This is a genomic window from Planctomycetaceae bacterium, assembly GCA_039680605.1.
Lineage (GTDB): Bacteria > Planctomycetota > Phycisphaerae > SM23-33 > SM23-33 > JAJFUU01.
This window is the reverse complement of record JBDKTA010000017.1, coordinates 1-48,862: the sequence shown is the minus strand read 5'-3', so window position 1 is coordinate 48,862 and position 48,862 is coordinate 1. Positions and strand designations below refer to the sequence as shown.

Below are 48,862 nucleotides of genomic sequence, written 5' to 3'. Positions count from 1 at the left end.
CCTGCCGTCGAGGATGAAGATCATGCCCCCGCCGCTGACTGCTTCGTAGCGATGTAGTGAAGACTTTCAGGGCGCTGCCCTTGATAATAAAGCACTTACGTCGCCAACTGCGGAAGTTGGGCTAACGAACCGGGTGGCACCTATGAAGAGCGAGAAGTCAACACAGTTCCTTCCCGGCCCTTCGAATGGGTGACTTCGAGGGCATCCACCTTCGCACAAAGCCAACCATTCTGGCCAGTTCCCCGGCGCCTCAGGTCAGCACCACCACGGGCGGCTCAGGGGTCAGAGGGGTGAACGATCTCAATTCACCAGGGACGATCATCACCAGGGACGTCGCCAAGCACCTATCGCGAGCTCCGAAGCGACGGCCACGCCGCCGCCGGGCCCATGGAGATCATTCGGGCGTAGCAAGCCCCGCCGGGCCCATTCATGGCTAAGCGAACTCCTGGATTCCTCCAGGGCCCAATGCCACCCAAGGAGCTCCGGCGGGGACGATGGCCCGTTGCAATCATGTTCTTTCCCTGAACCACCTGGCGTTGCTGTCTTCATACGCCACGAACCTGGTCAGCCCGGAATTGGCTGTTCGTTTTCCACATGCCCCACATCACCGTCAGCATCTTGCGAGCCACGGCGTGCCGGGCATTACCGACACTCATACCCTGTCGAACCCATCCATGATAACTATCGGCAAAGACGTTTCCCCCCGCTGCAATGGCACTGGCGGCCGATCCCATGACCGCATCCTTGAGCCGGCGGTTCACCGCCCATGCCATCTGAATCTGCCCCGGTTTGGGACGGCCTTGGCGATCGCTGCCGCTGGTTTTGCGGACAAGACCCACCCCGCAATATTTCCACAGCCGCTTGGGCGAACCGAACCGCCAGGGCGTATCGAGGTAGGCCAACAGCGTGATCGCACGAACCGGCCCGACCCCAGCAAGCGCCTGCCAGTAGCCGACGATCCCCTCGCCCCTGGACAGACGCGACATCTGCCCCAAAGCCTGACGCACCTGCTTACGCACCACGTCCAAGCCTGGGAACAACATCGCCAGTTGGCCCCCCAGCGGATGCTTGGACAACTCCCGCAGCCACACCGCTCGCGCCGCCGCGTTGCGAAGAACTCCCCGCGGGGGACGGACACCATACATCCGACAGCGGGCCCGGATCTTGTTGATCTGACGCACCGCCTCACGAACGCGATCATGGTACAGGCCGACCCATTGCTTCAAGGTGACCCGATCCTGGCTGTCTGGATGGTGGACTTGACGAAGATACCCGCCCCGCAACAGGTCCGCTAACTTGCCCGCGTCAATGCGATCATCCTTGTCGCCGTCTGAGCAGATCAACTTGTTACGGCGAGGGTCGCTGACAACGAATTGCGCCACATGACTTCTGAGGTTGCGGTACAGCCAGTCCGCCATTGGCCCCTCCTCGATCACCATGCACTTACTGCCGGGTTTGCCCTCTAACACCTCAACCAGCTTGGGGATGGCCGTGGGCACCCGCTCACGCCAGCGAACCACCCCGCGATGATCCAGGGCTGCCAGTTCTGTCATCTTGCTGTCCACGTCTGCGCCGATGTAATATGTCGCCATAGAGGGCTCCTTCCCGTTGGTCGTTGGTGCCAGAGATCAACACCAATGTACCAACGGTCTAGGATGCCCTCTCTTCATATCTTCATGGCGACACGCGCAGCGGGTCGCCATGGGGATTGCAGCGATCATGGCGACCTGCCTGCCGGCAGGCAGGCCAGCGAAAAACAAAAACGCGTGTCGCCATGCCACCCTTCAAGATGCCAGGGCCGCCACTTCCGCCAGGGTGATGTCGCTGAGGCGGGCGACGACCCGGTCGGCGGCCGTCAGGCGGTCTTGCGGATACGAGGTGGCCACGGCGAGGGTCCTGTTGCCGGCAGTCTGGGCGGCCTCGATTCCGGCGGGGGAGTCCTCGATCACCACCACGTGCTGCGGGCGCAGCGTGCGGTTGTGCTTTTCAGAAAGCTTGCGGAGGGTCTGGAGGTAGCCTTCGGGGTCTGGCTTTCCGGCCGCGACCATCTCGGCCGAGACGATCAAGTCGAAGCAGTCCAGCACGCCAATGGTTTTGGCGGCGAGTTTGATTTCGTCCAGCAGGGCGCCCGAGCAGACGGCCAGGGGCAGCTTGGCCGCCGCGGCAGATCGGATCAGGTCCACTGCCCCGGGCAGCGGCTGGATCGTCCCGGCGAAGATCGACTGGACGATGCGGGTCTTGGCGGCAGTGAGTTCGGCGATTTTCTTTTCAGAAATGCGTCGCCCGTTGTCGGCGGCCACGGCGGCGAAGCAGTCATGGTCGTCGAAGCCGAGGTACTTGCCATAGTAGTCCCGGGTGGACAGGTCGATCCCCACGTCGCGTAACACGCGGCGGAAGGCCTCCAGGTGTACCGGTTCGCTGTCGACCACCACGCCGTCAAAATCGAAGATCAAAGCATCCACGTCGCTCTCCAGGATCGATAAAGCGCCAAGAGTACCCGCCCCCAGCCGCGCAGTAAACGGGCATCTGCCCCGGCGCGTGGACCTGGCCTAATTGCTTCACCGCGGAGATCGCAGAGACCGCAGAGATATAAGAGTGATAAGAATCACTGCACATTGGCAAAGAGAGTTGCCAGCACAGAGTCTCTTTTCGATGAAAGCCCTCCGCGATGTTACGTTGGACCCATTCTTCGCCTTTTGCTTCTCTGCGGTCTCCGCGGTGAAAATCTCAGCTAGTCCGCCTTGAGTGGTTTGGCCGGCGCCGCGACGGCGATGCGGGTCTGGCCGGGGCGGGAGGCGATGGTCAGCGTGCCGTCGATGGCCTCGGCATTTTCGCGAAGCGAGATCAATCCCAGTCCGGTGGCGACGTTCTGGGGGTCGAACCCTTTCCCGTCGTCGATGATGCTCAGGGTGGTCGTGGCGCCATCGTGTTCGAGCGAGAAGAGCAGGTGCGCGGCCGCGCTGTGGCGCAGGGCGTTGTTGGCGGCTTCCTGGGCCGTGCGGAACAGGGCGATCTCGATGTCGGGGTCGAATCGCAGCCATCGGGCCTGGGGCGTGTCGATGACCGTGGCGGCGATTCCGGCGGCGGTACACTGGCGGGCCAGTTCGCGCAGCCCCGAGCCCAGCCCCAGTGACTGCAGCGTGGGAGGATAGAGCCCGTGGCAGAGGTTGCGCACCTCGCGGACCAGGGCGGTACAATGTCCGGCGGCGGCAGAGAGCGTCTGCAGCGGCGCCGCGGCCATTGCGCCGCCGGCGGCATTGAGGGTGTTGTGCAGCATCAGTTGCAGGGCGACCAGGGACTGGTTGATCGAGTCGTGCAGTTCGACGGCGATGTGGCGGCGTTCGGCCTCGCGGGCATGCATGAGTTTCTGCCGGGCGGCCTGGAGGGCTTTCTGCGCCTGCTTTCGGTCGGTGATGTCGATCATCGAGATCATGGCGCGCTGCCAGGTGGTTTCGCATCCGGGAACGACCGCCACGTGCAGCACGATCTCCTTGGTCTTGCCGCCCAGAGTGCGGTTGGTGGCGTCGGTGCGGAAGGAATGAACCCCCTGAATGAGGTTGGCGATCTCCTCGCCGAAGACGGCGAAGGAACTGTCGGTGAACACCTTGTCGAGGTTGCCCAGCAGGGCCTCTTTGCTGGGGGCGTCGAACAGCCTCAGTGTGGCGGTGTTGACGTCGACAATGCGCACCAGCGACGCGCAGTGGCGCACGGTCTGGGGGTTCTGACGCAGATGCCGGGGCAGGTCTGTCACGCCCGCGGCCTCGAGCGAATCGAGGTACTCGCGCACGGCTGAGAAATCCTCTTCCCACAGCGACGTGGGCGAGTTCTCGAACAGGCTGTGGTATCGCTGCTCGCTGTCGCGGAGGCGCTGCTCAGACTCCCTGCGGTGCGTGATATCCTGCAGGATTCCGGTCACGGCGACGACATGGCCGTCGGCGTCACATGCCGAAACGCTGGAGTCCTGCATCCACCGCACGCGGCCGTCGGCGGTCAGCATGCGGTACTCGACGAAGGGAGGGGTGGCCCCGGCCAAAATGGCACGGAAGCGGCTCAGGACCATCTCCTGGTCGGCGGGGTAGATGAACTGCTGGAAATTCTGCCCGGCGAGGGTCCGTTCGTCGTAGCCAAAGCGGGCCACCTGGGGGCTGGTGTAAACCACTCGCCCATCGAGATCGAGCCGGTAGAAGATGGCGTCGATGTTTTCCGCCAGCGCGCGCAGTCGTTCTTCGCTTTCCCGCAGGGCGCCGCTGACGCGGGCTCGCTCCAGGGCCCCGCCGATCTGGCTGGCAATGGCCTCGACGGCGCTGATGGTCTGGGGCGAGATCGTGTCGTTGCAGTGCGACGCCAGGTTCAGGCATCCGACAACGCGGTCTTGGTGCCAGATCGGCGCGACGATCAGGGCAATGAGCCCTTCTTCAACAGGAGAAAGATCCGGGCGGTTCGCGGGCATATCTTCGATCAGCACCGTCCGCCCGCTGGTGACCATGGACATCCGCGGATCACCCGGATCGATATGCCCTGCCGCGTCAACAAACGTCTGACTCAAGCCCCGGTGTACCGCCAGATCGGCGCAGCACCGAACCGGATCGACGACATAGATGCCCCCGCAGTCGAGCCCGCCGGTCTTCAGGGCCGCCTGCAGCGAGATGGTCAAGGCATCGTTGACGCTCTGAGCCCCGCCCAGCGCCGCGGCCAGGTTCCGCTGCAGGTACAGCAGTCCCTCCGCCTGTCGGCGGCTGAGGATCTCGGCTTCCATCAACAGATTGGCCTCGCGCAACTGCGCGGTCTGCTGGTCGACAAGGCGCCGCACCTCCTGCGAGCGTCCCATTGTCGAGAGCAGGTAATAGGAGATCGAGAGGCTGATCACCAGTCCCAGACCCAGCAGGGCCCAGGGCGTATACTGCTGCCTCTCGTTGACGTAGTCGATCGTGGCGGCGCTGTGCAGGCGCCACTGTCTGCCGCCGACGTCGATGAACCGCTCATCGGTCAGGGTTGACAGGGGGCCTGGCCGATCGGTCGGAATGCGGAATCGTCCCAGTTGCCGCGGCGGTCCATCGGCCTGGACCTCGGAAAGGATCACCTCCGCGCCGCTGCGCAGCGAGGTCGAAAAGGCGACGCGGATCAGGTCCGGCAGATCGATCTTGGCGATGGCAAAACCGCTGAGGTTCTCCCGCCGCCCCGAGGCGGCCAGGGAGTTTTCGCCCCGATCATAGATGGGCGCTACGGCCAGGATCGAACCGGCCTGAACATCCAGCGACGCCAGGACCGGCGAGGCGATGGCGTCGGCATAGTCCATCGCCAGACGGAACTCCGGGCAGGCGTACAGGTCCTCGGCGGATCGCAGTCCTGCCTCGGCGGGCAGGCGGTACAGGACCGGATAGGAGACGCCAGCCTGTCCTGCCGGCGCCGATGCGGATTGTTCGGCAGGACGCGTGGTCGCCGGCGGGCGCGGCGGAGGGGTCCGCGGCGCCCACGCCATGGCGCGAAGGGAGGTGTTGCGGTCCAGCAGGTGCCGGGCGAAGGGCCTGAACTCCGCTTCTTCGACCTGCTGCGAGCACTCGTATAGTGCCGCCAGGCTCGACAGCTCGCGCAGCAGCGTGTCGACTGCCTGCTTGAGGCGAACGCACCGCTCCTGCCCCTCCATGCCGAAGCGTTCCTGAAGGCGCTGCTGCTGCACCGAGCGCATGTGGAAGAACAAGAAAGCCGACAGCACCGCCCCCAAGGCCAGCGTGAACCCGGCGATCCAATAGTGCGTGCAGGTTCGCCGCTGGAATGACCGGTCCTGCAGTTGTTCGGCCCTGCCGCTCATAACTGCCTATTCTACTACGAATTATTCTGCCTGTGTACTTGACAACCGTCTTGGCCGCTTTTTAAAATAATCGCCGATGAGTCCGAGAGGGGGTTCACTTTGGTCTATGGGCGACAGGAATAGTGGGTGACATATGGTTAATGGGAAAATCGGAGTGTTCTTCGCCGACGATCACGCCATGATACGCGAAGGGCTCGTTGAATTGGTCAACCGCCACAGCGACCTGACCGTCGTGGGCCAATGCGGCGATGGCATGAGCGTGCTCGACCAGGTCGGAAAGGTCAATCCGGATGTGGCCGTTCTCGATATCACCATGCCCGGGCTTAACGGCCTGGACTGCTGCCGCGAACTCACCCGCCGCGACAAGAACTTGGGCGTGCTGATCCTGACCATTCATGAAGACGAAGAGTTTATCGCCCGTGCCATCGAATACGGCGCCAGCGGGTACGTGCTCAAGGAATCGGCGGCAGAGCAATTGGTCGAGGCCATTCGCGCGGTCGGCCGGGGTGAGCTGTACCTGGGGCCGGGCATTTCCCGGTCGGTGCTCGACCGGGTCGCCAACGGCGGCGAAGACGCCTACGATCTGCTGACGACGCGCGAACGCCAGGTGCTGCAATTGATCGCCGAGGGGAAGACCAACCGCCAGGTCGCCCAGGCGCTGGAACTGGCCGTCAAAACCGTCGACACGCACCGCATGCGCCTGATGCACAAGCTCAACATTCACGACCAGACCACCCTGGTCAAGTTCGCCGTCCGAAAAGGGCTCGTCTCACTCGACTAGACGTGCTCACCTCTGCCTGTTATATTTCACCGCAGAGAACGCAGAGGACGCAGAGGAAGAAGCGACGATGGGACGATGGAATAGTGGAATAATGGAATAATGGAATGCAGCCCGCACTTGGCACCGTCATTCCATTCTTCCGTTGTTCCAGTCTTCCCTCTCCCCTCCGCGATCTCTGCGACCTCCGCGGTGAATGATTTCTTAAGACTCTTGTGAAAGGGAAAGGCTCATGGGCAAGTCGATCTATGTCACACTGTGTTTGGCGATGGCGATGGTCTCGATGGGTTGCGGCAAGAAAGAGCGCCCCGCTGAGCCGACGCCCAAAGCGGGTAAAACGGCCACCACGCAGCCGGCGACCAAGCCCGCCACCAGCCCCGACAGCAGCGACGATACTCGCGGCCTCCTGAAGATATCGGGCAAGCTCACCATCGCCGTTATTCCCAAGGGAACCAGCCATCTGTTCTGGAAGTCGGTGCATTTCGGCGCCCAGCAGGGGGCGGCCAGCGAGGGCGGCGTCGAGATCATCTGGAAGGGCGGCATCAAGGAAGACGACCTGGAGGCCCAGGTCAAAGTCATCGAAGACTTTATCGCCCGGAAGGTTGACGGGATCGTGCTGGCCCCGCTGCACGACAAGGCCCTCAAGCGCCAGGTCGCCGACGCCAAGGCTGCCGGCATCCCCGTGGTCATTTTCGACTCGGACCTCGACAGCAAAGATCAGGTCAGCTTCGTAGCCACCGATAACTACGCCGGCGGCGTCAAGGCCGGAGAAAAGATGCTCCAGCTGCTCGGCGACAAGGGCGGAAAGATCGTCATGGTGCGATATGTCGCCGGACACGCCAGCACCGGCAAACGCGAGCAGGGCTTCCTGGACACCGTCAAGAAGGGCAAGAACATCGAGATCCTCAGCGAGAATCTCTACGGCGGACCGGATGTCGACACGGCCGTCAAGACGGCTGAAAACCTCCTGCCCAAGCTTCGCCAGGCCGACGGCGTCTACACGCCCAACGAGCCCACGTCCTATGGCATGCTGCTGGTGCTTCAGCAGAACGCCTTGGCAGGCAAGATCAAGTTTGTCGGTTTCGACGGCAGTCCCAAGCTGGCCGCAGGCCTGGCCGCCGGACAAGTCGACGCGCTGGTGCTCCAGGATCCCATCAACATGGGCAAACTGGCCGTGATCAACATGGTCAAGCACCTCCGCGGCGAGAAGGTCAAGGAGTTCGAAGACACCGGTTGTGCTCTGGCGACCAAGGAAAACATGGACAAGCCCGAGATCAAGAACCTCCTGACGCCGGAACTGAAATAGAACAGGGCATAGGGCATAAGGAATACGTAACCGGAAGAGGGTGCCACGCACAACTCCGTTGTGCGTGGCCCCGAAAGCGCCTGCGATGCAATTGCCAGAAGCATGCGAATCCTCTGCCGCCGCCGCGTCGCCGCGCCTGGTCATGCGCGGCGTCAGCAAACGCTTCGGCGCCACGGTCGCCCTGGCGGGGGTTGGTCTGACGGTCCTGCCAGGCCAGGTGCATGCCCTGGTAGGGGAGAACGGGGCTGGCAAGAGCACGTTGATGAAGATCCTCTCGGGCGCCTACGTGCCCGACGTGGGGTCGATGGAACTTCAGGGGCGGCCTTACCGCCCGCGAAACCCGCTCGATGCCCGCCGCGCGGGCGTCAGCATGGTCTACCAGGAGCTTTCCCTGGCGCCGCACCTGAGCGTCGAAGAGAACATCATGCTGGGCATGGAGCCCACGCTCCTGGGCTTCGTGCGCCGCCGAGCAGTGCGCCGCCGGTCCGCAGAAGCCCTGGCTTTCTTCGAACATCCTGAACTGCGGCCGCAGGCTACGGTCGGGCGCCTCTCGCCGGCGGCGCAGCAGCTTGTGGAGATCGCCCGGGCGATGGCCGTGGGCTGCCGCGTGCTCGTGCTGGACGAGCCCACCAGCAGCCTGGCCGCCCGCGATGCGCAGCGCCTCTTCGAGCTCATCGCCCGCCTGCGAGCCCAGGGCGTGTCCATCATCTATATCTCGCACTTCATCGAAGAGGTCAAGCAGATCGCCGATTGCGTCACCGTGCTGCGCGACGGCAGGGCGGTCGGCAGCGGCCCGGGGTCGGACCTCACGCCCCGCCAGATCGTCTCGATGATGGTCGGGCGCGACGTCGAGAGGCTCTACCCGCGCAGCCGGCGAGCGCCCGGCGAGGCGGTTCTGGAGGTCCGCGACCTGGCGGGGGCGGTCAAGCCTCTCTCGGCCAGCCTGCAACTGCGCCGCGGCGAAGTGGTGGGTATCGCCGGCTTGATCGGCGCGGGGCGGACGGAACTGCTGCGGGCGATCTTCGGTCTCGATGCCGTTACCTCCGGCGCCATTCGCGTGGGAGCGTATTGGGGCCCGGCCGCCCCGCCGCGACGCTGGGCCCAGGGCGTCGGGCTTGTCAGCGAAGACCGCAAAGGCGAAGGCCTGGCCCTGACCCTGAGCGTGGCGGACAACATAACCCTCTCGCGCCTTAAAGGCCTGGGGCCGCTGGGGCTGGTGCTGCCCTCTCGCCAGGCGCTGGCGGCGGGGGCGTGGATCGACTCGCTGGGCATCCGCTGCCGCCAGGGCGGGCAGCCCGTGGGCGACCTTTCGGGCGGAAACCAGCAGAAGGTTGCCCTGGCGCGGCTGCTCCAGCACGATGTCGACGTCCTGCTGCTGGACGAACCCACGCGAGGCATCGACGTGGGCAGCAAGGCCGCCATCTACGAACTCATCGATCGGTTGGCCTGCGGGACGGCCCAGGGCACTGGGAATACCGCCAAGCCCAAGGCGATTCTCATCGTCAGCAGCTACCTGCCCGAGCTCATGGGCGTGTGCGACCGCGTGGCGGTGATGTGCCGCGGGCGGTTGGGGCCGGCTCGGCCGGTCGAGCAACTCGATGAACACTCGGTTATGATGGAAGCCATCGGCCAGGGCGACGAATCGCCCGTTGAGGAAGACGTGGCATGAACGGTGCAACGACTATCGAGGCGCCCTCGGGCGACTGGGGCGCCAAGGCAGTGCTGAACCGCGTTGGTCCGCTGCTGGCGCTGGCGGTGGTGTATGGTCTGTTTGTGCTGATCGGTCCGGAGAGCTTCCGCGAGGCGCGCACGCTGGAGACCATCGCCCGCCAGACGACGGTGGTGGGCATCGCGGCGCTGGGCATGACGGTGGTGATGATCGCCGGGGCGATCGACCTGTCGGTGGGCTCGATCGTGGCGATCAGCTCGGTAGTTATCGCCATGTTGTTGCGCGACGCGGAGGCCTCGCCGCTGGTGGCTGCCTTGTGCGGCGTGGCGGCCGGGGCGGCGGCGGGCTTCATTACGGGAATGATCGTCACGACCTTCCGCGTCGTGCCGTTCATCGTCACGCTGGGAATGATGATGGCGTTGCGAGGCGTGGCGACGGGACTGGCGGACAAGACCAAGGTCTATGCCCCCGAGACCTGGCTGCAGCATCTGCTGGTGACGCTGCCGGCGGGCATGAAATGGCTGCTGGTGGCTCCCGGGGTGTGGGTGCTGGCGGTGTTGGCGGTGCTGGTGGGCGTGCTGCTGCGGTACACGCGGTTCGGGCGGCACGTCTTCGCCGTGGGCTCCAACGAGGCCACCGCCCGCCTGTGCGGCCTGGCCGTGGGGCGGATCAAGGTGCTGGTGTTCGCCCTGGGCGGGGCCTTTGCCGGTCTGGCGGGGCTGATGCAGTTTTCCCGCATCAGCGCCGGCGACCCGCGAGTGGCTATCGGGCTGGAATTGGACGTGATCGCGGCCGTCGTCATCGGTGGGGGCAGCCTCTCCGGCGGCGAGGGGTCGGTGCTGGGGACCCTGGTGGGGGCGTTGATCATGGGCGTCATCTCGTCGGGCTGCTCCCATATCGGATGGGATAATTGGGTGCAGGAAATCATTACCGGTGGTATCATTGTCGTCGCAGTCGCGTTGGACCGCCTGCGCCACCGCCGCACCGCGGGCTGAGGCGGGTCTGACGAGACGGGGGATGGAATTTTCACGCCGCATGGATGCCTGCGCAAACCTCTGCGGTTTTGGCATGCTTATGACCGATATACTTACGACTATGAAACGCCCCACGAATATGGATACGCGCATGGCCGTACTGACGGCGGTGGTCCTGGCGGGCCTGTTGTGCCTGCTGGGCGGCTGCGCCGTCCCCCAGCCGGATGTCGACTTTCCGCACGTGTTCGAGACCGAGCCCAACACCGGGGCGGGCTACTGGATCTACGTGCCCCAGGGCTATCGCGACTGGAAACCCTCGCCGCTGATCGTCACCTGCCACGGGACGATCCCCTTCGACACCTCCAACATGCACATCCGGGAGTGGAAGGCCCTGGCCGACGAGAACAACTGCATCGTGATCGCCCCGGACTTGACCGGCACCGACGGCATCCTGGGCGACGGGCCCATTTATGCCATGATCGAGAGCGAAAGACGCATTTTGGCCATCGTCTCGGAGGTGGCGTACCAGTACAACATCGACCGCGCCAACGTGATGATCACCGGATTTTCCGGCGGCGGGTTCCCGATGTACTTCGTGGGGCTGCGGCATCCCGACGTCTTTACCATCATCGCCGCGCGCAACTGCAACTTCAGCGAACACAACATCAGCGGCCGCTTCCCCATTCAAGCCCGCAACAACCCGGTGCTGGTGTACTGGGGCAGCGCCGACCCGGGCCCCATCATCGGCCAGTCGGAAAACGCCGTGCGGTACCTGCGCGAGTCGGGTTTCCAGGTGGCCTCGAGAGTCCTCGAGGGCGTCGGTCACGAGCGGCACCCGGAAGTGGCTATGAGATTCTTCCTCTCGCACAAGAAGACAACCGTGGCGTCACTGCCGACCAAAGGCTACCGCGTCACGCGCCCGGCTGTCCGGGCCGAATTCCGCCCCCTGCCGGAATATCCCTACGGCGACCTCAAAGCCGGAAACTAGAGCGATTGCGGATTCGTAGCACGGGCGTCTCGCCCGTGAGTCCAACGGCCATCTTGGCCGTTGCCGCTTTCCTGCACGGGCGGGACGCCCGTGCTGCTAGCCCGGATATTTCACCGCGGAGATCGCAGAGACCGCAGAGGTGTCTTGAATCAAAAGGCTTACAGAAACTTTACGGAGTGGGCCTCATGGACAGTCTGTTTTCAGATTATCGCCGCTCGCGACGTTAAATGGTCTTGTTTTGAGCCAATCTTCTTCTCTGCGTACTTTGCGGTCTCTGCGGTTCATGCAGTTTTAGGGCTATCCGCCCGAAAGAGGCGAAAGGAACGTGACCCGGTCATTCTCTTTCAACAGCGTGGCGCTGTCGGACTGCTTGTTGTTGATGAAGATCAGGATGGTCTTTCGCGGCAGTCCCGCCTCGTCCAACAACAGATGCTCAAGGGTTTGGCCATGGGCGCCGGCGACCTGCGAGGCCAGATCCGCCGCCGTGGCGCCGGCGGGCATCTCGACAGACTCGACCCCGACTCCGGCGGCGGAGCGCACCTGCGCGACATAGCTGACGTCGATCTTCATCCAGGCGATTGTAACAGATGGGCGCGCAATTGCGGATTGTTGATTTCGGATTGCGGATTACCGTCAAGACCATGCTCGAACCGCGGAATAATCCGCAATCCGAAATCCGAAATCCGCAATTCCAAAACCCGTCCTCCAACCCTGTTGAATCTTGGTCTTTTGTGGGAAATTGATCTGGCACCGGACACTGGCAGTGATAGAATCATCGGCCATTCCGCCGGCGCATCTCCGGCGGCATTAACAAAAGGAAAGCACCATGGCCAAGGTCAGGATCGGATTCGTCGGCGTCGGGTTCATGGGTCAGAAAGCCCATCTGCAGAATTACGTCACGCTGGACAACTGCGAAGTCGTCGCCCTGGCCGAGGTCCGCAAAGAAACCGGCAAGCTCGTCGCGGCGCGCTACGGGATCCCCAAGGTCTACGAAGACCACAAGGCCATGTTCGCGGCAGAGAAGCTCGACGGCATCGTCGCCAGCCAGCCCTTCGACCGCCACGCCGTCCTCATGCCCGAACTCTACAGCGGCGCCAAGTTCGTCTTCACGGAAAAGCCGCTGGCCGTCACGGTGGGGGCGGCTGAGAATCTCGCCGCCGCTGCCCAAAGGGCTGGCTGCACGCACATGGTCGGCTATCACAAGCGGTCAGACCCGGCCGTGATGCACGCCATGAGCGTCATCAAGGACTGGAAGGCCTCGGGCAAGATGGGCGCGCTGAGGTACGTCCGCATCCTCATGCCGGCGGGCGATTGGGTTGCCAACGGCGCCATCGGCGTACTCAACGCCGGCGACGCGGCGCCGGAACTCAAGCGCGAGGTCGAAGGCGGCTGGGAGGCGTCCCTGCCGGGCATGGACAAGCCCACCAGCCAGGCGTATGTCTCGTTCGTGAACTACTACATCCACCAGGTGAACCTGATGCGGCACCTGCTGGGCGAAAGCTATAACGTCACCTACGCCGAAAAGAGCGGCGTGCTGCTGGCGGTCGAGAGCGCCTCGGGCGTCGCGGGCACGATCGAAATGACGCCCTACCGCACGACGATCGAATGGGAGGAGTCGGCGCTGGTGGCCTTCGAGAAGGGCTACGTCATGATCCGCCTGCCGGCCCCGCTGGCCCACACGCGCGCCGGCACAGTGGAAGTCTACGCCGACCCGGGCGACTCGACGCCCGTGCGCAGCTTCCCCACGATGCCCTGGGTCCATGCCATGCGCCAGCAGGCCATCAACTTCGTCGACGTCATCCAGGGCAAAATGACGCCGCCCTGCGCCGCCGCCGAGGCCGTCGAAGACCTCAAGATGGCGCGGCAGTACATCAAGCTGCGCTTCGGACAATAACAACGGAAGAATGGAATGATGGAAGAATGGAAGGATGGAAGGATGGAGCGAGGCTTCGGGCCGCTTCCCAATATTCCATTATTCCCGTGTTCCAATCTTCTCCGGTAAGTCTCCTTGAAAGGAAGATCAATGCCTCCACTGCGATTTCAGAAGATATGGATTTCGGACGAGCGGTACGAATCGTGCGGCGTCTTTGATGTCAACAACGACGGCGTGCTCGACATCGTCTGCGGGGCGTACTGGTACGAGGGCCCAAACTTTTCGAAGAAGAACATCATCGGCCCGGTTAAGGCCGAGGGCGAGTACTTCGACGATTTCTCGACCATCCCCATGGACATCAACGGCGACGGGTACCTCGATTTCGTCACCGGCGGGTGGTGGGGCGGCAACATCCGTTGGCGCGAGAACCCCAAGGGCGACCCGACCAAGCCCTGGGCTGAGCATATCATCGGCAACTGCGGCAACGTCGAGACGACCCGCGCCTGGGACATCGACGGCGACGGCGTGCTCGAGATCGTCCCCAACACGCCCTGCCACAGCCAGAAGTTCTACAAGCTCATCACGGACGCGGCTGGCAAGGGCACGGGGCAGTTCAAGGAAGTCGAGATCTACGACAAGCCCAGCGGGCACGGGTTGGGCTTTGGCGACATCAACGGCGACGGGCGCGGCGACATCATTCTGGCCAAGGGTTGGCTCGAGGCCCCGCAGGACCGCATCGGCGGCAAATGGATCTTCCACGAGGAGTTCGACCTGGGCTCGGCGTCGATCCCGATCATCGTCACCGACGTCAACGGCGACGGCGTCAACGATCTGATCGTCGGCCAATCGCACGCATACGGGCTGGACTGGTGGGAGCAGAAGCGCGACAAGGCGGGCAATCGCACGTGGATCAAGCACCCCATCGACCCGTTCAACAGCGAGTACCACGACCTGTGGTGGGGCGACATCGACGGCGACGGCCAGCCCGAGCTGGTCACCGGCAAGCGCTACCGCGCCCACTGCGGTCACGACCCGGGCGAATACGATCCGTACGGCTTGTACTATTTCAAGTGGACCGGCGAGGGCTTCAGCAAGCTGCCGATCGACTTTGGCCCGATCCCCCACGCCAAGGGCTGCGGGATCAGCTTCCAGGTGGTGGACATCGACGGCGACGGCCGCCTGGACATCGTCTGCCCCGGCAAGGACGGCCTGGCGATCTTCAAGAACATTGGCACCGCGGAGAACATGGAAAGATAGGGCAATTGCCAATTGCCAATTTTCAATTGCCCATTTGGAAAAACGGGGCTGGCCATAAATTGGAAATTGTAAATTGGAAATGGGAAATCTCTTCTTCGCCTCAAGGCCACGTCCTGAGAGGTCCGTTTCCACATCATACGGGTTACACTTTGAAGCGAACTTAGCCCCGGCATGCGCCGGCAGAAAGGACTGATTACACATGCGACATGGGATGATGAGCTTAGCGATTGGGATGACGATCTGCGCCTTGGTGTTTGCCTCGCCGGCGGCCGCTGCGACAAAGGTCGCCTGCGCGGGCGACAGCATCACCAAGGGCGTCGGCGGCGGCGGACAGGATTATCCCAAGCAGCTCGGCGCCCTGCTGGGCAGCGACTACGTTGTGGGCAACTACGGCGCCTCCGGGCGCACGGTTCTGCCCGGCAGAGGGCAGTACGCCACCGACAAGTACTGCAAGCAGGCTATGGCTTCCAAGCCCGACGTGGTGGTGATCATGCTGGGCACCAACGACGCCAAGTCGGCCACTGTCGACAAGGAAAAGTTCACCGCGGCCTACAAGGCACTGGTTAAGAGCTTCGCCGACCTGCCCAGCAAGCCCAAGATCTACATCTGCACGCCCGTGGCGGTCGGCAAAGACGCCTACGGCATCACTGAGAAGGTCGTCAAGGAACAGGTTGTCCCGCTGGTCAAGCAGATTGCCGAGGACCTGAAGCTCCCGCTGATCGACTGCTACACGCCCACCGCCGGCAAGGCCGACCTCTACGACGATGGCGTGCATCCCAATGCCAAGGGCTATGCAGTCATCGCCCAGACCGTCGCCGAAGCCATCAAGGCAGCCCCCAAGGCCAGCGCGTCTCCGACGGAGCAGGCCAAGGCCGCGAGCAGTGCCCGCCCTTTTCCGGAGTGAAAAGAGAATGGAATGGCGCCGACCAGTTCAGCTTTGAAGTGGCCGGCCGCCCGTGCTGGGTGGCGGTCCCCAAGACGCCCGCGGCCGGTCGCCCCTGGGTGCTGCGGGCGCCCTTCGCACACGTGCCGATGGCCGACAAGGCGCTGCTGGAAGCGGGCTTCCACGTCGCCTACATCGACGCGAGCGATCCGCTCGGTTCGCCCGAGGCGATGAAGACCTGGGACGCTTTCTATAAAGAAATGACCACCACGTACGCCCTGGCGGCCAAGCCCGCGCTGATCGGCATCAGCCGCGGCGGGCTGATCATTCACAAGTGGGCGGCGGTCCATCCGGACCAGGTCGGCTGCATCGTTGGCGCCGCCCCCGTCTGCGACATCAAGAGCTGGCCCGGCGGCAAGGGGCTTTCCGGCGGACACGGCGGGAGTTGGAAACTGCTCCAGACCGTGTACGGCCTGACCGAGCAGCAGGCGATGGAGTACAAGCAGAACCCTATCGATCTGCTCGAGCCCATCGCCAAGGCGAAGATCCCCGTGCTGCATTTCTACAGCCCCCAGGACGAGGGCGTGCCGTACGAGGAGAACTCTGCCGTCGTCGCCAGGAAGATGAAGGAACTTGGCGGCGATTTTACCGGCGTGGCGATCATCATCAGCCGCGACAGCATCAAGGGCGACGCGAAACTCGAAGCCGTGCAGAAACGCGTCGACGCCAAGAACCCCAAAGCCGTCGCCGGGGCGCACAACAAGGCCTGTAACGCCGCCGATCAGACCAAGGTGGCGGAGTTTATCATCAAGGCGTGCAAGAAGTCGTAGCACCGGAATGTTAGCGGCGGGGCTTGCCCCGCGCGGTTGTTTCCCCGATCGAAAGGATTTGCCATGGATCGCAGATCGTTCCTCAAGAGTGCCGCCGTGGCCGGCGCCGCCGCCGGCGCCATGAGCGTACTGGGACCGGACTTCGCGCTGGGCCAGAACGCCTCGGGCAAGAAGTACAACGTACTGTTCATTCCCGTAGACGATCTGCGACCGCAGCTTGGTTGTTACGGGCAAAAGCAGATGAAGTCGCCCAACATCGACGCCCTGGCTGCGCGCGGCGTGCTGTTCAAGAAGTCGTACTGCCAGGTGCCTGTCTGCGGCGCCTCGCGAGCGAGCCTGCTGACGGGTCTGAGACCCAACGAAACTCGTTTTTCGGACTGGGCGGCCTGGGCGGAGAAGGACGCCCCCGGCGTGGTGACGTTGGCCAAGTGGTTCAAGCAGAACGGCTATCACACCGTCGCCAACGGCAAGGTCTTCCACAACTCCCCCGACTGCAAGGACGGCTGGAGCGAAGACCATTACTCCCCGACGATCGGCTGGCCGGGCTATCGCAAGAAGGAATCCACCGCGATGGTGGCTTCGGAGCGAAAGCGGGGCAAGCCCATGTGCTTCGGCATGCCCTATGAAGACGACGACTGCAAGGACAACGAATACCCCGACGGGCAGATCGCCGAGAAAACCATCGCCGACCTGCGCCGCCTGGCCAAGAGCGACAAACCGTTCTTCATCGCCTGCGGGCTGACCAAGCCGCACCTGCCCTTCCTGGCCCCCAAGAAATACTGGGACATGTACGACGGCGAGAAGCTCGTGCTGGCCGACAACCCCAACCTGCCCAAGAACGCTCCGGGCCCGCTGACGACGTATCAGTGGAAGGAACTCCGCGGGCAGTACGCCGGCACGCCCAAGCGCGGTCCGGTCTCCGCCGAGCTCAACCGCAAGCTCGTTCACGGCTACTACGCCTGCGTGAGCTATATCGATTCGCTGGTCGGGCAGGTGCTGGCCGAGTTGGACAAGCTGGGTCTGCGCGACAACACCATCGTGATCCTCTGGGGCGACCACGGCTGGTTCCTCGGCGAGCACGGCTTCTGGTGCAAGCAGGTCTGCATGGACCTGGGCTATCATGCCCCGATGATGATCTCCGGCCCGGGAATCAAGCCCGGCGTCACCGAGGGGCTCACCGAGTTCGTCGACATCTACCCCTCCTTGTGCGACCTGGCGGGCATTCCCCAGCCGCCGCACCTGGAAGGGCTGAGCTTCAAGCCTCTGCTGGACGACCCCAAACGCCCGTGGAAGAAGGCGATCTTCAGCCGCTATCCCTCCCCCGACGGCGACGGCGTCTGCGACGGACGGTTCGTCTACACGCGCTATACCTTCCGCGGCCGCCAGGAAGGGCACATGCTCTATGATCACGAGAGCGATCCCAAGGAAAACGTGAACGTAGTCGCCGATCCGAAATACGCCGACGTCGTCAAGCGCCTCGCCCCGTTGGTGACCGGCGGGGCCAAATGGTGGAAGGTGCTGCCCGAGGGCATCGACCCGCCGCCGGCGGCGAAGAAGCTGATGGGATAACGGGGGTCGAAAGAAACAACCGACGACGAGGACGAGGACGACGACGAGGACGAAGAAAGTCCTGGCGCCGTCGGTGTTCTCCCGTTGGAGGTCGAGCTCTTGTCCGACGCAGTCTCTGCGAAGTTGGATGCTCGACGGGTTGTTTCCCTGATCCTGAAAACCGCGCGGAGCAAGCTCCGCCGCTAACGATGAGGACCGAAGCTCTTCATCGTTCTCGTCGTCGTCCTCGTCCTCGTCGTCGGTTTTTTCTACAAGACCAGCGCCTGATCCATATCCAACACAAACGGCGGCAACCAGGCGGGGATATTGCTCATGGGCAGCACGCAGTCATCGAGGTCGATCCCGATCGCGCCGCGCATGAAGGCGCGGCGGGCTTCGATGCGGCTCCATGCCGCCGGATACCTGGCGGCGATCTCACGGCGCAGATCGGCGTCGGCCAGCGCCACGCCGTCCTCGGCGTTGATGTAGCAAAACGGCCCGCGCGAGATCGGAATGATGTCCATCTGCAGCATCATGCCCGACCGCAGCGCCACGCCGCTGCCGGCGGCGAAGGGCGAATGCGTCCATTCCTCCAGGTGCAGATAATGCCCGGGGTTCACGGCGAAGTCATACAGCGCCCTGTCGCGCACTGCCTCGACGGCTGCAAACACTTCCCCGCCCGTGACGCCGATTCGCAGGGCGGCGTACCAGGCCGCCACGACATCAAAGTAGTTTTTCGCATACGCCATGCAGAACTCGCCGTCTGCGGCGGGCAGGTCTTCGAGCCTGGCGGCGACCCATCCGGCCCGGCAGGTCAGGGCGCCGACCACGCCGAAGGCCGCCGTGTACGGGTCGCCCAGGGCGGCGGTGTTGTCGCCGGCGCTGGCCAGGCCGCGTTTGGCCTTGGCGCCGAAGCCCACCATGCGGTGGCACGTCAGCGGCAGGCCGCGGCTGTCGAGGTGCTTTTCCAGGTCGCGCTCCGCGGCGCCCGGCTTCACGTGGCGCATCAGTTCCAGCACGCCCGTCGACGTGACGGACGCGGCGTATTCGTACTGGGCGATCTGCTCGGGCTCGTTGATGATCCGCAGCCCGTCGGCCACATCCATGAAAATGGCGCCGGCGTTGGAGACGCAGCCTTCGCCCCTCGTCAGGTCGCGGAGCAGATCGACGAGGTACGCGGGGATCTCGATGGCGCTGCTGCCGCCTTCGATCAGCGGCGGCGCGAAATACTTCCACCCCGCGCATCCGACGGGCGTGCCCCGGGCGACGCCGAAGTCTGACAGAATCGTCCGCAGCGGGCGCGAGTTGCCCCGCGGCTGACCGGGCAGGCTGAACTCCTGGAACAGCTCGGTCTCGATGCCCAGGCCTTCATCGGGCAGGTAGCCCATGCACTCGTTGCCGACCAGCAGGAGCTTTCGCCCGCCGCCGATGAGCAGCAGGGCCTCCTCGAATCGCGGGTCGAACCCGGTCAGGTACATCAGGTTGGCGAAGTGCTCGCGGTCGCCGTAGACCGCCAGCACGTCAAGACCCGCCGCGTCCATTCGCTCGCCGACGGCGGCCATTCGGGCAAGGTAGACTTCCAGCGGAATCTCCGGTTGGCGATCGGGTCGGCCGAGATCAGGCAGCGTGACACGTGCAAGTTTGCTCATGCGGTGATTCTAGTGTAATGCCGGTGATCGAACAACTAACCTCAGAGGCACAGAGCACTCAGAGGATGAAGAAAGTTCATGCGCGCAGCGTTAGCGGCGGGGTTTGCCCCGCGCGGTTGTTTGCCCGATCGGCGGCGACGCTCCTGGATACGTCAGCGATTTTCCCTTCACCACGGCCATCGGATTGAGAACGTGGGTTTTGGCACTGGCGCCGCTGACGATGTGGCGTACCTCGATGCCGCGGATGGTGAGGGCATCGGCGATGAGCCCGCGGTGGCATCGCCAGGGGACGGCTTCGGCACACATGATCGCCAGCGGCTTTTCGCCGGCCAGGGCTATGAGCTTGTCGAGTGCGGCCTGGAACTGCGGCGTCTGCATGTAATCGGCGAATCCGCGAAAGCCGGCGTTTCGCCAGGCGGTGTTGGCCGAGTCGGCCCGCGGGTGGCGCAGGCCGCCGAGGCTTGGCATATGGCGGTAGTTGATGCGACGCCGGCGCAGGAACGGCCCGAGTTCTTCGCGATTGAACTGAGGGTTATGCCGCGAACGCGGGATGCTCCGTACGTCCACCAGCCGCCGCACTCCGTGGCTGCGCAGCAACTGCACGAACTCCTGGGCGCTTCGCGTCGAATGGCCGACCGTGAAGATTTCCGCGTTGTTTTTTGCAGCCACCGCACGTCCCCCCTAATTCAGCCTTTCGCCCGGCGCGCCTTATCCTTCTCCGCTCGTCGGCGGACGCGGGCTACCCGCCGCCGCGCCCGCCAGATCCGAGCACGCGCCCGCAGGCGCTGGAGCTTACGCTTGATCCATTTCGAGAAGCGGCTGTTCGGCGCCAGCAGGATGATTCCGGCGAAGATCATCGCCCAGCCCTGGAGGACCGGCAGGACCAGCCCGGCGATCCCCAGCAGAATCAGCAAGATTCCCAGCGGGATGCGCCCGTAGTGGACAATCTTGCGGACCAGCGGGTGGCGATGTCGGAGAAGCTTTCTCATTTCTCCTCATTATAAGCCAAGGTGCATGCCCAGGGTGCCATGGCGGCCGTTGTCCAGCCGCCATGCCCGGGCCGTTGCGCTAGCCCGGATATTTCACCGCGGAGATCGCAGAGGCCGCAGAGGTGTTTTGACGAAGAGACTTACAGAAACCTACGGAAGCGGGCCGCATGGACAGTCTGTTTTTCCGGATCAACGCCGACGGCGACGTTAGATGGTCCTTGTTTTTAGCCATTTGCTTCTCTGCGTACTCTGCGATCTCTGCGGTTCATGCAGTTTTCGGGCTGGCATGGCGGCTGAGAAACGGCCGCCATGGCACCCGGTTTCCGGCTCCAGGTTCCCCTCTTTGATCAGTACGGGTTCGTGGGCATCAGGTCCCAGACGCTGACGCTCTTGGCCTTGGCCGCTCCGCCCTTGGCGTAGAGCTTGATGCCTGTCGAGCATTTCTCGGGATACACCGCTCGCGACAGCGCCTGTCGGCCGTCGTTTGCGAAGACTTCGACCAGCGAGCGGTCGACAAAGATCCGCAGCTTGAGCGTCTCGCCGGCGGCGAGCTTCATGATGTTGGACTCGACGCTCTTGCGTTCGCTGCCGACGGGGTTGTGCCCGCGTCGCTGGGAGGGTCCGGTCCTGCTCGTGTCGATGCCCAACCGGCCTTCGCCGCTCTCGTAGCCGATCTTGGTTTCCCATTTGCCTTCGGGGCAGCAGCAGACTTTCACGCCGAACTCCGCCGCGCCCTGGGCGTCGAGTTCGACCTCGATCTCCAGCACGTTATCGGTGACGGCGTCGAAGGGGATTACGGTTTCGCCGTCGGCGGCGACGGCGACGTTGGCGAGGGTTTTGCCGTTGTACCGCAGCGTCTTGACCTCGTCGATGGGCGTCATGAGCATGCGGTTATCGCCGCCGAGTTTCATCACCCGCGGCAGCGACATCGTGCCGCTCCAACCGGAGAAGTTGCGGACGATATCGTTGCGGCCGTCGAAGATCCACGAGATCAGGATGCGCCGCCCTTTGTCGTCGGTGTGGCTTTCGGGGGCGAAGAATTCGTTGTCGCTGTAGGACATCATCTCGTGGTACTCGGGCACGAGCTGGTCGTTTTCCCAGTGACCCACGTAATACCGCGTGCCGAGGCGGTGGCTGATGCAGACCATGACCCACTTGTCGCCCATGGGGAAAAAGTCCGGGCACGAGATGTCCTCGTGGATGTCGATGCCGGGATACGCCTTGGCCAGCAGCGGCCCGCACTTGGTCCAGCTCTTGAGGTCCGGGCTCTTCCAGACGGTGTTCTTGCCGCCGCCGAAAACGGCGTAGTACGTGTCGCCGACGATCCAGCCGCAGGGGTCCCACGACTGGTAGTCGACCTTGTCCGGCTCGGGCGGGTTGGGCACGATGGGGTTGCCGGGCATCTTGTGCCAGACCTCGATGTCTTTGTCGTCGCTCCAGGCCATCGAGTTGCCCGCGCCGCAGCCGTGATACATCATCAGCACGCGCTTGCCGTCCTTGTCGAGATACGCGTTGCCGCTGAAGATGCCGGTCTCGGGGCTGTCCAGGGTGGGGAACAGGCACGGCTGGTGGTGTCGCCAGTGCAGCAGGTCGGTGCTGGAGACGTGGCCCCAGAAATGTGCCCCGCGTTCCTGGTAGATGTAGCCCATGTGATGGCGCCCGCGCCAGAAGACGTTGCCGTTTGGGTCGAACGGCATGGCCAGCCCCTCGGGGCAGACGAAGTGATACGTCGGCCGATACGGGTCGCGCAGCAGTTTCTGCCGCACGTGGCGGGCGGTGTGCAATTCTTCATCACTGATGATCTGCATGTCGGCTCGGAAGGTCTGGCTCATGGTTGGTTCCTTATAGCCCTTGGGTTACTCCAATTCGTCCTGCAGCCTGGTGCAGGTGATGGTTGCGTAAACGTACCAATGCACCTGGAAGCTCAGCATCAGCAGCGGCAGCAGCACCGCGACCGTCCATGCTGCCAGGGAAAACAGATGCATCTTCGCCAGCAGATAGGACATCAGTCCTGGGACGGCCATGCAGGCAAGGAATCCTGCCGAAGATAGCAAACCGCAGCATAGCAACTGCTTCCAGCTTCGCTTGGCCATCGAGAACATCCTCTTCAACCCTTCATAGACCAGGGCAAACCGCTCTGCCCCGCCTGGCGGCCGCGAGGCCACCTCGATGGCCAGGAAGAAGAACATGATCAGTCCCGCCGTCAGCGGCGTGACGATAACAGTGACCACCACGACCGTCACCAGCAGGCTCAGAACAAGCATCATCGCTTCATCGGCCGTTTCGGCGGCGCTGCTGAAGAGCCTCGAACCGGAGACCCTCCTTTCCGGAACTGCCGAGTTATGGGAAGGCGAGACGTCGGAGGCGCTGGGGCTGCTGTGAGAGGTGGCTTCGGAGATCAGCGCCCCGCCGGTGCCGAAAAGCACATACAGGATGACCAGCACGATAGCGGCCGGGGCCAGGATCGTCGCCAGCGTCACAAAGAACGATGCCAGCAACATGATCAGGTGCCACAAGCAGTCCCATCCATGGCGCATGAAGGCAATGAAGTCGGCCATCGCCGTGGGATGGCCGCTCACCATGTTGCGGATGCTCATGATGTAGCCCATGACGAAGACGGGAAACAGCAACATGCCCAGGATGCTGCCAAAAGCCAGCAATGACAGAATGAGATAGGCAAACGTGAGGAAGGCCAGCTTGATGGGGTGCTTGAGCATCTGCCTCAAGGCGCCCAGATAACCGCCGGTGGCCTGGGAAAAGGGCCCGCGCATCTGCTCTTTGACTCGCATTGCCTGACGCCCGATCGCCGCTTTGGTTGCAGCCGCCCTGGAAGCCGGCTTGGCCTGGCGCTGCGGCGCTGCAGCGGAGATCGGAACTTCAGCGCCGCCCGCGGTCGCTCCGGCCAAAGCAACCGGCTGACCCGCGGGTTCGGCTTGGGACGTCTCAGTCGGTTCTTGAGGCCGCCGCGTTGGAGCGGCCGTGCCCAGTTCAGGCACGCTGGCGACGCTTGCCCATTGCTCCATTCCTTCTTTCCAGACGAAATGATCGGTCTGCAATTGCCCTCGCCGGATCAGCGAAAGCAGTTCTGACATTGACACAGGCCCGTGCTCGTTCCCTTCTGCGGAGTAATACCATTGATCCGCTTGCGGGGCCGCCGGCACAGAAGCAGTCGACGCGGGCGCCGGCGCCGCTGCTTCGCCAGGCAACGAGAAGACATTGAGGCACTTGGGGCACTTGCCTCTCTTTCCGGCCATGGTGTCGGGGACTTTCAAAGCAGCTCCGCAGGACGGACATGTGGCTGACAGCATGTATAGCTCCTTGTATCTGAGACAGGCGACGCCCGATGGGCGACGATTTCGCCAGCATTATAACCCGCCGTTGCTGGAGTGGAACCGCCTTACCCCAGAAAGTGCCGCATCGCGAGGTCTTTGCTTGTGCCGCAGGAAGCGGTATGATCCGCTCCAGATCAGGAGCCTGTTCCTATGACGCCAAGAGAAGCCATTGCCGCCGCCATCGACCATCAGGAAGTGCGCCCGGTGCCGTATCTGCTGTCGATCGATGAGCCGGTCGCGCAGCGGATGGATGAGCATTTCGGCTCGCCCCAGTGGCGCAAGCGGCTCAAGAACTACTTTCTCTATACCTACGCTGTCGACTACATGCACAAGGACCCCATCGGCGATCCGGCACAGGGCCTCAGCCGAGACCTGTTCGGGTCCATCTGGAAGATGGGCACGCCCATGCACCTGGAAGAGCCCGCGATGTCGCGGCCGTCGTTTGAAGGCTTCGATTGGCCTGCGCCGCAGCGGTTCTACGTCAAGGACGCCGACCTGGCGTCGATCAAGGCCGACTGCCAGGCCAACCAGGACCTCTACCGTTTGGGCTGCATCTGGTGGGGGCTCATGGAGACGAGCTGGGGCCTGCGCGGGTTCGAGAACATCCTGATGGACTGCGCCGCCGAGGAGGATTTCTACGAGGAACTGCTCGAACGGATCACACTGCTGTACCTGGATTTTGTCGACCGCACCTGCACGCAACTGCCGGTGGACGGCGTCCTCTTCGGCGACGACTGGGGCGACCAGCGCGGCGTGATCATCGGCCCGGACCGCTGGCGGCGATTCATGAAGCCGCGCTGGGCGCGCATCTACGACCGCGTACACTCGCACGGCAAGAAGGTCTTCACGCATTGCTGCGGCAGCATCGTCGACATCATGGACGACCTGGTGGAAATCGGCCTGGACGTGCTGGAAAGCTGCCAGCCGGAAGCGCGGGGGATGAACCCCTACGCCCTCAAGAAACGCTGGGGCGGCAAGCTGACCTTCTGGGGCTGCCTGGGCAGCCAGAGCACCATGCCCTTCGGCACGCCTGAGCAGGTGACCGCCGAGGTCCGCCGCCTCTGTCGCGAAATGGGTAGTGGCGGCGGGTACATACTTGCGGCCGCCAAGAGCCTGCAGAGCGAGACGCCCACCGCCAATGCCGTGGCGGCGTTGGAGGCGTTCACGGATCAACGAATCTGACGCGATGCGATGTCTGCACGCATACCCGGAAGATTTTGCCGGGTTGCGGCAAGATCGTCCGGCCGTTGGCGAAGAACGCGTTGGCCGGATTTCATGATTTCCAATCCCCAGCCGGTTCAGCGAGAGATCTCTCCTTTGGCACGTCGATTGCTTGAGGTCTGGTGGAATGACTATCGCTGATCTATTAATGAGCAACCTCGGCCAGACGCTGGCCCAGAAACCGGTCTCGGCCGCTGGGCGCGGGGAGCGTCGGTCGTCGCGGGGCGATGAGCCGCACGCGCTTGCGGGCGACCAACCGCCAGACGAGCAGCCTGCGCCGGGGCCAACTGACGGCTCTTGCGGCGACGCCTCCGACGCCAGCCGCCCGCGCAAGAGCAAAATCACTGCAAGCCCGAAGCCGGCGCCCAAGGACAGCGACGATGCTGCCGCACCGGCAGCGATGGTCCCGGCGCCGGTAGAAAGTCCGTTCCAGACGTTGCTCAACCGCATGCAGGTTGTTGCTGAAGTGCCCGCGGCGCCGGAGGCTGTGCCGGCGGTTTCGCAACAGCGCATCGCTGTGCCCGCCGCGGCGCTTGCCCCCGTGCAGGCTCCGGCGGCTTCGCCTCAAACTGAAGCAACCCCGGCCGCCCTCGTGACAGGTGTTCAAACGCCGCCGGAGATTCCTGTGGAACACACGGAGCCATCGGCCGCGGAAACCACGCTGTCCGTGACGGAGATTCCCATTGCCGTCGGTGCAGCAAACCCGCAAGTTGCGCATCTGCAGCGCCGGGGGGTGGATGTTGCGGCGGCGGGCGAATCGATGGACGCTGCACCGCAAGCGGCAAGGCCGGCGTTGCCGGCGGAGACCGCGACCCAGGCGACAGCCGCGATGCAACCCGTCGAAGCACCGCAGACCCAGGCCCCGATGTCGGAACAGGCGCTTCCTGAGCAGCAGGCGCCTGTGCAGAACGCCCAGGGCGAAGAACCGGTCCAGCGGTCCAAACCTGCCCCGCGCACCGGCGCCGTCCAGACCGCAAGTGCTGAACTGACGCCCCGGGCCCAGCAGGTCGTTGCCCAGCCGCGGGCAATTAACAAACCGAAAGATTCGGCCGCGAGCATTCTGAAACTCGCATCAGCGGCCGAGCCAGGCCCGGGCGCACATGCATCTGCCGTCGCGGCGGTGCAGGCGTCGCCCGTTCCTGTGGCGCCGGTCGCCAATGTTACGGCGTTGGCCAGCGCTGCAACAGTGGGGGTCGGGCAGCAGATCGTCTCGGCGGTCGTGGAGCAGCGGTTTTCTTCACAGCGGGTGACGGTGGCGCTGGACCCGCCTGAGCTTGGGGCGATCCGCCTGTCGCTTCACGCGCGGGGCAGCGAGATTCGCGCAGTGGTGGAGGTGAATAATCCCGCCACGCTCGAGCATCTTCGCCAGGAGACGCCCAGCCTGATCGACCGCCTGGCCTCGACGGGGCTCAATGTGCGGCAGATCGAATTGCGCATGAGCACCGATTCCGACAGCGGCTCGCCGTCATGGCAGTTCACCGGCGGGCACAACGCCTGGCAGCAATCGGCGTCGCAGCAAGGCGGCTGGACCGACGCCGAATCCGCCTCGGGAGCGGTCGAGCCGGCGCAAGAGCTCGATGCCGCCGCCGCTCCGGTCGCCCATGCCGGCGACGGATCAGTCAATCTCTGGATATAGGAACGCCATGGCCACGACCGCTATACAGAACGCCAGCACGATCCAGGCTAACTACATGAAGCTGCTGGTGGCGCAGTTGCAGAACCAGAACCCGCTGGAGCCGATGAATAACGACCAGATGGCCAGCCAGCTCGCCCAGCTTTCGCAACTGCAGCAGATGGAAACGATGAACAGCACCTTCTCGAAGGTGCTGGCGTCGCAGCAGCTTTCGCAGGCCACCGCCCTGATCGGCAAGGCCGTGGCGTACCTGCCGGAAGGATCGGACACGGCGGTCTGGGCTCGCGTCACGGGGTCCGGGATTGTCGCCGGCGAGGCGGTGGTGCAGGCCGGTCAGAGAACCCTCACGCTGGACCAGATCCAGGCTATTGCAGACTAACGCACGAGGTGAACGATGAGTAATTCGCTATTGTCAGGAATTTCCGGACTCCAGGCCCATCAGCGCATGCTGGACGTGGCGGGCAACAACCTGGCCAACGTCAACACCAGCGCCTTCAAGGCCAGCCGCGTGACGTTCGCCGAACTGCTCAGCCAGACGCTTCAGGAAGCCGGTCAGCCCTCGGCCACCACCGGCGGCACGAACCCCATGCAGGTCGGCAGCGGCGTGCAGGTGGCCAGCATCGACCGCAACATGAACCAGGGTTCGCTGATCAGCACCGGTCAGCCGCTGGACATGGCGATCGAGGGCGCGGGGTATTTCGCCCTCAATGACGGGTCCCGCCTGGTCTACACGCGTGTGGGCGGTTTTGCGGTCGATTCCCAGTTCTACCTCGTTGACCCGGGCACGGGCAACCGCGTGCAGCGCATTGGCAGCGAAGGCGTCGCCGACGGATTCCAGAACGCCTCCAGCAACGATATCCGAATTCCTTACGACGTGGCTCTTCCGGCCAAGCAGACCGAGTCGCTGACGTTCACCGGAAACCTCTCCGCCGAGGAGTCGGACCCTACCACCACGATCCTCACCAGCGGCACCCAGTACACCAAAGACGGCGCGGTGATTTCGGCGGACACCCTGCTGGCCGAAGTCGACCAGGTCAGCGGGCTCTCGACCGGCGATACGATCTCGATCAACGGAACGCGGCGAGACGGCTCGACAGTCAGCAGCACCTTCACCGCCACCGTCGGGGCCACCACCAACCTGCTCTCCTCGCTGGTGGGTTACACCGCCGGCGGTGTCGCTGCCGTGGCTGCAACGGCCTTGTCCGCCCTGGACCAGGCCGACACGCTCACCGTCGGCGAGACGTTCACCATCTCCGGCACTGATGCCGACGGCACGTCGATCAGCCGCACGTACACCTATGGCGCCGCCGACACGATGGCGACGCTGCTGGCCGAGATCAACGCCGCCTACAGCGGCGCCACCGCCACGCTGGTCGACGGCAAGATCCTGCTGACCGACGACGCCGCCGGGGCCAGCGAAACGACCATGACCATCACCTACAACGGCGACGGCGAGTTCACGCTGCCCACGGCTTTCAACCGGCTGGTCACCGGCGGGGCCGGCAGCACGATAGGCGACCTGCTCAATGCGGTGACCAATGCCTTTGCCGACCCAAGCGACCCGACCGCGCGATGGTCGCTGGCCTCGATGTCCAACGGCGAAATCCGCATGAGCGACGTCTCGGCAGGATACAGCAAGACCGACTTGTCGCTTAGTTGCACCGGCGCCACGTTCGAGTTGCCCAACTACTTCACGCTCCTGTCGGCCGGTGGAAACGCCATCCGCAACACCAACATGGAAATCTACGACAGCCAGGGCATCAGCCACGTGCTGTCGGCGGCCTTTGTTCGTACCGACACATCCAACACCTGGGACCTGGTCGTGACCAGCCTGGGCGGCGACGTGAGCCTTCAGGATCGTCGGATCAACGGGATCAACTTCCTTTCCGACGGCAGCTTCGGCGGCGTCAGCGCGGCGGATTCGTCGAGCTTCAAGATCACCTTCGCCAACGACCCCAGCAACGTTCGCACGCTGGACATCAACCTGGGGACCATCGGCGAGTTCGACGGGCTCAGCCAGTTCGGCGGCAGCAGCACGGTTGCTCCCAGCGGGCAGGACGGTTATGCGGCCGGCTGGTTGAGCAACATTTCGGTGACGCGAGAGGGCGTGTTGGTGGGCGTGTTCACCAACGGGGCCCGGCGCGACCTTGCGGCTCTGAGGATCGCCACGTTCCAGAACCCCGCGGGTCTGGCGTCGGTGGGCAACAACTACTTTGAGGTCTCGGCCAACTCCGGCGAACCGGTGGCGACCAAGGCCATGTCCGGCAGCGCGGGGGCAGTCCGCGGCGGATCGATGGAACAGTCCAACGTCGACGTGGCGACCGAGTTCGTCAACCTGATCCAGGCCCAGAACGGGTTCCAGGCCAACGCCCGGACCATCAAGGCCGCCAACGAAATGCTGCAGGAACTGACCAACCTCACGCGGTAATGAACACGATGATCACACTGGCTGCCACAATTCATCACGCGCTGCTGTCGGCCGCAACGAGCCTGACGCCCGACGAACGCTGGGCCGGCGTGAACGAGTACGCGGCCAACCACCGCGTGGACCCCTGGTGGGTGGCGTTCTGCGTCCTGACGGGCCTGGTGTTGTGCGTGGTGGCGCTGCTGGGTTACCGCGGCTATATCAGCGCGTGGAACACCCGGCGCAGGATCCGCGAAAACGCGCGCCGCAGCGGGCTGAGCGAGCCCGAGCAGCAGCTTATCGAGACCCTGGCCCAACTGTCGGGCCTGCGCCATCCCGAAGCCGTCTTCACCATGAGCCAGGCGTTCGATCACGCCGTCGCCAGCATGATGCTCCTGCCCCGCTGCCAGGGCATGAACGACCAGGCCCGCGGCCAACTGGCCGACATCATCCAGGCCCTGCGCACCAAGCTCTGCTTCGACAACACTCCCCGCAGCGAGAACAGCAAGATTCCCTCCAGCCGTGCCATCCCCGCCGGCAGCCGGCTGTCCGTCATCCATCGCGGACAGGTCGAGGGCGCCGAAGCCATCGTCGAAATCAACGACCCGATGGAAATGGCTGTCCGCCCCGATCCGCAGATGACCGCCCGCCCCGGCGAAACGCTCGTGCTGCAGTATTGCCAGGGCATGGCGGCGTGGGAGTTTACCGCTCCGATCACGGCCGTGCGCGACGGCAAACTGGTGCTGGGACACACCAGCCAGGTGCGTTACGTCAACCGCCGTCGGTTCATGCGTGTGCCGCTTCGGCGCCCGGCGAAAGTAGGGTCGCTGTCGTTCCACGGCGCCGCCGCCGGCGAGATGCGGATGGTCGACGCCGAACTGACGGAGATCGCCGGTCCGGGGGTGGTGATGGAATCCCCCCTTCATCCCTTGATGGGTCAGCGCGTGGTCGTGGCAATGCAGCTTCGCAAGGAATACGGGATGCAGGCCCCGGGCATCGTCCGCCGCGTGACCGACCTGCACAACGGCAAGTTTCAGATCATCGTCGAGATGACCGACCTGAATCCGCAGGAAGTGTCCGAACTGGTTCGCCAGACCAACCTGGCGATGCACGAGATGACCGGCGTAGCCATCACGGAGGAGCATTCCAATGGCTGACGCCGTGGGCACCACCTCTTCATGCCTGGACGGGCTCTCCGAGAGCTACCGCACCATCGCCCACAACCTGGCCAACGCCGGCACCGTGGGCTTCAAGCGCGGCCAGCCCGTGTTCATGGAAGTGCTGGCCGGGCGCATGGAGGGCCAGGCCGCCCAGGTCGTCGGGAAGGTGGCGGTGGACTTCAGCCCCGGCGCGATGACCTACACCGGGCGCCCGACGGATCTGGGCATCGGCGGCTCGGGCTTCTTCGTGATCGAGACGTCCGGCGGCGAGCTCTACACGCGCAACGGCACCTTCACGCTCGACAGCACCCGCCACCTGGTCGATACGCAGGGGCGCATCGTGGCGGGGCGAAACGGGCCCATTACGCTGCCGCCCAACGCCGCCGCCAGCGACGTGGCCGTTTCGCCCGACGGGGCTGTCAGCGCCGGCGGGCAGAGCGTCGGGCAGCTCAAGATCGTCGAGATCGCCAAACTGGCGCAGCTCAAACCCGTCGGCGGGGGGTGTTTCGCCCTGCCCAAAGACGCCGAGGTCGCGCCGGCGAAGGATCCCAAAGTGCAGCAGGGCTTCCAGGAAGCCTCCAACGTGAACCCCGTCGAGGAAATGGTCGGGCTCATCAGCATCGCCCGACTGTACGAAGCCAACGTCAAGACCATCAAGGCCGTCGACGACCGCCTCGACAGCCTGACGCGCGTCGTTCTGTAGAAAGGAAATTCGAGATGTTAAGAGCGTTCTCCACCTCCGCCACGGGCATGTCCGCCCAGCAGATGATCGTCGACACCATCGCCAACAACCTGGCCAACATCAACACCGTCGGGTTCAAGCGAAGCCAGATGGACTTCCAGGACCTGATGTACCTTCGTCTGTCCGAGGCCGGGCGCGAGACCGCCAGCGGCGTGACCGCCCCGACCGGCCTGGACATCGGCAGCGGCGTGCGGCCCAACAGCAGCCTCAAGGTCTACACCCAGGGCGAGATGGAAAACACCGGGCGCAACCTCGACTTGGCCATCGAGGGCGACGGGTTCTTCCAGGTCTCCGCCGGCGGGCAGACGCGCTTCACGCGTGACGGGGCTCTGCGAACCAACGCCGACGGCCAACTGGTCACCGCCAACGGGTACACCCTCGAGCCGGCCATCACGATCCCCAACAACGCCCGTTCGGTCAGCGTGGGGCGCGACGGGACGGTATCGGTCTTCACCGGCTCGAGCAACACCGCCACGGTGGTCGGGACGATCTCGGTGGTGCGTTTTGCCAACCCCTCCGGGCTGAGCAATGAGGGGGGCAACCTGCTGTCCGAAACGCCCGCCAGCGGCAGCGCGATCGTGGGCACTGCCGGCAGCGACGGCGTCGGGGCGATCCAGCAGGGATTCCTCGAACGCTCCAACGTGCAGATGGTGACCGAACTGGTCAGCCTGATCACGGCCCAGCGGGCTTACGAGATCAACTCCCGCGCCATCAAGGCCGGCGACGACATGCTCCGTACGGCCAACGGTCTGATCAGCTAGGACGACACTCATGAACTTCATGGCACTATGCCTGGTGGCGCTGGCGGCGGGAGAGCCTTCCCGCGACGTGCGCATACATCTTCCGCGCGAGATCAGCGTCGCCTGCCGCCAACTGACGCTGGGCGACGTGGGCGTTGTCTCATGCGACAACGCGACGCTGCGCGAGGCCCTGCGCGCCCTGCCCCTGGGGCGCTCGCCGCTGGCCCAGGAAGTTCTGACGATCGAGCAGGCACTCGTCCGCTCGCGCGTGGCCTGCAGCAATCTCCAGACCGGGCAGGTCACTGTCACCGGCGCCGACCGCGTCAGCGTCCGCCGAAAAGAGCAGGTGATCAAGGCCGACACGCTGGTCGAACAGGCCCGGGCGTTTCTGGCGCAACTGCCCGAACTGGGAACGTGGACGTGGCGGGTCAGCACGCGGCCTCAAGACCTGACGCTGCCCAGCAGCGAGTCGCTGAAGTACCAGGCCCGTCTCGATTCCTACGCCGCCGGTCTGGCCCACCTGCGCGTGGCGGTCTCGGGCCCCCAGGGCGACCTGGCGGAGATCGAGGTCGTCTTCAAACGCATCTTTACCGTGCGCCGCTGGGTGGCGGTGCGGGATATCGCCGCCGGCGAGGCGCTGACGCAGGAGAACCTTCGCATTGAGGAACAGGAGGTCTCCGCCGCGGTCGAGGCGTATGTCCCGCCGGCGACGGCCCTGGCGTCGCAGCCGATCGCCAAAGGCACGGCGATTCGGTCCTCGCTGGTTCGCCAGGCCAAGCCCGAGGTGCTCGTGCGCCGCAACCAGGCCGTGACGATGCGGATCGTGGGCGAGGGCTTCACCGTCTCGGCGATGGGCCAGGCCCTCGAGGACGGGTACGAAGGGCAATATATCAAGGTTCGCAACGTCGATTCCAAGCGCATCGTGTCGGGCATCGTGCTGGCCGACGCGTCAGTGCAGCCGCAAACGAGCGAGGTGAGACGATGAAGATCCGCGTGGCATTGCTGATGGTCGCGGCGTTGCTGGGGGCGGCGTGCCCGTGCGGCGCCGATTCGATTTACGCCCGCGCGACCCGCCGGGGCGTCTCGACGGTCACCACCGACGACACGGCCCGCAAGGTCGGCGATTCGCTGACGGTGCAGATCGCCGAGATCAGCGAGGTCAGCAACACGACCAACAACACCATGGAGAAGACGACGTCGCGCGCCGCCAAGATGAGCGGCACGGTGAAGCTGGGCAACATGCTCGGAGCGTGGGCGGAGAAGATCTTCGGCCTCAAGGATATCGAGGACAAAACGTACGTGGCGCCGACGGTCGATCTCAGTGCTTCCTCGGGCAACAAGTTCGACGGCAAGAGCGACTACGGCAGCAACCGCTCGATCGCCGATTCGATCACCGTCACGGTCTACGACGTTCACCCCAACGGCAACCTGGTGATCATGGGCACGCGCAAGCGCCAGGTCGGCGGCAACGTCCAGTACGTCCAGATCAGCGGGATCGTCAGGCTCAGCGACATTACCTACGCCAACACGATCTCCAGCGCAAAGATCGCCGAGTTCCAGTTCGTCACCTACGACCGCGGCCAGAGCGACACGTTCGTGCGACCGGGATGGCTCGACGCGATCCTCAACGTAATCAGTCCTTCGTAAGCGGCAGCGGTGAACGATATGACACGCAACAGTACATGGTGGGCGGCGGCGGGCATGGCGGCAGTCCTGATCGCCGCCGGGACGGCCCGCGCCGAGCGCATCAAAGACATCGTCGACATCAAGGGCGTCCGCGGAAACCCCGTGTGGGGCTATGGCCTGGTCATCGGGCTCAACGGCACCGGCGACAACTCGATCGCCAGCAAGCGGGCGCTGGCCAACGTCCTGCGCCGCACGGGGCTGGTCCTCTCGCCGGACGACGTGGCCAGCAAGAACATCGCCAGCGTTCTGGTGACGGCCGACCTGCCCCCCTTCGCCCGCAGCGGCGGCAAGATTGATGTGACCGTCTCGGCCATCGGCAACTGCGGCAGCCTTCAGGGCGGAACGCTGCTGATGACCGAGCTGGTCGCGGCCGACGGTCAGCCGTACGCGGTGGCCTCGGGGCAGTTGTCGGTGGGCGGGTTCGGCGCCTCGGGCGCGGCGGCCTCGGTTTCAAAAAACCATCCGACGGTGGGACGCATCCCCAACGGCGGCACCATCGAGCGCGACGAAGTGGCCGTCTTCGTCCGCGAAGGCTTCATGACGCTGCAGCTCCGGAACCCAGACTTCGCCACTGCCCAGGCCATCGCCACGGCGATCAACGAGAAGTATCCGCAAGCGGCCGCCGCCATCGACGCCGCGGCCGTCCGCGTCTCGCTGCCCAAGGATGCCAAGCCCGAGACCGTGACTGAGATGGTCACCGCGATTGAGGCCCTGAGCGTGACGGTCGACACGCCGGCGGTGGTGGTGATCGACTCGCGCAACGGCACGATCGTGGTGGGGGAGAACGTGTCGATCTCGGCTGTGGCCATCGCCCACGGAAACCTGGCGATCGTGACGCAGGAAAAGGAGATGGTCTCGCAGCCCTCGCCCTTCGCCAAGACCGGCAACACCGAGAAGGTCAAGCGCACGCAGATCGACGTGGTGGAGGAGAAGGGCACGCTCAACGTCCTGCGGCGCAAAGTCAGCGTTTCGGAACTGGCCCGCGCGCTCAACGCCCTGGGCATGACGCCGCGCGACCTGATCAGTATTTTTGAGGCGCTCCGCCAGGCCGGCGCCCTCCAGGCGGAACTGAAGGTGATCTGATGGACATGCCTTCGATACCAATCAGCGTCCTCCCGCCGCAGGCGATGCCGCAGATCGCCGCCGCGGGTGCCAGGCAGCACGACAAGGCCGTCGTCGAGGCGGCCAAGAGCTTCGAGTCCATCCTGCTGACCCAACTCGTTCAGGAAATGGGCAATACCGTCGAGGACGGCGGGATGCTGGAAGAAACCGGCGGAAAGCAGGTGATGGACATGTTCTACTACCACCTGGCGCAAGACCTTTCCAGCAAGGGCGGCCTGGGGTTGTGGAAGAGCATCGCACGCCAGATCGCTCCCTCGCAGGCGGCGGCGGCGGAGGTGCGGCCATGATTCTCTCGCAGGGGTCCGTGACGGAACTGTCCGAGTCGCTGGTCGAGGCGCTGCAACGCGAAGCCGATCTGCTCGATCAGAAGGAACAGCAGATGGAGCGCCTGCGCGAGGCGGTGATGGTTTCGGACGACGCGGCGCTGGAAGCGCTGATGGCGACCATCGCCCATACCGATATCGAACAGTCTCGCCTGGACATGGATATCGCCCGCCGCCGCGCCGAGCTGAGCGACGCCATATCGCCCGGGCGCCCGCCCTTGAGACTGAGGCAACTGGCCCGCGCCCTCGACGGCGACTCCGCCGGCGGCATCGAGCGACTCTGCGGCGAGATCTTCCAGCGATTGCGGCGCCTCCGCCGCCGGCACCTGGAAACGGCCATCCTGCTGGCCGAATGCTCCCGGATCAATCGCCTGCTGCTCGATACGCTGTTGGGGCGCGGTTCAGCCGTGGAGACTTACGACGCCGGCGGGCGCCCTCACGGGCAACGCGACGGCGGGCTGCTTAATACGGAGCGATAGTGTCCAGCTACCTCATAGGACTGACGGGGCTTCGCGTCGCCCAGCAATCGCTGGACCTGGTCGGCACCAATATCACCAACGCCACCACTCCGGGCTACAACCGCCAGGAACTCCAGATCGCATCGCTCGAACTGAGCCGTCAGGGAAAGATATCCCTCGGCGGCGCGGAGGTCGTGGCGGTCAAACGCTGCGTCGATGAGCTGCTGCAGCGACAGATCCTTCAGCAGACGACCCGCCTGGGCCAAGCCGACCAGCGGACCAGCATTCTGCAGACCATCGAAAGCGCCCTGGGCGGGCTGGACTCCAACTCCCTCGGTTCGGCGATGGACCAGTTCACCAGCGCCCTGAGCGAACTGTCCACCGATCCCAACAGCCCGGCGCTGCGCCAGCAGGTGATCTGGTCGGCCGATGGCATGGCCTCGCAGTTCCGCAATCTTTCGGGATTCCTGTCGGACCTGCGCCGGCAGCTTTTCTCGCAGGTCTCGGTGTTGAGCGAACAGGTCAACTCCCTCACGCAGCAGATCGCCATCGCCAACGGGCAGATCGGCCAGGTCCTCTTCGCCGGCGGCGGAGGCAACCTGATACAGGATAATCGCGATCAGGCCGTCGCCGAACTGGCGGAACTGATCGGCGTCGAGGCGCAGATCCAGCCCGGCGGAACTGTCCAGAACGTTCTGGCGATGGGAACGCCGCTGGTGCTGGGCAGTCATGCGGTGGAGATCGAATCCGGGATCGGCGTGGGAAACACCATCGGCGTGACGATCAAGGGCGCGGGCAATCTTCAAACCGACGTCGATGGCGGCAGGATCGGCGCCCTGTTGACGCTGGCCAACGACTACATTCCCGCCCTCCAGGCTCGCCTGGACAGCCTGGCCGGCCAACTGATCAGCGACATCAACCAACTGCACTCCCAGGGCGTGGGGACCACCGGCGGGTTTACCCAGGTAACCGGCCAGAGCGTGGATGACGGTCCTATCGCCGCCGCGCTGAACAACGTGTCGCCCGGCAGTTTCTTCATCCGCGTGACCAATGAAGCCACCGGCCAGGTCACGCGCCATGAAATCAGCGTCGACCCGCAGCATGACTCGATGGCCGGCATCGTCGCCAGGCTCGACGCGCTGGACAACATCACCGCCTCGCGGTTCAACGGCGCGATGAACATTACCGCTGCCGATGGGTACACCTTCGACTTCCTGCCGGCTCTGTCCGTCCGGCCCGACAGCAGCGCCATTACCGGCACGGCCGAAGCGGCTGTCAGCGGGCTGTACAGCGGTTCGTCGAACGAGGTCTACACATGCACGGTCAGCGGCTCGGGCCAGGTCGGCGCCACCGATGGGCTCCGCGTGGTCGTTACCAATGCTGCCGGGGCGGTCGTCAAAACCCTCAATGTCGGGACCGGCTACGCCTCGCTGGACCGGATCGAGATCGGACAGGGCGTCTTCCTGTCGATGGGTCCCGGGACGCTTAACAACGGCGACAGTTTTACGATCGCGGCGCTGGCCGACAGCGACACCTCGGGATTGTTGGCGGCGGCGGGGATCAACACCTTCTTCAACGGGACCGGCGCCGCGGATATCGCCGTGCGCCAGGAGTTGATGAACGATCCGCGATCGCTGGCCTTGGCGATCGGACAGGGCGCCGTCGACGGGGCCAATCTGCAGCGCATGATCGAACGCGTCAGTCAGCCGCACGCGGCGCTGGATAATGTCGCGGCCGAGGAATACCTCCAGCAGATCGTCACCGGCGTCGGGCAGGACGTCTTCACCGGAACCGCCACCCAGAAGAGTCTGGCGCAGGTGGTGGGCCTTCTGGCGGATCAGCGCGAAGGCGTCAGCGGCGTCGACGTCAACGAAGAGGCCGCCAAGATGCTGATGTTCCAGCGGATGTACCAGGCCGTTTCGAAATTTATCGCTGCACAGGATAAGGCGCTGTCATTCCTGATGGACGTGCTATGAGCGGAACCAACCGGATCTACAACTCGGTGCTGACATCGCTGCGATCGGGGATGAATCAACTGGCGCGCCTGCAGGAGCAAGTGGCGACCGGTCAACGCGTCAACCGCGCCAGCGACAGCCCGGCCGATGCGGCGATGATCCTGAGCTTCCGCCAGCGCGTCGGGGGCATCGAGACCTTTGTGCGCAACCTCGGCATGGTCAATCAGAACCTCAGCGAAATCTCCACCGCGATCCAGAGCGCCTCGGACGGCCTGATCCAGGCCCGGCAGACGCTCTCGCAGGCCGCCAGCGAAACCTTCATCGAGAAAGACCGCCTCCCGGCATCCGAGGCGATGGACGTTCTGCTGGAACAGATCGTCTCGCTGGCCAACACCAAGAGCGCCCAGGGCTACCTCTTCGGCGGCTCCAGCATGTCCAGCGCCCCTTACGCCGTCACGCGCGTCGACGGAAAGATCACTTCCGTCAGCTATTGCGGCAGCATGACCATGCCGCAAGTGGGGGTTGCCTCGGGCGTCGGGCAGTCCCACACCCTCATCGGCGCCAACGTCTTCCAGACGCAGCAGCGCGAGAGCCCGATCTTCAGCGGCTCAACCGGCGCCGCCGCCGGCAGTGCCACCAGCAGCATCACCGGCAGCGCCTGGCTGACCTTCTCCCACGCCGTCACCACGTACGGCGGGGCTTCCGGTCTGGCCGCGGCTGCCGAATCGCCAACCGGAGACACCATCCTCGGCAGCGGCCATACCATCACGGTCGACGCCGATGCGCGTACGCTGTCGCTCGACGGCGGACCGGCTGTCGCATTTGACGCCGCCACCGACGCCAGCGTGCGCCTGGTCAACGCCCAGGGCGATGTCGTGCATGTCGACACAACGGGTTTCGATGCGGACCTGGCCGGCACCATCAGCGTTTCTCTGCAGGCCACCGGCACGATGAGCATTGACGGCGGAGCCTCCTCGACCCCCCTGACGAACTTCGCCGACAATCAGAGCGTCGTCGACTCCGTCAGCGGACGCGGGCTCTTTGTCGACACGACGAACATCGCCCGCACCGGCACCGAGGCCGTCAGCGTGGCAGGCACGCATGATATCTTCGAGACCCTGATCGCCGCTCGCGACGCCCTGGCCAATACCCGGGGCCTGAGCCGGACCGAGCAGACCCAGCAGATCACGCAGGCCCTGGCCGCCCTCGATGAAGTGCATGAGACGATCCTGACCAGTCTGACCTCCGTCGGCGCCAAGCAGCAGGCCCTGGAGACCCTGGCCGACAACCTGGCCATCATGAAGGAAGGCGCTGAATATCAGGCCACGAGCCTGCAATCGGCGGACGTGGCCGAAGTCGCCACCGAACTGGCGCGCGTCCAGACCTTCTACGAGATGACACTGGCCGCTGCGGCACAGATCATGAAGGTCTCCCTGTTGGACTACATTTAGCCTCCGCCATGCGCGGATGCTTTGCGCGCGGCCAGTTGTTGCACATTCCAGAGAGCCCCACGGCAAGGCCGGCGGCAGGTGGCGATGTCACCAATCACTGTCCCCCAAGGGCTTTAGCGGCATAAGAAGCTGTGTATTATTCCCGGCACGTACTTTGCATAGTCCGATTTAGTGGTAGAATATCGGTGATACCTTCACGCGAAGGGATGGCACGTGTCTCCTGGCACAACATGGAATACGAGCAAGCAGCAGGCTGACGGCCCTCTGGCTGATTACCAGGGGATCAAAGAAGCCGCGGACTGCTGCGCCGTCGCCGGCGATCTGGAGCGCGCCCGCGGCCTCTACCGCCAGGCGCTGGAACTCGAACCGCACCGCGCCGACAGCTATGCCGGTCTGGGCGTGGTGGCTTTGGCCGAGGGGCGACCTTACGAGGCGCAGGGCTACTTCGAACTGGCCCGCGATCTCGATCGCAACTGCACCGAAGCCTGCTCGGGCCTGGCCATGATCTACCAGGACCGCAAGGAATATCGCCAGGCCTTCGCCATGTACCTGCGGTGTCTGGAAATCGACGGCGACAACCTGATGGCGCTGCTGGGGCTCTTCCAGACATCGTGCCAGATGGGCACGTTCGCCATGATCGTGCATTATCTCAAGGTCTATCTCAGCCGCCACAATGACGATGCCGCCGTGCTCTTCTGCCTGGCCACCCTCTACGCCCGCGAAGGCTCTCTTGCCGCCGCACGGGAGGCGGCGATGAAAGTCCTCTCGCTGCAGCCCCAAAACGCCGAAGCGGCCGCCCTGCTCCAGCGCATCGAGCAAACCCTCTCCTCCCGGGCGGCGGATGACCACGATGCCCGCCAGTGATCACCGCATTCCAGGGGTCCACGATGAATCGTCCCTGCTGGCCGACCTGCGCCACGCGCTCCAGGAGCAGTTGCAGTGCGTGCGGGAAGGGCTGCTGGACCCGGCATCGGAAATCTGCAGCCGGACGAACGAACTTCTCTGCCGCCTCGGCAAGATTGGGGTCGCAAGCTCTGCCGGCAAGGCCGAACTGGCCGCCTGCCGCCGCCTGCACCAGCAGGTGAACCTGGCGCTGTCGCAGCAGCAGGGCGAGGTCAAAGCTCAGCTCGCTCGCGTGTACCCGGGCAAGGCCCTCGTGCGGGCGTACGGCGCCTGCGGCGCCTGCGCGTCTGGCTCGCGGGAGGTCCGCAGATGACCGGGCGCCTGTATACCACCTACCAGGTCGCCGAGTTGCTGGGGTCGGCTCCCGAGGCGGTCGTCGAGTGGATGAAGAAGGGGATCCTGCCCTTCCAGCGCATGAACGACAAGTCCATCCGCATATCGGAGAAACACCTCGTCGAGTTCCTCAGGCGCCAGGGGATCGACATCGGCGCTCTGATGACTCAAACCGCCGCGCGCGAAAAAGAAGCATCGCGCCAGTCGCACGAGCCTTCCGCGCCGCCCGCCCCCGCGGCCTCCCGGCCTGGCCACTTCAGTGACCCAGGAATCCCCGACGCTGCGGAAACGGTCCCCGCCGAGCTGCCCGCCGCCCAAGTGCTCGACGCCATCCTGCGAAAGGCCCTCGTCTCCCGCGCCACGGAGCTGGTCCTTCAGCCCAGCGGCGGTTCGCTGAGCCTGCAACTGCGCATCGATGGCGTGATGCATGCCAAGGACAGCTTCGCCCAGCGTCTGCCGGCGGCGCTGGTGGCCGAGCTTCCCCGGTACCTGCTCGAACAGGCTCATCTGGATGCCGGCGCTGCGGCGGTACGGAAAGCACCCTTCGTGCGAGCCCTCGACGGCCAGCAGGTCGCCCTGGAGCTGACAGCCGTTCCCGCCGCCGTCGGATGCACGCTGATCTGCCGCCTGCCCGCCCCGTCTTCGGTCGCGGCGGGGCTGGCCGATCTGCTGGCGGCGGAAGAACTGGCGACCCTGCGCAGGCTCAGCCACAGCGGCGGGGGGCTGATCCTTATTGCCGCAGCGCCCCGCGGCGGCAGGGACACGCTGCTCCAGGCCATGGCTGGCGACGTGCCGCTGGAGGGGGCGCTGGCGTTTGCACTCGGCGGGGCCATTAACGGATACATCCCCTGTCCCGCCGGCGCCATGGCGGCCGATCTGGGCGACGCGGATGTCGCCGTCGTCGCCGAATTGACCGATGCCGCCACGGCAAAGTCGGCCTTCGATCTGGCACGCGGAGGCGCCCTGGTGTTGGCGGGAATCACGGCCGACAGCGCCGCGGCGGCCACGGACATTCTTACCGAAACCGTGGGCGCCGGGTGGGCGACCGCCTCGACGCTCAAGGCCGTCGTGGCAGTACGGTCCGCGCGGCGCCTGTGCCCGCACTGCCGCCGCCGGGTCGTGCTTGAAGCTGCGGAGTTGCCAGCCGCCCTGTCGACCCTGGGCGGCGGCACGACGTACGAACCCGTCGGCTGCGCGCAGTGCGCCCACACGGGCTACAGCGGCAGAGTACTGCTGACGGATGTGACAGAGATCGCTGGCCCAGCCGCCGCCGCCCTGCGCCAAGGCACATCCCCGATCTCACAAGAACACCCCCCGTTCATGCAGTCGGCAGTCCGCTGCGCCGCCGCCGGGGAGACGTCCATCGCAGAACTCGCCCGCGTACTAGGGTTTCTCCGATAGCACGTGTTGCCGGGTGCCACGCACAACTCCGTTGTGCGTGTCCCTGACCCGTGTGGCGGGCGTCGCGCCCGCGCGTGGCGAGGGCGCCTTGCCCTCGGTGCCGCGCATCCCCCGGGGAGGCATGTCCCCGACTGCGGCCTTGCCAATCCGCCGCCTCTGGGATACAACGTTGCCATTGAATCCGCTGGAGACCTATGTAGTATTCCGCCCATGCGAAAATCAACTCATACTGCGGAATACCGCGCTCTGTGTCAGCACATTGTGGCTATGCGGAAAGCCGCGGGGCTGACCCAGCGCGGCCTGGCGCGGCGATTGTCTGTTCCGCCTAGCTGGGTAGCAAAGGTGGAAATAGGGGAAAGACGATTAGACCTCGTTGAGTACTGTTGGATATGCGACGCCTGCGAGATAGAGCCGTCAGCGTCAATTAGATCACTTCTAGAGGATATGAGGACGGTCTAGGCTGTGGATGACAAGGCCCGACGCTGTGCCTTGCAGAGTCTCGGCGGACACTGTAGAATCTTCCACGCCTTGGCAGGCTGATGAGGCTGATGAGGCTGATGCATAGAAGGAGCGATGGTGATTGCCGCGCCGGACAAGAGGGCGATCCGTGTTACCGAAGGGAATATCCGAAATAGTTCCATCTCAGTGGCTGGACTCTACAGTTTCTTCCCTCCCGACTGCTACGGGGAACCTAGCAAGGGCAAAGGGGCTGGCAAGCCAATTCGCATTCTGTTGGATGGACTGGACAGGACGATAGAAACGGATATTGGGCGTGAGGCCAAGACCGGCAAACCGCGTCGTCAGTTTCGCGCAAGAAAATGGGTGAAGGAGTTTTTCAGACACCATGATGTTCGTGCCGGGGACTTGCTGGAATTGCAGAGGGTTGACACTCGCGAGTATGTCATGCGGTTGGTCAGCCACCCGACGATGCGGGCGGTCGAGTTCTTCGCCGGCATAGGTCTTGTCAGACTCGCGCTTGAACGCCAAGGATTTCGTGTTGTTTTTGCGAATGACATCGACCCAAACAAATTCGAGATATACAGGGCCAATTTTGCGGAAGACGATTTCCTTCTTGGCGACATCCACGAACTTTCGGAGGATCAGATTCCCGATTGTGAACTCGTGACCGCGTCTTTTCCCTGCACAGACTTGTCGATTGCCGGGGAGATGAAGGGGCTCAACAGTGGGGAATCGAGTGCCTTCTGGGGACTGATCAGGATACTGAAGGACATGGATGCCCGGCGCCCTCAACTGGTGTTGCTTGAGAACGTGCCCGGCTTCCTCATGTCGCACGGTGGTAGGGACTTTGAATCTGCGTTACTGGCAATGAATGAACTGGGCTATGCTGTTGACGCTTTCTTTTTGGATGCGGCATGTTTTGTTCCCCAAAGCAGGCTTCGATTATTTGTCGTGGGCAAGCAAGCCCCCTCTGGCCAGTCGGTTTTTGGTTTGACCGCTTCGGCTCTGCGACCCGAAACCCTCGTGCAATTCATGAATGCCCATCCCGAGATTACCTGGGATATCCATGACCTCCCCCCCCCTCCGGCGCGAGAAGTCTCTCTGGAGTCCATCCTTGAGGATCTACCCGACGACCATCCCGCGTGGTGGAATCAAGAGCGATCAGCCTATTTCATGAACCAACTCAGTGAGAGGCACTTGGCGGTCGCAGACAAGATGATCCAGCAGCGAGTCATTTCATTTGGAACCGCCTTTCGTCGCGTCCGTAATTGCAGGTCGATGGCCGAACTCAGGACAGACGGTGTGGCAGGTTGCCTGAGAACACCGAAGGGCGGGAGTGGACGCCAGATCCTCTTCAAGGCGGGAAAGGGAAGATATCAGGTCCGTTTGCTGACGGCTCGCGAGTGCGCACGACTGCAGGGAGTTCCGGATTCCTATGTGGTACCTGTTCCGCTAAACCAAGCCCTTTTCGGGTTCGGTGACGCCGTTTGTGTACCTGCGATAGAGTGGATTGCCAAGCAGTATTTGGCTCCATTGGGGAGTAAGCTGCCCGATCAAGTTGAGGCCTATAGGTGAGCAAAACTATGGATATCGTCCCAGACGGTTTTGTAGAAGAATGGATGAAGAAAGGCGACCGGTTCATCCCTGCTCGCCTCCAAGCCGCTTTGGCGTTGCTGGAAAAGCTTCGAAGCGATCCCGTTCTTGATCTGACGGCTCACCTGGCGAGCAAAGGCAGCTCGGGACTCCAGTCACACGAGACGTGGGGCAACCGGGCACATAAGCGTTTGCAGATCGAGGCAATCAACAAGAATCATGGTCGGCGGTCATCAAGTCTGCAGGATTGGGGGCAGGAACTGCTTGATTTGCTCAAGGCCGCCGGATTCGAAAATGCCTCCAAATCCGGGCGATCAACTCTTCTGGATGACGCCCAGCGGTCGTTGGCCGAAAAGCTTCGGTACATATTGGATCAAGAGCCCTTGGAAGTGCGGCTTGGCGGCAAGACAGCGGAGACTGTCGTTGGGGAGCTGCTCAAACAGGCTGAGGAGAAAGGCAAAGCTGGCGATGTCGCGCAGTATCTGGTGGGGGCCAAATTGAAGTTGCGCTTCAAGCGGGATATTCCTGCCAATCAGGCCAACAGGGCGGATCGCAAGTGCCGGGGGGATGCGAAGGCCCAGCCGGGCGACTTTGTCATCGAAAATGCCGTCATCGAAGTCGCGGTCGGGCTGCCGGACGACAAACACATGAATCAGATAGCTGACGCGCTGGAGGATTCCGATTTTGAGGTTTGGCTTCTGACCAGATCTGACCGGGTAGGGACATGGAAGCGAGAGTTGGAAAAAGGCGAGGTTACTGACGTGAAAAGGGTTGTCGTCACGTCGGTGGAGGCTTTCATCGGGCAGAATATAAGCGAGTTAAGCGAGTTCTCCAGCAAGCAGAAGACACGTCAACTCAAGGCGCTGGTGGACCTGTATAACAAGGAATGGGTGGACAAGGTCGGCCTTCCTGGAATCAAGATTATCGTAAAGTAGCGAGATGAGCGACACGTTCACCAGAGCGGAACGTTCCCGCATAATGGCGGCAGTCAAGTCGACGAACACCACGCCGGAACTTGTTCTGAGAAGACTGCTTTTTTCGATGGGCTATCGCTATCGGTTGCACGTCAAGAGCCTTCCGGGCAGCCCGGACATCGTCTTTCCCGGTCGCAAGAAGGTCATCATTGTCAACGGATGCTTCTGGCACATGCATTCCTGCAAGAACTTCAGGATGCCAAACACGAGCAAGACATACTGGCGAGCGAAATTCCTGAGCAACAAAGCTCGCGATGAAAGGACACGTCGGTTGCTGCGCCGCAAAGGTTGGCGACCGCTGGTCGTATGGGAATGCCAGCTTGCAAGCCGCAGACTGCCCGCCACGCTCAAAAGAGTATCTGCATTTCTGCGACCTTCTTGAACACGTGCCGGGCGCGACGTTCCGTAAGTGACTGTCAATAAAGCACCTGCAATAATAGCACTCTTTCTGAATCACGTGAAAGACGGACAAGACGGCGCCTCCCTTCCCCAAAAACCGCTGTGAAAAGTACAACAAAGTGCAAGGAAGTACAATTGAGGGGCAGATAGTACCACTTTCAGGATATCGGCGTCTCTTCCTCGAATTCGCTGTGAAAAGTACAACAAAGTGCAAGGAAGTACAATTGAGGGGTAGGCCGTACCACATTTGCAGGCGGTCGTGCTCTTGCCCTTCATGCCGCGACCAGGCGGTGGAACTGCGACATGATCGCCGCAGCCATCTTGCCCAGCGGAACCACCTGCTCGGCCGCCCCGAGGCGGATCGCTTCTTTGGGCATTCCGAAGACGACGCAACTGGCCTCGTCCTGCGCCAGGGTGTAAGCTCCCGCCTGGCGCATCGCCAGCAGGCCGGCCGCTCCGTCAGCGCCCATCCCGGTGAGGATGACGCCCAGGGCGTTGCCTCCGGCTTGGCGCGCCACCGAGTGCAGCAGCACGTCCACGCTGGGGCGCTGATGATGGACCGCCGGTCCGTCCTTGACCCGCACGAGATATTGCCCGCCGCTGCGCTGGAGGACCATGTGCTTGTTGCCCGGCGCCAGCAGCGCCAAGCCGCGCGAGACCGCGTCGCCGTCGACGGCCTCGCGAACCTCCATGCGGCACAGTCCGTTGAGGCGTCTGGCATAGGCGGCGGTGAAGTGCTCGGGCATGTGCTGGACGATCACCGTGCCCGGCGTGTCCTGGGGCAGTCGCGTCAGCACTTCGCGGATGGCTTCGGTTCCGCCGGTCGAGGCGCCGATAGCCAGGATCTTGCTGGTGGTCTGCATCACCTTCGACGGCGGCGTCTCGGGCACGAGGCTTTCTTCGGCCGACGGGCTGACCTCGACGGGCGGTGCGGGCTGGCGAAGCTTTGCGCCGGCGGCCGCTCGAACCTTGTCGACCAGGGCGTCGGCCACTTCGGCCACGGTGTACGCCGACCCGGGTTTGCAGATGACGTCCACGGCCCCGAGTTCCATCGCCCGCAGGGCGTTCTCGCTGCCGCCGGCGGTCAGCGAGCTGACGACGATCACCGGCAGCGGATAGTAGCGCATCAGCTTGGACAGGAAGGTCAGGCCGTCCATGCGGGGCATTTCCAGATCGAGCGTGATCACGTCGGGGCGGCACTGTTCGATCTTGGTCCGCGCGACGTACGGGTCCATGGCCGTGGCGACGACCTGGATATCGGGCGCCTTTGACAGGGCGGCCGAGAGCGTCTGGCGGACGACGGCTGAGTCGTCCACGATCAAGACCTTGATGGGTCCTTTGCCGGTCATCGCCACAGCGGGTCCTTTCATTACGCCGCGGCCAGCAGCAGTCGCAGCTGCACGGTTCCGCTGTCGAGGCAGATGGAGGTTTCGGTGGCCGCGGCGTCGGGTCCGGCGAGGTCGGCCTTTTGCATCAGCGGCGCCGCGACGGTGTATTCGGACTGCGGGCTGTCGATGACGGGCAGGAGGTTGCCGCAGATCACGTTGAGCACTTCCTTGAGGGCGTCGACCTGCTTCTCGACGTCGGTATCGGCGGGGTCGTCGGCGCCGAGGATATTGGCCGCCAGGGGCGCCATCATCTCCGGCGGCAGCGACATTTCCAACCATCCGCGCCAGGGTCCGTGAAAGGCGACGCTGGCGATGACGGGCGGGGCGGCCGAGGGCGGCGCCTCCTGCGGTTCGACGGGAAACATGAACGCCAGGGACGCGAAGGTGTCTTCGGCGATACGGGCGAGGGTTTCGCGGCATGGTTGCATTATTGGGTCACCTCGGTAAGCCCCTGGACGACGTTGCAGATCGCTTCGGGGGTAAAGGGTTTGTGGACGAAGGTCACACCGTTGGATTGCAGACGATCGATGCGCGTGACGCTGCCTTCGGTGGAGACCACGATGATGGGAATGTCCGCCCAGAGCGGATTCTCGCGCACCGCCGCGATCATCTCCTCGCCGTTCATCACCGGCATGTTGATGTCGACCAGGATCAGGTCGATCCATTCCTTCTCGAGCACCTCCAGCCCCAGCCGCCCGTTGGCGGCCTGGTGCGTCTGGCCCAGATCGAGTCCCGCCATCGACAGGGTTTTGAGAATGACGGCCCGCGTCACGGCGCTGTCGTCGACAACCAGTACGTTGAGTGACATCTGCAATCCTCCGGGTGCTGCTACAGGTCTTTTTCTTGTCCGTTTACCAACAACCAGGTCCGGCCGCTGTCCACGTCGAGATACATCGTTCTGGGGGACGAGCCGCCGACCTCTTCGGCCTTGACCAGGATGTTGTTCTTCCAAAGCATCTTCCGCAGCAGCAGGTAGTTTCGTTTTCCGATGGCGAAGCGGTCTTCCTGTCCGCCCTGGACGTTGGCGCCGCCGGCGAGCTTGACCACCAGGCGCCCTCGAACCGCCCCGCGCGCCATCAATTCGTTGAAGAAGGCCGGCACGCCCGTATCCACGAACATGTACGGGTTGACCTTGGCCTTTTCCGGATTGATCTGCGACTGGGGCAGCATTACGTGCAGGATGCCGCCGATGCGCCCCTGCGGGTCATGCACCGCCAGGCCCAGGCAACTGCCCAGCGCGTGCGTGACGACCACGTCGCCGGGCTGGTTGGATATTCGCATGTCGGCCACGCCTACGACGACTTTCATGCTCAATCTCCCCGGCCGCGCCGGCGGTACACCGCCGGCTGGACGTACTCGAGGTTGTGTCGAACGCCGCTGAGGCTTTCGGAGTGGCCGACAAACAGCAGGCCGCCCGGGCGCAGCATGTCCTGGAATCGCGACACCAGTCGCGTCTGCGTGTCCTTGTCAAAGTAGATCATGACGTTGCGGCAGAAGATCACGTCGAACGGTCCGGCCATCGGCCAGCTCTCCATCAGGTTCACCCGTGCGAACGTGATCAGGCTTCGCAGCGATTCGTTGACCTGGTACAGGCGTTCCGGGCGCGCCTGGACCAAGGTGAAATATCGACTGGTCAGTTCCCCCGGAACGCCCCGCAGGCGCGCGTGCGGGTACACGCCCCGCCGCGCCGCCGCCAGCACGCGCGTCGAAAGATCGCTGGCCAGAATCTTCATGTCGTATCCGCATTGGCCGGCGGTTTCGGCCAGCGTCATCGCCAGCGTGTACGGTTCCTCGCCGCTGGAGCAGCCCGCCGACCAGATGCGCAGTTTGCGTGTCTGGGCATTGGTCGCCAGCAGTTCGCCCATTACCTTGGCCAGCAGTTCAAAATGTGCCGGCTCGCGGAAGAACGACGTCAGGTTCGTCGAGAGGCAGTCAAGCATGCCCATCAGCTCGATGCCCGAGACGTCGCGCTGCACGTGGGCGAAGTACTTCTCAAAGCTGTCGAGCTTCAGCATCCGCATGCGCTTGGAGAGGCGGGCCTTGACCAGCTCCTTCTTGCCGGCATGCAGGTTGATCCCGCACGTGGACTTCACGAAGGCGCTGATGGTCTCGAACTCCTCCTCCGTCATCACCGTGCTGTGGAACAAGGCCTCGCTCACAAACGCCTCCGTGTGTCTTTCGCCCGCCTCTGAGGCAGGGGAAGGTTCCCGTAGTCCGCCGGGCGGGGGCGCCCCACGCGGGGCGCCCCCGGTCCGGGCGGACGCGTTCTAGAACTTCGCCGCTTCGGCGTCCGATTCCATCGGAATCGTCGCGCCTTCATGCGACTTGGTGTTCTTCCAGCCCGTCGCCGCAGGGGCGCCTGCGTGGGCGGTCGCCGGGGCGGCCTTGTGGGCCGTCGCCGGGGCCTTGTGGCCGTGGGCAAAGTGCGGCGTCGCGGCCGCGGCGGCCAACTTGCTCGATCCGCCCACCATCGCCAGGAGTTCACCGACCATCTTGGTCAGCTCCTCGGCCTGGGCCGACAGCTCTTCGGACGCCGACGCCGACTCTTCGGCCGTGGCGGCGTTCTGCTGGGTGATGGTGTCCATCTGGCCGACGGCGGTATTGACCTGCTCGATGCCCTGCGCCTGTTCGT

46 protein-coding genes are annotated in these 48,862 nt (G+C 64.0%); 31 read left to right on the top strand and 15 right to left on the bottom strand.

Going from position 1 to position 48,862, the window contains the following annotated elements:
* Positions 1 to 545 precede the first annotated feature (545 nt).
* The 3 genes from ABFD92_05485 to ABFD92_05475 all read right to left on the bottom strand — a co-directional run bounded on the left by ABFD92_05485 (position 546) and on the right by ABFD92_05475 (position 5,809).
* A complete protein-coding gene (locus tag ABFD92_05485) occupies positions 546 to 1,592 on the bottom strand; it encodes a transposase (GenBank protein MEN6503970.1) in 1,047 nt (348 codons plus the stop codon).
* Between the two features lie 192 nt (positions 1,593 to 1,784).
* A complete protein-coding gene (locus tag ABFD92_05480) occupies positions 1,785 to 2,462 on the bottom strand; it encodes an HAD family phosphatase (protein MEN6503969.1) in 678 nt (225 codons plus the stop codon).
* Between the two features lie 269 nt (positions 2,463 to 2,731).
* A complete protein-coding gene (locus tag ABFD92_05475) occupies positions 2,732 to 5,809 on the bottom strand; it encodes a PAS domain S-box protein (GenBank protein ID MEN6503968.1) in 3,078 nt (1,025 codons plus the stop codon).
* Positions 5,810 to 5,942: 133 nt separating this feature from the next.
* On the opposite strand from ABFD92_05475, the gene ABFD92_05470 reads away from it, so the two are divergent.
* The 5 genes from ABFD92_05470 to ABFD92_05450 all read left to right on the top strand — a co-directional run bounded on the left by ABFD92_05470 (position 5,943) and on the right by ABFD92_05450 (position 11,524).
* Positions 5,943 to 6,590: a response regulator transcription factor gene (locus ABFD92_05470; GenBank protein MEN6503967.1), complete on the top strand. Its 648-nt coding sequence runs from the start codon at positions 5,943 to 5,945 to the stop codon at positions 6,588 to 6,590.
* A gap of 229 nt (positions 6,591 to 6,819) precedes the next feature.
* Positions 6,820 to 7,893, top strand: coding sequence for a substrate-binding domain-containing protein (locus ABFD92_05465; GenBank protein ID MEN6503966.1), 1,074 nt, complete (start codon positions 6,820 to 6,822; stop codon positions 7,891 to 7,893).
* 85 nt (positions 7,894 to 7,978) lie between these two features.
* Positions 7,979 to 9,562 (top strand): sugar ABC transporter ATP-binding protein, encoded by a 1,584-nt coding sequence (locus ABFD92_05460; protein ID MEN6503965.1) that lies wholly within the window; start codon positions 7,979 to 7,981, stop codon positions 9,560 to 9,562.
* Positions 9,559 to 10,557 carry an ABC transporter permease gene (locus ABFD92_05455; GenBank protein ID MEN6503964.1) on the top strand — a complete coding sequence of 333 codons (999 nt, stop codon included), beginning with the start codon at positions 9,559 to 9,561 and terminating at the stop codon, positions 10,555 to 10,557. Before ABFD92_05460 ends, ABFD92_05455 begins: the two co-directional genes overlap by 4 nt.
* A gap of 130 nt (positions 10,558 to 10,687) precedes the next feature.
* Entirely contained in the window at positions 10,688 to 11,524 is an 837-nt protein-coding gene (locus ABFD92_05450; GenBank protein ID MEN6503963.1) for a hypothetical protein, read from the top strand.
* A 297-nt stretch (positions 11,525 to 11,821) separates the two neighbouring features.
* On the opposite strand, the gene ABFD92_05445 is transcribed toward ABFD92_05450, so the two are convergent.
* Positions 11,822 to 12,094 carry a MoaD/ThiS family protein gene (locus tag ABFD92_05445; protein ID MEN6503962.1) on the bottom strand — a complete coding sequence of 91 codons (273 nt, stop codon included), beginning with the start codon at positions 12,092 to 12,094 and terminating at the stop codon, positions 11,822 to 11,824.
* 256 nt (positions 12,095 to 12,350) lie between these two features.
* On the opposite strand from ABFD92_05445, the gene ABFD92_05440 reads away from it, so the two are divergent.
* The 5 genes from ABFD92_05440 to ABFD92_05420 all read left to right on the top strand — a co-directional run bounded on the left by ABFD92_05440 (position 12,351) and on the right by ABFD92_05420 (position 17,936).
* A complete protein-coding gene (locus ABFD92_05440; GenBank protein ID MEN6503961.1) occupies positions 12,351 to 13,418 on the top strand; it encodes a Gfo/Idh/MocA family oxidoreductase in 1,068 nt (355 codons plus the stop codon).
* Between the two features lie 129 nt (positions 13,419 to 13,547).
* Entirely contained in the window at positions 13,548 to 14,654 is a 1,107-nt protein-coding gene (locus ABFD92_05435; GenBank protein MEN6503960.1) for a VCBS repeat-containing protein, read from the top strand.
* 199 nt (positions 14,655 to 14,853) lie between these two features.
* On the top strand, positions 14,854 to 15,558 hold the full coding sequence (locus tag ABFD92_05430) for a GDSL-type esterase/lipase family protein (protein ID MEN6503959.1): 705 nt from the start codon (positions 14,854 to 14,856) through the stop codon (positions 15,556 to 15,558).
* Positions 15,555 to 16,367, top strand: a complete 813-nt coding sequence (locus ABFD92_05425) for an alpha/beta hydrolase (GenBank protein ID MEN6503958.1) — start codon at positions 15,555 to 15,557, stop codon at positions 16,365 to 16,367. The genes ABFD92_05430 and ABFD92_05425 overlap by 4 nt, the downstream gene beginning before the upstream one ends.
* A gap of 63 nt (positions 16,368 to 16,430) precedes the next feature.
* The gene (locus ABFD92_05420; GenBank protein ID MEN6503957.1) at positions 16,431 to 17,936 is read left to right on the top strand and encodes a sulfatase; all 1,506 of its coding nucleotides are present in this window, start codon (positions 16,431 to 16,433) and stop codon (positions 17,934 to 17,936) included.
* 248 nt (positions 17,937 to 18,184) lie between these two features.
* On the opposite strand, the gene ABFD92_05415 is transcribed toward ABFD92_05420, so the two are convergent.
* From ABFD92_05415 to ABFD92_05395, 5 genes are all read right to left on the bottom strand, one after another.
* Complete coding sequence (locus tag ABFD92_05415) at positions 18,185 to 19,564, bottom strand: M24 family metallopeptidase (protein ID MEN6503956.1); 1,380 nt, start codon at positions 19,562 to 19,564, stop codon at positions 18,185 to 18,187.
* Positions 19,565 to 19,654: 90 nt separating this feature from the next.
* Positions 19,655 to 20,233 carry a DUF488 domain-containing protein gene (locus ABFD92_05410; protein MEN6503955.1) on the bottom strand — a complete coding sequence of 193 codons (579 nt, stop codon included), beginning with the start codon at positions 20,231 to 20,233 and terminating at the stop codon, positions 19,655 to 19,657.
* 17 nt (positions 20,234 to 20,250) lie between these two features.
* Positions 20,251 to 20,553, bottom strand: a complete 303-nt coding sequence (locus tag ABFD92_05405; GenBank protein ID MEN6503954.1) for a PGPGW domain-containing protein — start codon at positions 20,551 to 20,553, stop codon at positions 20,251 to 20,253.
* A gap of 347 nt (positions 20,554 to 20,900) precedes the next feature.
* A complete protein-coding gene (locus tag ABFD92_05400) occupies positions 20,901 to 22,385 on the bottom strand; it encodes a glycoside hydrolase family 32 protein (GenBank protein ID MEN6503953.1) in 1,485 nt (494 codons plus the stop codon).
* Positions 22,386 to 22,409: 24 nt separating this feature from the next.
* Complete coding sequence (locus ABFD92_05395; GenBank protein MEN6503952.1) at positions 22,410 to 23,807, bottom strand: DUF4339 domain-containing protein; 1,398 nt, start codon at positions 23,805 to 23,807, stop codon at positions 22,410 to 22,412.
* A 228-nt stretch (positions 23,808 to 24,035) separates the two neighbouring features.
* Between ABFD92_05395 and ABFD92_05390 the strand changes: the two genes are divergently transcribed.
* From ABFD92_05390 to ABFD92_05290, 21 genes are all read left to right on the top strand, one after another.
* Positions 24,036 to 25,067, top strand: a complete 1,032-nt coding sequence (locus ABFD92_05390; GenBank protein MEN6503951.1) for a uroporphyrinogen decarboxylase family protein — start codon at positions 24,036 to 24,038, stop codon at positions 25,065 to 25,067.
* Between the two features lie 187 nt (positions 25,068 to 25,254).
* A complete protein-coding gene (locus ABFD92_05385) occupies positions 25,255 to 26,742 on the top strand; it encodes a flagellar hook-length control protein FliK (protein MEN6503950.1) in 1,488 nt (495 codons plus the stop codon).
* Between the two features lie 7 nt (positions 26,743 to 26,749).
* Positions 26,750 to 27,118 (top strand): flagellar hook capping FlgD N-terminal domain-containing protein, encoded by a 369-nt coding sequence (locus tag ABFD92_05380; protein ID MEN6503949.1) that lies wholly within the window; start codon positions 26,750 to 26,752, stop codon positions 27,116 to 27,118.
* A 15-nt stretch (positions 27,119 to 27,133) separates the two neighbouring features.
* Complete coding sequence (locus ABFD92_05375; GenBank protein ID MEN6503948.1) at positions 27,134 to 29,167, top strand: flagellar hook-basal body complex protein; 2,034 nt, start codon at positions 27,134 to 27,136, stop codon at positions 29,165 to 29,167.
* Positions 29,168 to 29,175: 8 nt separating this feature from the next.
* Positions 29,176 to 30,300 carry a hypothetical protein gene (locus ABFD92_05370; GenBank protein MEN6503947.1) on the top strand — a complete coding sequence of 375 codons (1,125 nt, stop codon included), beginning with the start codon at positions 29,176 to 29,178 and terminating at the stop codon, positions 30,298 to 30,300.
* Positions 30,293 to 31,006: a flagellar basal-body rod protein FlgF gene (flgF, locus tag ABFD92_05365; protein MEN6503946.1), complete on the top strand. Its 714-nt coding sequence runs from the start codon at positions 30,293 to 30,295 to the stop codon at positions 31,004 to 31,006. The genes ABFD92_05370 and flgF overlap by 8 nt, the downstream gene beginning before the upstream one ends.
* A 14-nt stretch (positions 31,007 to 31,020) precedes the next feature.
* On the top strand, positions 31,021 to 31,806 hold the full coding sequence (flgG, locus tag ABFD92_05360; GenBank protein MEN6503945.1) for a flagellar basal-body rod protein FlgG: 786 nt from the start codon (positions 31,021 to 31,023) through the stop codon (positions 31,804 to 31,806).
* Positions 31,807 to 31,816: 10 nt separating this feature from the next.
* Entirely contained in the window at positions 31,817 to 32,770 is a 954-nt protein-coding gene (gene flgA, locus ABFD92_05355; protein ID MEN6503944.1) for a flagellar basal body P-ring formation chaperone FlgA, read from the top strand.
* Positions 32,767 to 33,432, top strand: a complete 666-nt coding sequence (locus ABFD92_05350) for a flagellar basal body L-ring protein FlgH (protein MEN6503943.1) — start codon at positions 32,767 to 32,769, stop codon at positions 33,430 to 33,432. The genes flgA and ABFD92_05350 overlap by 4 nt, the downstream gene beginning before the upstream one ends.
* 18 nt (positions 33,433 to 33,450) lie before the next feature.
* Positions 33,451 to 34,554, top strand: coding sequence for a flagellar basal body P-ring protein FlgI (locus tag ABFD92_05345; protein ID MEN6503942.1), 1,104 nt, complete (start codon positions 33,451 to 33,453; stop codon positions 34,552 to 34,554).
* A gap of 5 nt (positions 34,555 to 34,559) precedes the next feature.
* Positions 34,560 to 34,880: a rod-binding protein gene (locus ABFD92_05340; GenBank protein MEN6503941.1), complete on the top strand. Its 321-nt coding sequence runs from the start codon at positions 34,560 to 34,562 to the stop codon at positions 34,878 to 34,880.
* Positions 34,877 to 35,395 (top strand): hypothetical protein, encoded by a 519-nt coding sequence (locus tag ABFD92_05335; protein ID MEN6503940.1) that lies wholly within the window; start codon positions 34,877 to 34,879, stop codon positions 35,393 to 35,395. The genes ABFD92_05340 and ABFD92_05335 overlap by 4 nt, the downstream gene beginning before the upstream one ends.
* Positions 35,395 to 37,350 (top strand): flagellar hook-associated protein FlgK, encoded by a 1,956-nt coding sequence (gene flgK / locus ABFD92_05330; protein ID MEN6503939.1) that lies wholly within the window; start codon positions 35,395 to 35,397, stop codon positions 37,348 to 37,350. The genes ABFD92_05335 and flgK overlap by 1 nt, the downstream gene beginning before the upstream one ends.
* On the top strand, positions 37,347 to 38,780 hold the full coding sequence (flgL, locus tag ABFD92_05325) for a flagellar hook-associated protein FlgL (GenBank protein MEN6503938.1): 1,434 nt from the start codon (positions 37,347 to 37,349) through the stop codon (positions 38,778 to 38,780). The genes flgK and flgL overlap by 4 nt, the downstream gene beginning before the upstream one ends.
* 213 nt (positions 38,781 to 38,993) lie before the next feature.
* Positions 38,994 to 39,644: a tetratricopeptide repeat protein gene (locus ABFD92_05320; GenBank protein ID MEN6503937.1), complete on the top strand. Its 651-nt coding sequence runs from the start codon at positions 38,994 to 38,996 to the stop codon at positions 39,642 to 39,644.
* Entirely contained in the window at positions 39,631 to 39,996 is a 366-nt protein-coding gene (locus ABFD92_05315; GenBank protein ID MEN6503936.1) for a hypothetical protein, read from the top strand. The genes ABFD92_05320 and ABFD92_05315 overlap by 14 nt, the downstream gene beginning before the upstream one ends.
* Entirely contained in the window at positions 39,993 to 41,417 is a 1,425-nt protein-coding gene (locus ABFD92_05310) for a helix-turn-helix domain-containing protein (GenBank protein MEN6503935.1), read from the top strand. The genes ABFD92_05315 and ABFD92_05310 overlap by 4 nt, the downstream gene beginning before the upstream one ends.
* 210 nt (positions 41,418 to 41,627) lie before the next feature.
* Positions 41,628 to 41,876 (top strand): helix-turn-helix domain-containing protein, encoded by a 249-nt coding sequence (locus ABFD92_05305; protein ID MEN6503934.1) that lies wholly within the window; start codon positions 41,628 to 41,630, stop codon positions 41,874 to 41,876.
* Positions 41,877 to 41,990: 114 nt separating this feature from the next.
* Positions 41,991 to 43,451, top strand: coding sequence for a DNA (cytosine-5-)-methyltransferase (dcm, locus tag ABFD92_05300; GenBank protein MEN6503933.1), 1,461 nt, complete (start codon positions 41,991 to 41,993; stop codon positions 43,449 to 43,451).
* 8 nt (positions 43,452 to 43,459) lie between these two features.
* Complete coding sequence (locus tag ABFD92_05295; protein ID MEN6503932.1) at positions 43,460 to 44,404, top strand: DUF4928 family protein; 945 nt, start codon at positions 43,460 to 43,462, stop codon at positions 44,402 to 44,404.
* Positions 44,405 to 44,408: 4 nt separating this feature from the next.
* Positions 44,409 to 44,825 (top strand): very short patch repair endonuclease, encoded by a 417-nt coding sequence (locus tag ABFD92_05290; GenBank protein MEN6503931.1) that lies wholly within the window; start codon positions 44,409 to 44,411, stop codon positions 44,823 to 44,825.
* A gap of 289 nt (positions 44,826 to 45,114) precedes the next feature.
* Here ABFD92_05290 and ABFD92_05285 read toward each other — a convergent pair whose 3' ends face one another.
* The 6 genes from ABFD92_05285 to ABFD92_05260 all read right to left on the bottom strand — a co-directional run.
* Entirely contained in the window at positions 45,115 to 46,212 is a 1,098-nt protein-coding gene (locus ABFD92_05285) for a chemotaxis response regulator protein-glutamate methylesterase (protein ID MEN6503930.1), read from the bottom strand.
* On the bottom strand, positions 46,212 to 46,658 hold the full coding sequence (locus ABFD92_05280; GenBank protein MEN6503929.1) for a chemotaxis protein CheX: 447 nt from the start codon (positions 46,656 to 46,658) through the stop codon (positions 46,212 to 46,214). Before ABFD92_05280 ends, ABFD92_05285 begins: the two co-directional genes overlap by 1 nt.
* The gene (locus ABFD92_05275; protein MEN6503928.1) at positions 46,658 to 47,038 is read right to left on the bottom strand and encodes a response regulator; all 381 of its coding nucleotides are present in this window, start codon (positions 47,036 to 47,038) and stop codon (positions 46,658 to 46,660) included. The genes ABFD92_05280 and ABFD92_05275 overlap by 1 nt, the downstream gene beginning before the upstream one ends.
* 20 nt (positions 47,039 to 47,058) lie before the next feature.
* Complete coding sequence (locus ABFD92_05270) at positions 47,059 to 47,538, bottom strand: chemotaxis protein CheD (GenBank protein ID MEN6503927.1); 480 nt, start codon at positions 47,536 to 47,538, stop codon at positions 47,059 to 47,061.
* Between the two features lie 2 nt (positions 47,539 to 47,540).
* Positions 47,541 to 48,389, bottom strand: coding sequence for a protein-glutamate O-methyltransferase CheR (locus ABFD92_05265; GenBank protein ID MEN6503926.1), 849 nt, complete (start codon positions 48,387 to 48,389; stop codon positions 47,541 to 47,543).
* A gap of 108 nt (positions 48,390 to 48,497) precedes the next feature.
* A partial coding sequence (locus ABFD92_05260) for a hypothetical protein (GenBank protein MEN6503925.1) occupies positions 48,498 to 48,862 on the bottom strand: 365 nt, incomplete at its 5' end.

What these genes read in the sequence shown, in the direction of transcription:
- ABFD92_05400 (MEN6503953.1), bottom strand. Translation starts at nt 22,385, where the DNA reads ATGAGCCAGACCTTCCGAGCCGACATGCAGATCATCAGTGATGAAGAA.
- ABFD92_05350 (MEN6503943.1), top strand. Translation starts at nt 32,767, where the DNA reads ATGAAGATCCGCGTGGCATTGCTGATGGTCGCGGCGTTGCTGGGGGCG.
- ABFD92_05435 (MEN6503960.1), top strand. Translation starts at nt 13,548, where the DNA reads ATGCCTCCACTGCGATTTCAGAAGATATGGATTTCGGACGAGCGGTAC.
- ABFD92_05275 (MEN6503928.1), bottom strand. Translation starts at nt 47,038, where the DNA reads ATGTCACTCAACGTACTGGTTGTCGACGACAGCGCCGTGACGCGGGCC.
- ABFD92_05450 (MEN6503963.1), top strand. Translation starts at nt 10,688, where the DNA reads ATGGCCGTACTGACGGCGGTGGTCCTGGCGGGCCTGTTGTGCCTGCTG.
- ABFD92_05335 (MEN6503940.1), top strand. Translation starts at nt 34,877, where the DNA reads ATGATTCTCTCGCAGGGGTCCGTGACGGAACTGTCCGAGTCGCTGGTC.
- ABFD92_05465 (MEN6503966.1), top strand. Translation starts at nt 6,820, where the DNA reads ATGGGCAAGTCGATCTATGTCACACTGTGTTTGGCGATGGCGATGGTC.
- ABFD92_05405 (MEN6503954.1), bottom strand. Translation starts at nt 20,553, where the DNA reads ATGAGAAAGCTTCTCCGACATCGCCACCCGCTGGTCCGCAAGATTGTC.
- ABFD92_05430 (MEN6503959.1), top strand. Translation starts at nt 14,854, where the DNA reads ATGCGACATGGGATGATGAGCTTAGCGATTGGGATGACGATCTGCGCC.
- ABFD92_05385 (MEN6503950.1), top strand. Translation starts at nt 25,255, where the DNA reads ATGAGCAACCTCGGCCAGACGCTGGCCCAGAAACCGGTCTCGGCCGCT.
- ABFD92_05460 (MEN6503965.1), top strand. Translation starts at nt 7,979, where the DNA reads ATGCAATTGCCAGAAGCATGCGAATCCTCTGCCGCCGCCGCGTCGCCG.
- ABFD92_05470 (MEN6503967.1), top strand. Translation starts at nt 5,943, where the DNA reads ATGGTTAATGGGAAAATCGGAGTGTTCTTCGCCGACGATCACGCCATG.
- ABFD92_05295 (MEN6503932.1), top strand. Translation starts at nt 43,460, where the DNA reads ATGGATATCGTCCCAGACGGTTTTGTAGAAGAATGGATGAAGAAAGGC.
- ABFD92_05395 (MEN6503952.1), bottom strand. Translation starts at nt 23,807, where the DNA reads ATGGCCGGAAAGAGAGGCAAGTGCCCCAAGTGCCTCAATGTCTTCTCG.
- flgG (MEN6503945.1), top strand. Translation starts at nt 31,021, where the DNA reads ATGTTAAGAGCGTTCTCCACCTCCGCCACGGGCATGTCCGCCCAGCAG.
- ABFD92_05390 (MEN6503951.1), top strand. Translation starts at nt 24,036, where the DNA reads ATGACGCCAAGAGAAGCCATTGCCGCCGCCATCGACCATCAGGAAGTG.
- flgF (MEN6503946.1), top strand. Translation starts at nt 30,293, where the DNA reads ATGGCTGACGCCGTGGGCACCACCTCTTCATGCCTGGACGGGCTCTCC.
- ABFD92_05380 (MEN6503949.1), top strand. Translation starts at nt 26,750, where the DNA reads ATGGCCACGACCGCTATACAGAACGCCAGCACGATCCAGGCTAACTAC.
- ABFD92_05485 (MEN6503970.1), bottom strand. Translation starts at nt 1,592, where the DNA reads ATGGCGACATATTACATCGGCGCAGACGTGGACAGCAAGATGACAGAA.
- ABFD92_05370 (MEN6503947.1), top strand. Translation starts at nt 29,176, where the DNA reads ATGATCACACTGGCTGCCACAATTCATCACGCGCTGCTGTCGGCCGCA.
- ABFD92_05345 (MEN6503942.1), top strand. Translation starts at nt 33,451, where the DNA reads ATGACACGCAACAGTACATGGTGGGCGGCGGCGGGCATGGCGGCAGTC.
- ABFD92_05375 (MEN6503948.1), top strand. Translation starts at nt 27,134, where the DNA reads ATGAGTAATTCGCTATTGTCAGGAATTTCCGGACTCCAGGCCCATCAG.
- ABFD92_05310 (MEN6503935.1), top strand. Translation starts at nt 39,993, where the DNA reads ATGACCGGGCGCCTGTATACCACCTACCAGGTCGCCGAGTTGCTGGGG.
- ABFD92_05455 (MEN6503964.1), top strand. Translation starts at nt 9,559, where the DNA reads ATGAACGGTGCAACGACTATCGAGGCGCCCTCGGGCGACTGGGGCGCC.
- ABFD92_05305 (MEN6503934.1), top strand. Translation starts at nt 41,628, where the DNA reads ATGCGAAAATCAACTCATACTGCGGAATACCGCGCTCTGTGTCAGCAC.
- ABFD92_05440 (MEN6503961.1), top strand. Translation starts at nt 12,351, where the DNA reads ATGGCCAAGGTCAGGATCGGATTCGTCGGCGTCGGGTTCATGGGTCAG.
- ABFD92_05270 (MEN6503927.1), bottom strand. Translation starts at nt 47,538, where the DNA reads ATGAAAGTCGTCGTAGGCGTGGCCGACATGCGAATATCCAACCAGCCC.
- ABFD92_05415 (MEN6503956.1), bottom strand. Translation starts at nt 19,564, where the DNA reads ATGAGCAAACTTGCACGTGTCACGCTGCCTGATCTCGGCCGACCCGAT.
- ABFD92_05280 (MEN6503929.1), bottom strand. Translation starts at nt 46,658, where the DNA reads ATGCAACCATGCCGCGAAACCCTCGCCCGTATCGCCGAAGACACCTTC.
- ABFD92_05290 (MEN6503931.1), top strand. Translation starts at nt 44,409, where the DNA reads ATGAGCGACACGTTCACCAGAGCGGAACGTTCCCGCATAATGGCGGCA.
- flgA (MEN6503944.1), top strand. Translation starts at nt 31,817, where the DNA reads ATGAACTTCATGGCACTATGCCTGGTGGCGCTGGCGGCGGGAGAGCCT.
- ABFD92_05475 (MEN6503968.1), bottom strand. Translation starts at nt 5,809, where the DNA reads ATGAGCGGCAGGGCCGAACAACTGCAGGACCGGTCATTCCAGCGGCGA.
- ABFD92_05315 (MEN6503936.1), top strand. Translation starts at nt 39,631, where the DNA reads ATGCCCGCCAGTGATCACCGCATTCCAGGGGTCCACGATGAATCGTCC.
- ABFD92_05445 (MEN6503962.1), bottom strand. Translation starts at nt 12,094, where the DNA reads ATGAAGATCGACGTCAGCTATGTCGCGCAGGTGCGCTCCGCCGCCGGA.
- ABFD92_05340 (MEN6503941.1), top strand. Translation starts at nt 34,560, where the DNA reads ATGCCTTCGATACCAATCAGCGTCCTCCCGCCGCAGGCGATGCCGCAG.
- ABFD92_05285 (MEN6503930.1), bottom strand. Translation starts at nt 46,212, where the DNA reads ATGAAAGGACCCGCTGTGGCGATGACCGGCAAAGGACCCATCAAGGTC.
- flgL (MEN6503938.1), top strand. Translation starts at nt 37,347, where the DNA reads ATGAGCGGAACCAACCGGATCTACAACTCGGTGCTGACATCGCTGCGA.
- ABFD92_05420 (MEN6503957.1), top strand. Translation starts at nt 16,431, where the DNA reads ATGGATCGCAGATCGTTCCTCAAGAGTGCCGCCGTGGCCGGCGCCGCC.
- dcm (MEN6503933.1), top strand. Translation starts at nt 41,991, where the DNA reads ATGGTGATTGCCGCGCCGGACAAGAGGGCGATCCGTGTTACCGAAGGG.